Origin of the sequence: Streptomyces sp. NPDC006743 (assembly GCF_040703815.1) — a bacterium.
In the GTDB taxonomy this organism is placed as follows: Bacteria; Actinomycetota; Actinomycetes; order Streptomycetales; family Streptomycetaceae; genus Streptomyces.
This window is the reverse complement of sequence record NZ_JBEYJA010000001.1, coordinates 1-56,863: the sequence shown is the minus strand read 5'-3', so window position 1 is coordinate 56,863 and position 56,863 is coordinate 1. Positions and strand designations below refer to the sequence as shown.

Here is a 56,863-nt window from a genome sequence, read left to right as displayed (position 1 = left end):
GGTCACCGGGGACGCGCCCGAGGAGCTGCGCCGGCACCTGATGCGGGGCGAGAAGATCCACCCGATGCGCAGCACGGCCGAGCTGCGCCGTCGCCTGGAGCCGGACGACCGCGCCGTCTACGCGTTCTTCCATCCGGCCACCGGGGAAGTACCGCTGATCTTCGTGGAGGTCGCGCTGGTGCGCGGGGTGCCGGACCGCATCGCTCCGCTGCTGGAGCCCGGGCCGCCGCTCAGCCCCGCCGAGGCGGACACGGCAGCCCTCTACTCGATCAACAACGCCCTGGACGGTCTGGCCGGAGTCTCTTTCGGCAGCTTTCTCATCAAGCAGGTCATCGAGCAGGTGGGCGGGCGACTGCCTCATCTGCGGCAGTTCGTCACGCTCTCGCCGCTGCCCGGATTCCGGCGCTGGCTGGAGGAGCAGGCCGGACAGGACGCCGGGCTGGCACTGCTCGTCCGTGAGCTGGACGCGTGGGAGGGCCCGGCGGAACCCGGTGCGGCGGACGCCGGACGGATCCGCGCCCGGCTCTTTCCCGCCCTGGCCCGGTACGTCACGGTCGAGCGGCGCGAGGACGGGCGCCCCCTCGACCCGGTCGCCCGCTTCCACCTGCGCAACGGGGCCGCCGCCTGGCAGTTGAACTGGCCGGCGAACGACTCTGCCGAAGCCTGGCGGCAGTCGTACGGCGCGATGATCAACTACCGCTACGAGCCGGGGCGGCTGGAGCGCCGGCACGAGGAATTCGTCCGCCACGGCACCGTAGCCCTCGGCGGACCACTGCGCGACGCCTTCCCCGGGGCCGGGGGAGTGCCCCGCCCCGCAACGCTCCCCCCGCCGCCACCCCCTGGAACGATCGATGACAGAGAGGAACACCCCTGATGGCACCACCCTCGCCCACCATCTACCGGTCCTTCGCCGAGCAGGTGCGGCGGCAGCCGGACAGAGCGGCCTTCGAGCTGCCCGGCGGCCGGCGGATCACCTACCGCGAGACGGCGCGGACCGTGGAACGGATCGCCGCCCGGCTCGTCGCCGACGGCGTCACCCCCGGTGACCGGGTCGCCATGCAGGTGGACAAATCCCCGGAGGCCATCGCGCTGTATCTGGCGACGCTGCGGATCGGTGGCGTCTTCCTGCCGCTCAACACCGCGTACACCGACGCGGAGACGGAGTACTTCATCGGCGACGCCCGGCCGCGTGTGCTGGTCTGCTCCCCGCGGCGGCGGGCCGGCCACGCGCACCGCGAAGGGGACGGCCTCGTCGTCGAGACCCTCGGCGCCCAGGGCGACGGCACCCTGATGGAGGGCGACGGACACCACGACGAGGTCTTCGACGCATCGGCCGACGACCCGGCGGCGATCCTCTACACCTCCGGCACCACCGGACGCTCCAAGGGCGCGGTGCTGACCCACGGCAACCTCGCCTCCAACTGCCGGGCACTGCTGGAGGCATGGCGGTTCACCGACCAGGACCGGCTGATCCACGCCCTGCCGATCTTCCACGTCCACGGGCTCTTCGTCGCCGCGAACATGACCCTGACGGCCGGTGCCTGCATGTACTACCTGCCGAAGTTCGACGTGGACACGGTGGTGGACCTGCTGCCCCGGGCCACGGTGCTCATGGGCGTACCCACCTTCTACACCCGGTTGCTGAAGAGCGACCGGCTCACCCCGGAGGCCTGCGCGTCGATGCGGCTGTTCGTCTCCGGCTCGGCCCCCCTCCTCGCGAGCGACCACCAGGCCTTCGAGGCCCGCACGGGCCACGCCATCCTGGAGCGTTACGGGATGACCGAGACCGGTATGAACACCACCAACCCGTACGAGGGCGGCCCGCGCAAACCCGGCACCGTCGGCAAGCCGCTGCCCGGCACGGAGATCAGGGTGGTGGACGGCGAGACCGGACGGACGCTGCCCGACGGTGAGGTCGGCAGTGTCGAGGTGCGCGGACCCAACGTCTTCAGCGGGTACTGGCAGCTGCCCGAGAAGACGGCGGCCGAGTTCCGTGCGGACGGCTTCTTCATCACCGGTGACCTGGGCCGCATCGACGAGGACGGCTATCTGTGCATCGTCGGCCGGGGCAAGGACCTGGTGATCTCGGGCGGCTACAACATCTACCCCAAGGAGATCGAGGAACTGCTCGACGCCCACCCGGCGGTGCTGGAGTCCGCCGTGATCGGTGTACCGCACCCGGACTTCGGGGAGACGGTCGTGGCCGTCGTCGTCCCGGCGCCGGGGCAGGAGCCCCGGGAGAGCGAACTGCTGGAGTTCATCGCCGGCGACCTCGCCCGGTTCAAGCACCCGCGCGCCGTACGCGTCGAGGAGGCGCTGCCGCGCAACGTGATGGGGAAGGTGCAGAAGGCCGAGCTGCGCAAGCGCTACCGGGACCTGTTCGCGGGCTCGGACGCCTGATCCGTGGCGGGTCCGGCAGGAGCGGACCCGAAGTGAAGGGCCGTCGAGAGGCGGCCCTTCACTTCGTGCCCGTGGCCGGCCGGGAACGGAGCGGAGCCGCCACCCGGGACGTGACCCGGGAGCGGGGGAGCGCGGGAGGGCGCGCGGGGCCGCCGGGACGGCTCGCAGCGCGCGCCCCGCGCCGCGAGCCGTCCCGGCGGCCGGTCCATCAGCCACGGCGGGTCCGTCGCGGTCGGCCGGTCCATCGGCCACGGCGGGTCCGTCGCGGTCGGCGGGCCCGTCGGCCTCGGCGGGCCTGTCGGCAGACCCGTCGTCGGCAGTCTCGTCGGCCTCGGCCGGTCAGCCGGCCCCGGCGGGCCGGCCGGCCCAGGCCGGTCAGCCGGCCTCGGCCGGGACCGGGGTGAGGGAGCGGGACCGTACGACGAGCTGGGCGACGGCCGTGACCACCAGGTTCGGGGCGAGGGCGATGAGCCCGGTGTCGACCGTGCCGACGTCCACGCCGCCGAAGGTGAGCCAGACCAGGACGCCGACTCCGGTCAGGATGCCGAGCAGCGCGGGCACCGCGTCCAGACGGACCTTCTTCGCCAGGCCCATGACGATCGCGGGGGCGAGCTGGGTGAGGCCTCCGTAGGTGAGCAGCAGCAGGTCGGACAGGAGCCCGGGCCTGGTCAGGCCGAGGAGGAGGGCGAGGCCGGCGGCCGCGACGACGCACACGTGGTTGGTGCGCAACTGCGCGCGTTCGTTGCGGACGCTGAGCAGGTTGCGCGACAGCAGACTGGAGATCCCGACGACGATGGCCGCGGACGGCACCATCGCCGCCGAGGCCGCGGCGACGGCGACGATGCCGACGAGCCAGCCGGGCAGCGTCTGGCCCGCCAGGGTCAGGGCGACGGCGTTCGAGGGCGAGTCCGGCTTCACGAGCAGGATCCCGGCGAACCCGACGATCACGGGGATGCCGAGAGCGATCTGGTAGAGCGGCAGCCAGACCGCGTTCTTGCGCAGCGCGCGCCCGCTGCCGGCGGCGAGGACCGGCGGCCACAGATGCGCCATGGTGCCGAGCCCGCCGCCGATGCCGGAGACGATGACGGCGGTGACGAAGAACGTGGCGTCGTAACCCTCCTGATGCAGCGTCAGGAGATTGGGGTGACTGTCCCGCACGGTCTCGAACAGGCCGCCGATGCCGCCGTGCACCGACAGCGCCACGCCGGCGATCAGCACCACGAGCCCGACGATCATCAGAGCGTCCTTGAGGTAGGCGACGCGTGCGATGCCGCGGATGCCGGACCACAGGACGAAGGCGACGGTGAGGACGGTGGCGAGCACCATGCTCAGGTTTCCGCCCGTACGGCTGCCGGTGGCGAGCTGCACGATCAGCCCGAGCCCGGTGATCTGGAGCTGGAGGTACGGCAGCAGGAAGACGGCACCGACGACGGCGACGACCTTGCCGAGCAGCGGACTGCGGAAGCGGTCGGCGAAGAAGTCGGCCTGTGTCAAGTAGCCCCCTGCACTGCCCAGTTCACGCATGCGGGGCGCGGTGAAGTACTGCAGGACGAAATTGATCGCGAGGTAGCACAGGGCGAAGGCCGCGGCGACGCCGCCGCCGAAGGCGATGCCGGCGAGGCCGAGGAAGCTGAAGGTCGTGAAGGACTCGCCCGCCTGCAGGAACCAGGTGGTGAAGGTGGAGAACCTGCGTTTGCCGACGGTCCATTCGCCGAACTCCCCGCGGCCGGGGCGGCGCCCGCTCATGCCGACGACGGCGACGGTCACGATGCCGGCCAGGGTGATGGCCATGGTGGTGTTCACGCGGCGGCCTCCTCGTACGCGTCGTGCGTCACGTCGTCGTCCTCGTCGCCCTCGCCGGCGGGGTGGGCGAAGTGTTCGACGAGCGCGAGCGAGGCCGTCGTCCCCGCCGTCCACAGCAGGCACCAGACGAGGACGGAGGGGAGGCCGAACCAGAGGTGCGGGCCGTTGACGAAGGGCAGGAAGGGAGTGCTGAGGAAAGCCACTACGGGCACCACGGCCCACAGGGCGTGCGGTTTTCTCATCGGGGCTCCATACGGCTACGGGAGGCGGGGGCGACGGCGTCCGTGCCCGGTGGCGGCCTCGTAGGCGGCACCGGTCTCGAGCACGGTCCTCTCGGCGCGGGGCGGGCCCACGATCTGGAGGCCGACGGGAAGCCCGGCCGGAGTGAAGCCGGCGGGGACGGAGAGGGCGGGTGAGCCCAGAACGCTGACGAAGTACGCGGAGCGCATCCAGTCGAGGTAGGAGTGCTGCGGCTCCCCGTCGATCTCGGTGGGGTACTCCGACTCGACGGGGAACGGGGTGACCTGGCTGACCGGGGCGATCAGCACGTCGTACCGTTCGAAGAAGGCGGTGGCGGCGAGGTGGATGCGGGCGTGCCCGGTGGTGGCACGGACGAGGTCGGCGCCGGTCAGCCGCCGCCCCTCCTCGATGTTCCGGACGAGGCTGGGTTTCAGGGCCGCGCGGTCGCTGTCGAGCAGGGCGCCGAGGCCGAGACTGAACTCGTGGGCGCGCAGCGTACGGAACACGTCCTCGGCGCCGTCCAGGTCGGGGCAGTCCTCGGCGACGACGCAGCCGAGACCCTCGAAGACCTCGGCCTGGCGTGCGAAGACGTCGCGCACGTCGCGGTCGACGGTGACCCGGCCGCCGAGGTCGGGGGTGAACGCGACGCGCAGCCCGGCGGTGTCCCGCCCGAGCGGCGCGCGGAAGCCGGCGCCCGGCTCGCCGAGGGAGATCGGGACCCGCGGGTCGGGTCCGGCCATCACGGACAGCAGCAGCGCGGTGTCGGCGACGGTGCGGCCCATGGGCCCGGCGACGCCGAGGGTGTCCCAGAGGTTGCCGGCGGGGTGGGAGGGGACACGGCCGGGGGTGGGGCGCAGCCCGACGACGTTGCAGAAGGACGCCGGGTTGCGCAGCGAGCCGCCCATGTCGCTGCCGTCGGCGAGCGGCTGGAACCCGGCGGCGAGCGCGGCCGCGGCCCCGCCGCTGCTGCCGCCCGCGGAGCGCGTCAGGTCGTACGGGTTCCGGGTCGCGCCGAAGACGGGGTTGAAGGTGTGCGAGCCGGCCGCGAACTCGGGGACGTTGGTCTTGCCGATGCGGATGGCGCCGGCGTCCTGGATGCGCCGCACGAGGAGTTCGTCCTCGTCGGGGACGTGCTCGGCGAAGAGCGGCGAGCCGTGGGTGGTGCGCATGCCGCGGGTGAGGTGGGTGTCCTTGAAGGCGATGGGCAGGCCGTGCAGCGGACCGAGTTCCTCGCCGCGCGCCTGCCGCTCGTCGGCGGCGGCAGCGGCGGCCAGCGCGCCCTCCGGGTCGAGGGTGACGATCGCGTTGACGGCGGGGTTGTGCCGTTCGATGCGCTGGAGGTGGGCCTGGACGACCTCGCGGGCCGACAGTTCCCCGCGGCGGATGCGCGCCGCGAGGTCGACGGCGTCCAGCACGCAGATCTCGTCCCGGCCGGGGGCGGCGGGGCCGGACGCGGTGGATTCCGCGGGGGAGGGGGCGGGGCCGGGAGCAACGGGCATGGCAGTCCTAGGGCAGCGGGCACGGTGGGACGGCGTCGCGGTGATGCTGGTCCGGCGGGGGCCGAGGCACGACGCGTGTGAGGCACCACACTGGCGTCGCTGACCTTTTCAGTCAATGACTTGGCCCGTATGAAGTTTTAAGACGCGTAATCAGGTGTGGTGAGGATTTCAGTCATGCGCGGAAGGTCCGCGGCCGCTGCTGGGGAACTCGACGCCGCTGCGCTTGAAGGATGCGACGACCAGATGGGACTGCACGGCCTCCACGTGCCGCACCCACGGCGAAGCCGTGAGGAACGCGTGCAGCGCGGCCTTCGACGGCTGTGTCACGTCGACCAGGAGCTGATGCTCGCCCATCACGACGGCCGCGTACCGCACGAGCGGCGACTCGACGAGCAGCCGGCCCACCTTCTCGACCTCGTCGGGCCGGACCTTGATCCACAGCAGCGCCTCGACCGGCAGGCCGAGCAGCGCGGGCTCGACGGCGGCGCGGATGCTCACGAGGCCTTCGCGCGTCAGCGTCTCCACGCGGCGGCGCGCGGTCGCCACGGACACTCCGGCGACGGCCGCGAGGTCCTCGTGCGTGCGCCGCCCGTCCTCGGCGAGCGCCCCCAGGATCGCCAGTTCCTCCGGCCCGACCTCGATGTCGGGGACGGCGAGGCCGTCGGCGATCGCGGACCGTCCGCCGAGCGCTTCGACTTCCGCGGCGTCCAGGATCCCGGGCGACCATTCGTGCACCGTGCGGAAATACCGCAGGACCGGTGACACGCTCTGCGAGACCAGCCCCGGCAGCGCGGGCACCTCGTCGAGCATCAGCGGCGCCAACCGGCCCGGCGGGCACTGCAGTTCGGCCACGCAGTCCACCGGCCCGGCCAGCGCGTACGAGAAGATGCAGTCCGCACGCCGGGCCGCCGCCACGGCCGCGTCCCGCACGGCGCCCGGCCGGCACGTCATCCGCAGGATCACGGTCTCGCCCCGCACGACGAGCCCGCGCACGGCGACGTCCCCGCTCTCCAGCAACCGCAGCCCGCGCCGCGCCACCTTCCGCTCGGGCTCCCCGAGAGCCCCCGCGATCCGCCGCCACGAGGCCCGCCCGTCGATCTGCAGAGCGGCGACGATGCGCCGGTCGAGCCCGTCGAGAGGCGTACCGGACGGGCCGGCGTGCGGGCCTGCGGACGCGCCTCGGGTCGTGGCGGGGCGCGCGGGCGGCGCCGCGGGGACGGTCGGCTCGGCCGGCGTGGCCGGTGGTGGGTAGGTCACGGGGACGACCCTAACGACCGGGGCGTCCCCCGCACCCAGGGGCGTCGGACCGGCGCCCCGGCCCGCCCTCGGACCGCCGAGGAGGGGCATCGGCCTGGGAGTCCTCGGCACCGCATCGCCCTGAGAGCTGCGGACAGAAGTGGGCCCCGGCGGCCGGCGGCCGACGCCCGGCACGCGCCCTCGCCGCATTGCCGAAAGGCCCTGGCAGCTCCGCCACAAGGACCTTCCGGCGCCTTGCGATCGCACGCACCGGACACCGCCCGCTGATCGGAACCCACTTTTGTACCCGGCTCCAGAGCTGCTGCGATCACGGTCACCGGGAACCGGCCCATGAGCGCGCCGCCCGGGGAGCGAGGGGCGCGGCCCGCCCCGCCGCCGACCGGCGCACGCCCTCACGGGCTCCGCGGCTGTCGGCCTGCCGGACCTGGAGCCGCTGCTGCCCCCCGGTGCAGTTTTGTCCTGTCGAGCCTTGGTCGAGCCAGTCCGCCGGACCGTCATCCGCCGGACCGCCGGATGGCGGGGGAGGGGAGGCGGAGGCCGGGCGGCCCCGGTCAGGAGCCCTCCTTCGGGGAAGCGCAGGGCCCAGGCCCGGTGCCGCCGCCGGCGGCCGGCTCCCGGCCGGTGCCCGGGTGCGGGGCGCCCGGACCGGAGGAACGGCAGACGGGTCAGTCGCTGGAGAGCGCCTGCAGCAGATCACCGACCTGCGGGTCGGGCAGTGAACGGGCGACGTCGGCCTGGGCGACCATTGTCAGGACACCCTTCAGCTTGTTGTCGGTACCGCAGACAGGCAGCGCGCCGACCCCGAGGTCCTTCATCCTGCGGGTCGCGTCCAGCACCGTCTCCCCGGCACCGACGCACTCGGCGCCGCCGGTCATGATGTCTCGCGCCGTGGTCATGGAGTCCCTTCTTCCTCTGAACCGCATCCCCACCCGGCGCGCAGCGGAATGATCATCCGAACGCTTCCGTAGCAGGCCGGTCCGCGTTGGTCACCCAGGTCGCCGACCCGATGCGCTGGACCAACATCCTGATCAAGATCCTGGCCCCGCAGGTCCTGACGAGCGTGTGAGAGCAGGGCCGCCGAAGCACGAGGCGGCCAGCCCCCGACGCCGGCCGTCCGGCCGTGGGGCTGCCCGGGAGCGGCGTCACCGCATCGTGCCTGCTGCCTTCCGGCCCCCTGGGCAGCCCAGCCTTGTTCGAGCGGACAACGCGGCCATCGACGGGCGGACGGCGGCTCAGCCGTGGCGGAGAGCATCAACGGCGGACCGCCTGATGCCCTTTGTCCTCCCCCTGCGGGAGAGGACACCCAGGACGTCCCGGTCCCTGCTCACTTCGACCGCTCTCCGTTGCAGCCAGTCGGACCAGCCGTCGACCAGATCGTCGACGGCCTCCGCCGGCACGGTGCCCCGCTCGAGCGATTCCAGGACCCCGAGGTCCCGCGCCCGCTGCGCCGAGAAACCACGCACGGCGGGCGGCAGAAGCCGTACCCAGTCCTCACGCCGCTGCTCCGGCACGCGTTCCAGTTTGCCCAGAGCTGGGGAGAGCTGAGGAACCACGTGCCTTGAACCTTCCCCCGGCGACTCGGACGTCCTGGCCGATCGTACGGATTCCTCGCCGGCCGCGCTCCGTCGGTGCCTGGACGGGGGCGCGTGCCCTCGGGGGTGCCCTCCTGTACCTCGTCCGTTCGGTGTCGCGTCTCTAGGCTCGGTGGCACCGGCCGGGGGAAGGGGGAGGAAAGCGTGCGTGAGCGACTCAGGGACACTCGGGCGCGGACGTCGCCGCGGGCCGCCGCCGGACGGGAGGCGCCCCTCACCGGTATGGCCGCGCTTCAGCAGCGCGCGGGGAACGCGGCGGTGACCCGCTGGGTGCAGCGCAAGGCGGGCGGCCTGAACGAGCACTACGCCACGCGGCCCACGGAGCACCCCGAGTGGGGGCCGTACCAGGAACTGACGAAGGCCGCTGGCATTCCCCGGGCCGAAGCCGACGACGCCTGGCAACTCCTGCTCGGCGGGGTCGACTCGCAGGGCGCGCTGAACAGTGAGGCCGCGGCGAGGACGAGTGACCGCCAGGAGCAGCGCGAGATCCGCGCCACGAACACGTGGTACCACGAGTTCGTCAAGCTCATGACCAAGCACCTGGAGATCGGGACGCCCACCATGGCCCTGTGGGCCGGCGGCATCGAGGTCAACGACTACGCGTACGAGAAGGGCCACACACCCCTGGCGCGAACCCGGATCGGCAGCGTGCTCAACGTCCTGGAGCTGCACCCGGACTGGAAACTGACAGGGCCGATGTGGAGCATCCTGTCCAAGGCCTTCGTCTCCCTCGCCACCGGCCCGGTGCACATCTTCGTGCGGGCCTACGATCCCGACAGCTCATCAGACTGGAGGTCCCGGAACTCCGGCTGGTCCAGCGGCTGAACCCGGACGTCGAGATGATCTGGCACCCCCTGTACACCGGCCCGGACGGGCGGACGAGGGAGATCTCCCGAGACTGCCGGCTCGTCGACAACGCGGAGTACGACGGACGCGACGCGTGCGTGAGCGCCCTCATCCAGTACCTCCGGCTCTTCCACGACGAGAGCAACACCGAAGCCGCCCCCGCCCACAAGAGCATGGAGCGGCTGCTCGCCGCGAACGGCCACATGGACGGCGTCTGAGAGCTGCGAACAAAAGGGGCGCCCGGCTCGCGACGCCCGGCACGCACGCTCGCGGCGTTGCCGGAAGGCCCTGGCAGCTCCGCCACAAGGACCTTCCGGCGCCTTGCGATCGCACGCACCGGACGCCGCGAGCTGATCGGACTCCCCTTCTGTTCGCAGCTCTGAAGCGGCAGCCGGTCGTCGGCGCGGCGGCGGTGGCCCGCGCCGCCGCCCGCCCCTCGCACAGTGGTGGCTTCCGCTGCTTCAGGTCTTCGGCTCCAGGGTGCGCGGGGCGGTGGAGGCCGTCGTCGCGGTGGTGCCGCGGGCGGCGGCGCGGGCGGGGCCGTCGGGGAGGGTGAAGGCGAAGACCGCCGTCGCCGCCGCGACGGCCGCCAGAGCGAGGTAGGCGTGCTGGTAGGCGGGCAGCGGCGGTACGGCGGAGGCGCCCGGCGGTGTGCCGAGCACGAGGGCCGTGGTCACCGCTGCCGGGGCGAGCGCGCCGCCGGTCTGGCGCACGACGGTGTTCAGCATCGTGGCCTGGGGCAGGTCCGCCCGCTCGACGGTGGCCAGCGAGGCGATCGTGGTGGGGATGAAGAAGCACCCGATCGCGGCACCGAACAGGAACATCAGGCCGCGGAAGGTCCACAGCCCGGTGTCCGCTCCGCAGGCGGCGAAGAGCAGCAGCACCGCGGTGACACCGCTCAGGCCGCAGCCGACGATGACACGCGGACCCACCCTGGCGTACAGGACACCGGCGAGCTGGACGGTCAGCAGCACTCCGAACGCCTCGGTGAAGGTGGTCAGGCCCGACTCCAGCGCCGTACGGCCCTGGGCCTGCTGGAGGAAGAGCGGACCCAGGTACAGTGCGCCCATGATGGGGATCAGGCCGGTCAGGTTGATCAGGTTGGTGTCCCGGAACAGCCGGTCGGTGAACAGGCGCAGCCGCAACAGGGGCCGGGCCGTGCGCAGTTCCACGGCGACGGCGGCCGCCAGCAGGGCCGCGCCGGAGGCGAGGGAGGCGAGGACGGCGGGGGAGGCCCAGCCGCGGTCGGGTCCTTCGCACACACCGAACATCACGGTCCCCAGGCCCCCTGCGCTCAGCAGCAGCCCGGGCAGGTCGAAGCGGCCCGGCCGGCCGCCGCGGCCGCCGGCCAGGAACAGTGCGCCGAACAGCAGGGCGGGCAGGCCCACCGGCAGGTTGACGTAGAAGACCCACCGCCAGGACAGGTGGTCCACGAGCAGCCCGCCCAGCACGGGGGCGGCGGCCGGGGCGATCTGCTGGGGGACGATCATGTAACGGGAGACGCGTAGCTGTTCGGCCGAGGTGAAGGTGCTGAACAGCAGTGCGGTGGAGGCGGGGAAGAGGACACCGGCCGAGAGTCCCTGCACCGCTCGGCAGATGACGAGCCGGCCGATCCCGAGCGCCGCCCCGCACAGCAGCGACGAGCCGAGGAAACCGGCCAGGGCGGCCAGCAGGACGCGTTTGCCGCCGAACCGCTCGACCAGCCACGCCGAGGCCGGGATGGCCATGGCCAGGCAGACCGGGTAGACCACCACCACGCCGTCCAGGGCGGCGGTGGTCAGCCGGAACTGACCGGCGATCGAGGGCAGGGCCACGGTGGTGATCGCTCCGTCGACGATCGCGACGAACGTCACGCTGACGCACACGAGGGGGACGACCAGCCGCTGGCTGAGGCGGAACGGCCGGGCGGCGCGGGGCACGGGGAGACGACGTGGCATATGCTGAGCATACTCACTATGTGCTAGCTCAGGACACGGCTTTTCTCACGGTGCGGCAGCGGCCCCGCCCGGGCCACGTGCGAGGGCGGCGCGGGACACGGGAGACTGGGCAGCATGGCACTGCAAGGCAGCAGCGACGTCCTGGTCGACGAGCTGTACGAGACGACGCACCGGCTACGGCAGTTCGTGGAAGCCCGGCTGCGGGAGAAGGGCGCCTCGGTGGCCCGGTTGCGCGCGCTGCGCATGCTGGCCCGGGCCCGGCAGCCGCTGCGCATGGGGGAACTGGGCGAGATGGCGGGCATCGCGGCCCGCACCGCCACCACGATCGTGGACAGCCTCGAACGCGACGGCCTGGTGCAGCGCATCCCCCACCCGCAGGACCGGCGGGCGCTGCTGGTCCGGCTCACCGACGAAGGGCTGCGCCGCCATCGCGAGGCGGAGGAGATCGACCGCCTCGCCCTCGCCGAGGCGACCGCGGCCCTGGACGAGGGCGACCGCGAGCACCTGCGGACCCTGCTTGCGCGGATCCGCGCCCACACCTCCTAGGCGTATTGACCCGCGGGGTCGCAAGGCGAAGGGCCCTCCTCGTACCGGGCGTACGGGGATGATCCCGGCAAAGCGGCGAGCGTGCGTGCCGGACGCCGCGGGGCAGACTTCCGAAACCCTCCCTGGCGGCCGGCCGCTCGGCGGCGGAGGACCGGGAGGGGCACGCGACTTCTCGGCGACGCCGGGCACGCGGGAGGTCCCGGGTGCCGCGCCGTGTCGTGGCCAAGTCGCCGACGGGGGAGGGCCGGTCGACCTCCCCAGGTGGCGGCCCTCCCCCGTCCGGCCCCGCGGGTCTACCCGCGGGCGTCGTTCCCATGCCTGGCCGGCGGCAGGGTTTCGACGGCGGTGCGGGCGGGTGCGGTCCCCGTCACTCCCCCCGGTCCCGCGGGAGGTGCTGGCACAGTGGCCCTCCGGCCCGGGATACTGCTCCCTGCGGCACTCCGTGATGCTCCTGTGCACCGAAGGCCGCGGAGGGACAGCGGAGCAGCAGGTGTCAACCTGATCGGCGTGGGTATGCGCGCGAGGGTGAACGTGGCAATGAAGGCGACGGCGATGGATGCAGGGCCCATGGGCGAGGACGGCGCCATGCCGGACGACTATGTGATACAGACCAGTGTGGCTCTGGAGGGTGACGGTACCGACATCGCGCAGGCCCGCCATCTGGCCGCCGGTTTCCTCGGCCGGGTGCAGGCCGAGCACGGACTGCCCGTCTCCCGGCGTGCCCTGGACCTCACGCAGCTGGTGGTCAGCGAGCTGGTCACCAACGCCCGCAAGTACGCGCCCGGCCCGGCCCTGCTGGACCTGCGGATCACCGGGGGCATGGTCGAGATCTCGGTGTGGGACTCCGATCCGGTGCTGCCCGTCGCCCGGGCAGCGGACGCCGGCCGGGTGGGACAGCACGGCCTGGAGATCGTCATGGCCGTCGCCCAGGGCTTCGCGGTACAGCGCGAACCGGTCGGCAAGCGCATCACCGCCCGCCTCGCCCTGGCCGACGACCCCGACGGCGCGATCACCGGCCGCCCGCCCCTGTAGGGCGGCGCGGCCGGGGGACCCGTCCGGCCGCACGGAGGACCGACACGGGCCGATGAGGACCCACGGACGGGCAGATACCCCTCGTGTCTGACGGAAGCAGCCCTGACTCCCCGTCATCCGGCGGGGCCGCGACCGGGCGGATCACGACCTGTCCGGCACGCCGGGCAGGGGGCAGCCTCCCCTACACGACCCGGGTGCCGACGACGCAGGTGTCGTCGTCCGTGTCCGACTTGCTGTAGGTCAGCAGGCGGTCCAGCTGCTGGTCCAGCGTCCTGGGCGCCGTACGGGCCGTGGCCAGCAGGTGGGCCAGGGATTCCTCCACGGTCCGGTCCCGGCGTTCGATCAGTCCGTCGGTGTACATCAGCATGGTGTCCCCCGGCGCCAGCTGCAGCTCCGCCTCCTCGTACACGGCATCGGGTACCGCGCCCAGCAGCAGGCCCTTGATGAGGGGCAGCGGCGCGGCCTCCGCCCCGCGGACCAGGACGGGCGGGAGGTGGCCCGCCCGCGCCCACCGCAGGGTGCGGCGGTCCCGGTCGTACAGCGCGCAGACCGCGGTGGCGGTGACCGCACCGGTGAGGTGGTGCGCCACGATGTTCAGCCACGACAGCAGCTGGCCCGGTCCCGCCCCGGTCACGGCGAGCCCGCGCAGGGCGTTGCGCAGCACCACCATGCTGGTGGCGGCCTCGATGCCGTGCCCGGCGACGTCGCCCACGCAGAGCAGCACCAGCCCGGACGGCAGCACCACGGTGTCGTACCAGTCGCCGCCCACCAGGTGCTCGGTCTCCGCCGGCCGGTAGCGCACCGCGATCTCCAGACCGGACACCCGCAGCGGTGCCTGCGTCGGCGGCATGATGGCGTGCTGCAGTTGCAGGGTCAGCCGGTTGCGCTCCGTCGCCTGCTGCTCGGTGTGGGCGAGTTGGTCACGGGTGGCGGCGAGTGCGACCTCCGTCCAGTGCTGGGCGGAGATGTCCTGGTAGGCGCCCCGGACCGCGAACAGCCGGCCGTCGGTGTCCAGCACCGGTTCGGCGACCACCCGGATGTGCCGGGTCACGCCGTCGGGCCGCTGCAGACGGAACGCCGCGGAGGCGGGCCTGCGCTGGTGCAGCACCGTGCGCAGGAAACGGCCGAGGGGCACCGCGTCGTCGAAGTGCGCGTGCTCAGGGAGTTCCTCCAGGGGCACCGGCGTGCTGGACGGCGGCCGCCCGTACAGCTGGAACAGCTGGTCGTTCCAGGTGATCTCACCCGTGAGCAGGTTCTCCTCGAAGCCGCCGATGCGGCCCAGCCGCTGGGCGTGCTGGAGGAGACTGGCCAGCCGGGCCGTCTCGTCCTCGATGCGCCAGAGCAGCAGCACGCTGCTGCCGTGCCGGCTGATGCTGATGTCCGCGACCGTCGACAGCGGCACCTGGTCGACGAGCGAGGTCAGTTGCATGCGGCGTGCCCGGAACGGCTCGCCCGTGGCCCACACCCGCTCCACCCGCTGGAACAGCTCGCTCTTGCCCGCGGCCATGGGGTACGCCTCCAGCAGCAGCGCACCGTTGACCACCGCGCGGGGGCGGCCCGCCGGGTCCAGGAAGCGGCTGTTGACGTGCTGGATGCGGAAGTCGACCAGCTGTCCGGAGCCGTCGATGTGCGGGACCAGGACCAGGGCGGGGTCGTGCAGCCCGTCCGCCAGGTCCATCAGCTCGGCGGTGGGCGGCAGGATCCCCGGCTCGTGCCCCGGGTCCCGGCGCAGCGTGTACGTCTCCAGGGTGTGCGCGCACAGTTCGGCCAGGGCATCCACCTGCCGGACGATCTGCGGCGGCTGGGGCGGGAGCGGTTCCGGCCAGGCGATCTCCAGCACGCCGTGGATGCGGCCGCCGGTGCCCGCCGGGACCGCGACCCGGCCGCCGTCCGGGTGCGCGTGCCGGCCGATGGTCGGCAGCCCGGTCGCGGAGAGCGAGGACAGCCACTGCCCGTCGCGCTCCGTCAGACCGCGGCGTGCCACCGTCGCCACCTCCGGCGGGACGTACCGCCACCGGGTGGCCTCCGCCGGGGAGAACCCGGCGCTGCCGACGAGGGTCAGCGAGCCGTCGGCCCCCGCGGCCCACACGGCCACGGCCACCGCGCCCAGCGGACGCAGCGCGTGTTCCAGCAGGGAGTCGGCGACGGCCTGGGTGTCGTCGGCCGCCAGTGCCCCGCTCTCGGCCGCCCTGAGCCGTACGGCGGCGGTGTCGCGCTCGACCGCGCCGCCGGCGGCGGCCAGGAAGGCGTCCGTGACCTCCGTCACGCGGTCGCGGGCGGCCTGGTTGATGACCTCGACCGCGAACTCCAGCGTCGTCATCTTGGCCTGTTCGGTCAGCTCGGCGAGTTGCCGGGCCGCCTGTGCCGGACCGCATCCCAGCCGCTCGACCAGGATGCCCTTGGCCATCTCGACCAGTGCCCGGCCCTCCGCCTCCGCCTGCGCGCTGAGGACTTCGCGGCGCAGCCGCTCGACCGTGGCGGCCAGCCTGCCGACGGGTGAGGCGGGGGAGGCGCCGGCCAGGTCCGGCGCGACCGCGGCGCCGCCGGGCGCCGGCACGGTGGGCGCGGCCGGCTCCGGGCGGGGCCCGGCGGTGCCCGGCCCGTGCGGCTTGTCGGTGGTGCTCACGATGCGGATGCTCCTCGGCCGAAGGGTGCTCGCTCGCTCACGCGGACAGCCAGCGTCGGACACAGGCGATCAGGTCGTGGGCGTCCACGGGCTTGGTGACGTAGTCGCTCGCACCCGACGCCAGGGACTTCTCCCGGTCACCCGGCATCGCCTTCGCGGTGACGGCGATGATCGGCAGATCGGCGTACTGGGGCAGCTTGCGGATCTCCGCGGTGGCCGTGTAGCCGTCCATCTCCGGCATCATGACGTCCATCAGGACCAGCGCGATGCCGGGGTTGCCGAGCAGCGTGTCGATGCCCTTGCGTCCGTTCTCCGCGTGCAGCACCCGGAAGCCGTACATCTCCAGGATCCCGCTGAGCGCGAACAGGTTGCGCGCGTCGTCGTCGACGACCAGGACGGTACGGCCCCGGAAGCGGTCGTCGACGGGCGGCGTGAGGTCCTGCGGTTCCTCGGGCCGCACCAGGGACAGCACATCGCCGGGCTCCTCGGCCGACAGGTGCAGGGCGATGCGTTCGCGCAGCTCGTCCAGGCCGGAGAGGAACTCCACGGATCCGTCGTCCCGGTGCCGGCGCAGCACCTCGTCCGAGGCCGCGTCAGGACGGTGACCACCATGGACGAGGACCGGCACGCCCGTCAGCCCCGAGTCGCTGTGCAGCGCCATGAGGAACCGGTCCGCCTCGCCCTCGGGCATGTCGAGGTCCAGGACGACGCAGTGGCAGGGCCTGGCGGCCAGCGCGCCCGCCGCCTCCTGCGCCCCCACCGCGGTGATGACCTCGACCGCGGACCCGGCGGTGCCGTCGTCCGGGCTGTGCCGGGACAGGTCCGCGACCACACTCTCGGCGACCAGGGTCAGCAGACCGCGGGAGCGCTCCTCGACGACGAGCAGCCGGCGCGGATGCGGCCGGCCCGGGCCCGCCGGCTGCCCGGTCGCGGCCACCGGACCGGTGAGGGCGGCCGGTTCGTCCGGCGCCCGCTCGGCCGGGCGGCCGCTGCCGAGCAGCCGCTCGAAGTCGGGCCGGGCCACCGGCAGGAAGAGCGTGAAGGTGCTGCCCCGGCCCGGGACGCTGTCCACCACCACGGCGCCGCCCAGCAGATGGGCGATCTCGCGCGTGATGGACAGGCCCAGACCGGTGCCGCCGTACTTGCGGCTCGTGGTGCCGTCCGCCTGCTGGAAGGCGCCGAAGATCGTCTCCAGGTGCTGCTCCGGAATGCCGATGCCGGTGTCCTTGACCCGGAAGGCGACGACGGCGCCGCCCCGCACGACCCCCGCGGGCACCTCGCCGTCCGCCGCGGACTCGATGGACAGCTCCACGCCGCCCTGCTCGGTGAACTTCACCGCGTTGGACAGCAGGTTGCGCAGGATCTGCCGCAGGCGGGAATCGTCGGTGAGCAGGTCGGCGGGCGCGCCGGCCGCGGTGCTGACGGCGAACTCCAGGCCCTTCTGGGTGGTCATCGGCCGGAACGTGGCCTCCACGTACTCGATGAGCCGGTCCAGCGGCACCCGCTCCGGAGTGACGTCCATCTTGCCGGCCTCGACCTTGGACAGGTCGAGGATGTCGTTGATCAGCTGGAGCAGGTCGCTGCCGGCCGAGTGGATGATCCCCGCGTACTCGACCTGTTTCGGCGTGAGGTTGCGCGAGGGGTTCTGCGCCAGCAACTGGGCGAGGATGAGCAGACTGTTGAGCGGGGTGCGCAGCTCGTGGCTCATGTTCGCCAGGAACTCCGATTTGTACTTCGAGGCCAGCGACAACTGCTGGGCGCGGGCCTCCAGTTCCCGGCGTGCCTGCTCGATCTGCAGGTTCTTCGCCTCGATGTCACGGTTCTGGTCCGCGAGCAGCGACGCCTTCTCCTCCAGCTCGGCGTTGGAGCGCTGCAACTCGTCCTGCTGGGACTGCAACTCGGCCGAACGGGCCTGGAGTTCGGCGGTCAGCCGCTGGGACTCCTCCAGCAGCTCGTCGGTGCGGGCGTTCGCCACGATCGTGTTGACGTTCACGCCGAGCGCTTCGCGCAGCTGTTCCAGGAAGTCCCGGTGGGTCGGTGTGAACGCGGTGACCGATGCCAGCTCGATGACGCCGAGGACCTGGTCCTCGAACAGGATCGGCAGCAGGACCAGCGCCCGGGGGACGGCCTGGCCCAGCCCGGAGGAGATGGTGACGTACCCGGGGGGCAGGTCCTCGACCGCGATCGTACGGCGACTGTGGGCGGCCTGACCGACCAGCGAGCGGCCGAAGGAGAAGCGGGTGGGCCGGACGTCGTCCTCGGCCCTGCCGTAGGAGCCGACGAGCCGCAGCTCCGGACCGCGCTCCCCGTCCTCGGCGAGGTAGAAGGCACCGTACTGGGCCGACACCAGCGGTGTCAGCTCCTCCATGATCAACTCGGCCACCACCGGCAGGTCCCGGTGGCCCTGGAGCAGCGAGGAGATCCGCGCCACATTGGTCTTCAGCCAGTCCTGCTCCTGGTTGGCCCGGGTGGTCTCGCGCAACGACTCCACCATGGAGTTGATGTTGTCCTTGAGTTCGGCGACCTCGCCGGACGCCTCCACGGTGATCGACCGGGTCAGGTCGCCCTCGGCGACGGCGCTGGCCACCGCGCCGATCGCCCGCACCTGGCGGGTCAGGTTGCCGGCCAGCTCGTTGACGTTCTCCGTCAGCCGCTTCCAGGTGCCGGAGACGCCCTCCACCTCGGCCTGGCCGCCGAGGCGGCCCTCGGTGCCGACCTCGCGGGCGACGCGGGTGACCTCGTCGGCGAACGCGGACAGCTGGTCGACCATCGTGTTGATGGTGGTCTTCAGCTCCAGGATCTCGCCGCGCGCGTCGACGTCGATCTTCTTCGACAGGTCGCCCCGGGCCACCGCGGTCGTCACCAGCGCGATGTTGCGCACCTGACCGGTGAGGTTGTCGGCCATGGAGTTGACGTTGTCGGTGAGGTCCTTCCACGTGCCCGCCACGTTCGGCACATGGGCCTGGCCGCCCAGGCGGCCCTCGGTGCCGACCTCGCGGGCGACGCGGGTGACCTGTTCGGCGAACGCGGAGAGCGTGTCGACCATGGTGTTGATCACGTCGGCCAGGGCCGCGATCTCCCCCTCCGCCTCCACCGTGATCTTGCGGGACAGGTCGCCGCGGGCCACGGCGGTGGCGACCTGGGCGATGGAGCGGACCTGGCCGGTCAGGTTCGACGCCATCACGTTGACGTTGTCGGTGAGGTCCTTCCAGGTGCCGGAGACGCCCTTGACGTCGGCCTGGCCGCCGAGGCGGCCTTCGGTGCCGACCTCGCGGGCGACGCGGGTGACCTCGTCGGCGAACGCGGAGAGCTGGTCGACCATCGTGTTCATGGTGGTCTTCAGTTCCAGGATCTCACCCCGGGCATCGACCGTGATCTTCTGCGAGAGGTCGCCCTTGGCGACGGCGGTCGCCACATGGGCGACGTTGCGGACCTGGTTGGTGAGATTGCCCGCCATCGAGTTCACCGAGTCGGTCAGGTCCCGCCAGGTGCCCTTGACGCCCTTGACGTCGGCCTGGCCGCCGAGGCGGCCTTCGGTGCCGACCTCGCGGGCGACGCGGGTGACCTCGTCGGCGAACGCGGAGAGCTGGTCGACCATCGTGTTGATGGTGCTCTTCAGTTCCAGGATCTCGCCGCGGGCGTCCACGGTGATCTTCTGCGAGAGGTCGCCCTTGGCCACCGCCGTGGTCACCTGGGCGACGTTGCGGACCTGACTGGTCAGGTTGCCCGCCATGAAGTTCACGGAGTCGGTCAGGTCCCGCCACACGCCGGCGACACCGGGCACCTTGGCCTGGCCGCCGAGGCGGCCCTCGGTGCCGACCTCGCGGGCGACGCGGGTGACCTCGTCGGCGAACGCGGACAGCTGGTCGACCATCGTGTTGACGGTGTTCTTCAGCTGGAGGATCTCGCCACGCGCCGCAACGTCGATCTTCTGCGACAGATCGCCCTTGGCGACCGCGGTCGCCACCTGGGCGATGTCACGGACCTGCGTGGTCAGGTTGCCCGCCATGGCGTTGACGGAATCCGTGAGCACGGCCCAGGTCCCGGACACCCCGGGCACCTCCGCCTGCCCGCCCAGCGTCCCCTCGGTACCCACCTCCCGGGCCACGCGGGTGACCTCGGAGGTGAACACGGAGAGCTGGTCGACCATGCCGTTGAACACGGTCGCGATGTCACCCATGAGACCGGCGGCGTCCTCGGGCAGCCGCGTGCCGAAGTCACCGTCCCGTACGGCCGTCAGACCGGCCAGCAGCTGCCGCAGCTCCCGTGCGTCCGGCACGGCCTCGACGGCCCTGGTCCCCTCGCTGGTCATGCGTAACCTCGTCCCGCTCGTCCCTGCCCGAACTCCCCCTGACCACGCATGCAGGGACCACCCACGTGAAGCCCCCCGAAGGGCGTGCAGCCACGCGATGCCCGTTCAGCGGAAGGGCCGCCCCCGGGTCGCGGACACTCCGCATGACGTGACGGCTCCACGGCCGGCACGAGGTGCCGCCGCGAAGCCCGGACTTCCGCTGCCTGAAAGTCCCGGCGCTGCTCTGTGAGAGCAACGCGACTCCGTAGCTTAGTCCAGAGCCCGGGGCGCTCGACCGGCCCAACGCCCCGCGTCACTCTCCGGCCCTGCGCGGAACCGGCGGGGAGGAGCTGGGGACTTGGAAGGCCGGCAGCCGGCCGACGAATGCGTGACATTCGCGCCTTTTCCGCCGCCGGAGCTGACCAGCAGCGCCGTTTCGCCCTCTTCCCGGGTGACCGAACTACTGGAGGCACGATGAACTGGTCCAGGGCCCTGGCCGTCACGGCGGGGTGGCTCGTGCTGTGCGGGTGCGCCACCGCGGGGAGCGCGGCCGGAGCGGCGCACACCACGGCCGCCTCCGCGCCCGCCGTGCACAAGAGCGCGTCCGCTACCCCCGGCGGTCCCCGGAGCACGAGCGGCAAGCCCAGCCTGATCCTCAACGGCCACACCGATGCCCGCCCCGGGCAACTGGTCCACATGATGCTCTACGGCGTCAGCCGCGCCCAGGGCGGCGACGCGGTGACCGCCCGGTCGCCCGCGCTGGGCGGGACGGCACGGCTGGCGTGGGAGGGCGACCACTACTGGGCCCTGGCGGCCCTCAAGATGACGGACGGGCCCGGCTGGTATCCGCTGACGGTGACGGTCCACGGCCGTACCGTGGCCCACGACAGGATCCAGGTCGTACGCTCCCGGCGCCCCTCCTTCAGCCTGCCGGCGTCGCGCGACGTGAGCCGCCCCGGGGAGACGGTGTGGGCCGGTTTCGACGACCTGTACCCCGGTGAGCGGGGCACCGGCTTCACCGTGCGGTCGGCGGCTCTGCCCGGACCCGTGCGACTCGTCCACGACGAGACCATGGACTTCTACAACCCGCGGGCCTTCTCCGCGCAGTTGCCGCTCGAACCCCGCCTGGCGGACGGCACGTACGCCTTCGGACTGTACGGCCCGCACGGCCGCCGCATCGCCGAGAAGCGCCTGAAGGTCCGCGCGTCCCGGCCCGGCGACCGCGACTACCGGGGCAAGGCGTCCGGGCCCGAGTTCTACGACCCGGGCCAGGGCTACTCGGGCGGCACCCACCGGTTCCGGGTCCGCGCCGGGCATCAGGTCGCGGTCATGTGGCACGACGAGTACCCGGACCCGGGCGAGCAGACGCGGCTGACCGCCACCTCCCCGGCGTTCACCGGGGTGGTCCGCCTCCGCTACGACGACAGCAAGGCCGCCGACGGCGACGACCCGCGCTTCTTCGGCACGGCCGCCGTCCGCTCCCACCTCAAGCCCGGCCGCTACCCCGTGACGGTCGTCGCCCACCACGGCCGGGTGAAGAGGACGCAGTACGTGACGGTGACGGCGCCGTAGGCCCGCCTCGACCGGGTGCCTTTGCTCCGGGCGGCGGCCGGGAGCCCGGGGGCGCTTGGGAAGGCGCCCGGACATCGGCCCGCCCCCGCCGTGGCGGGGCCGGGGGTGCGGGCCGGCCGTCAGACGGTCATCGACTCCTGGAGCCGGCGGCCGGCCCGGTCCGGCAGCCCCCCGGGCGAGCGGCCCGACGTCCGGGACGAGCCTCGTCCGCTGCCGCCCGCCGCGATCCCGCCGCCGACGAGGCGTGGCCATCGGCCGGCGAACGAGGCCGTCCGTCACAACGCCTCGGGCCACTCCACGCGGCCGCTGCCGCTCGGTCTTCGCTGACGAGCCGGCCGCCGTCCTCGCGGGCGCACGCACACCGATGCGGGGAACCGGTCGGCCGCGTGCCTCGGCGACCGCGGAGTTCCCGTACGCCGCTTCAGCGACGCGGTGAAAGCCGGCGGCGGTCCGTGCCTTCGGCCGCCGCGATGACGCGGTCGGTCAGGTTCGCCCAGGGGAGCGGAGCGATGACCGGCACGCGGGCGGTCCGTGCCTGCGCGGCGAGCCATCGGCCGTACAGCACGCTGACGCGTGCGCGATGGCGCTGCGGCCCGGTCTCCGGTTCCCGGCAGAGGTAGTTGGCCGCCACCTGTGCCTCGTCGTCCTCGTGGAGGAGGACGGTACGGACGGGGCCGCCGGGGGAGGCCGGAACGGGCAGGACGTAGTCGCCCTCCAGGATCACCGGCGTGCCGGTGTCCACATGGTTGGCCGTCACGGCCGCGACCGCCGGGGCCAGCGTCCGGGCGATCGCGATCTGCCGTTCGACCACCGACTCGGGCGCCTGGTGGGCGGCGTCCGGGTGCGTGCGCCAGAAGTGGACCTCCGGCAGGTGCCTGGGCAGGGTCACCGCGAGGAGGGCCTCCACGATGTCGTCGACCTCCACGAGGGGGATGCCGTATCGCCGCGCCAAGGCCCTGCCCACACCGGTCTTCCCCATCCCCGACGCGCCCCCGACGACGAGCACGCGCCACCCGGGAAGACCTCCCGCCCCCTCAGTACCGTTCATGCGGGCAGAGTAATCGCCGGTCGGCGGCCCGACGACGGTGCGGGGCCCGGAGCGGGCTCACGCGGGGGAAGCACCGTTCGGTGCCCGCTCCGCGCCTCGGCCGGGCGGTGCCGGCGGACCGTGCGGACGCCCGGGACGTTCCACCTTCGCGCCGCGACGGGACCCGCGGACTTCCCGCACCGACGCTGGGGACTCCCGCGAGTAGGTCCTCAGCGCCGGCCGCCGCCGAGGCCGACCTCCCGGACGGCCTCCGCGACGGCACGGAAGTCCTTCTTGAGGATCGCGCCGTGGTTGCTGGGGACCTTGGTGCTGTGGATGTGGGCATTGCGGGAGGTCACCGCCGCGAGGCTGGTGCGGATCCGTTCCTGCTCGTCGCCCCGGCTGCCGAAGGACGTCCCCGACGCGACGACGTAGCGCACCGGGACGGTGATGCCGTCCAGCACGGGACCGAGTTCGCGCTCGCGGGAGAGTCTGCCGAGTTCGATGTTGCTGTCGGCCTGCTCGGCGGGCGTCATCCGCGGCGTGAGCCCCGTCGGGCGCAGCAGCGGGGTGAACCAGCCCATCCGCTTGAACAGTTTGCGGATGCGCTGCTCCATCGCGTCGTCGAGCCAGTCGTAGGGGTAGGCGCCGTCGACCAGGACCGCGCCCAGGGCGCGGTCGGGGTTGCGGTGGGCCCAGTGCGCGGCGACCAGGGCTCCGTAGGACCAGCCCACCACCACGGCCCGGTCCACGTCGCGGGCCAGGAGGACGGCGTCGACGTCGCGGACGGCGGCCTCGAAGGAGTAGTCCGCGGAGCGGCCCGACTTCCTGCCGCGGGCCCGCTCGTCGAAGGTGATGTGGCGCCACTCGCCGCCCAGTTCGGCGAGGACCCGCCGCCAGTACCCCTGGGTGGCGAACTGGCCGTTGAGGTAGATGACCGGGACGCCGTGGCCGCCGGTGTCGGTGACGGCCAGGGCCGTGTCGTCGACCTGCACCATCCCGGTCCACTGCGAGACGGACGAGGGCGCGTTGCTGTTCGTCATCGGGATTCCCCCTGGTTGGGTGAGACGTTGCACGACGGGCTCGGGACGGCCGGTCGAAGTGGCAGGCGACGAGCCCGGGAACCGGCCGGACGTCCCGTGCCGCCGCTGTTCCAGAGCTGCGGACGAAAGGGGAGTGCGATCGGCTCGCGGCGTCGGGCGTGTGCGATCACAAGGCGCCGGAGGGTCCTTGTGTCGGAGCTGTCAGGGCCTTCCGGCTACGCCGCGAGCGTGCGCGCCGGGCGTCGTGAGCCGCTGCGTCCTTTGTGTTCGCAGCGCTCACAGGCTGCGGGCGGTGATGTCGCCGCGGGAGGTGGTGGCGCGGATGTCGAGCGTGGTGGTGCCGTCGTTCTTGAGGGCATTGCTGACGCGACCGTAGGAGGTGCCGGCGTCCAGGGCGGACGAGACGCCGGCGGCGGCGGCGACCGAGATGCTTCCGTCCTGGGTGCTCAGCTCGACCTTGCCGCCCAGGGCCTCGGCGATCCGGATGTCCCCCCGCGCGGTGCTGATCCGCGCGGGACCGCCCAGCCGTCCGATCTCGACGTCGCCGTCGACCGCGGTGAGGCGCACGCTCGCGGCCTCGTCGATCTTGGCCTGCCGGTACGCCCCCTCGAAGACGACGTCGCCCAGCCGGCCGACACCGCGCAGCTCGCAGGAGGCGGTCCTGGCCTCGACGGCCGATCCGGCGGGCAGTCGGACGGTGACCTCGACGGCTCCGGAGGGGCCGAAGTACTGGTTCCTGGGCTCGGGAACGCGGATCCGCAGGACGCCGTCGGCGCATTCGACGGTGGTCTGCTCGGCGGTCTTCACGTCACGGTCCTTGGCGGGGTCGGCCGGGCGGACCTCGACGGTGGTGTCGGCGCGGTCGGCGGCGATGACCTGGATCCGTCCGGCGGGGACGTCCAGGACGGCGGCGACCGGGGCGGGAGTGGCGAACTTCTGCATCGTTCTTTCCTTCGGCTCGATGTTTCTCATGCGAGAAACACTACGTTGCGTTCGCGGAAGCGGCAATGAGTATGTTGCGAGGAAGATATATAAGTGCAGCTCACCTGCCCCACATCGTTGCGATGACCTTCGCGATTAACGCAACGCTGGCTCGCCAATCGTTGCAATGAACTGGTGGTGAACGCTAAGCTGAGCACCCCACGAGCCATCAGGAAGCAAGCAGGAGGCCGCGATGCCGGGAGGCAGGCTCACCCAGTCCGAACGTCAGCGGATCGCGCTGGGCCTGGCCGACGGCCTCGCCTACGCGGAAATCGCCAGGCGCCTGGAACGGCCCACCTCGACGATCACGCGCGAGGTGATGCGCAACGGCGGCCCCCTCGCCTACCGCGCCGACCTGGCCCACCGCGCCACCGAACGCCGCGCCCACCGCCGCAGGCAGGCCGCACCCCGCGACGCGTCGACGCCCCCGCAGCCCCACGGGCGCGACCCCGAGGCGGTGCGTGAGTACGAGGAGACGCTCACCACCGTCTTCATCGCCTCGGGCACGCCCAGGATGATGGCGCGGGTCATGGCCTGTCTGTGCGTCAGCGACACCGGCAGCCTCACCGCCGCCGAACTGGTCCAGCGCCTCCAGGTGAGCCCGGCATCCGTCTCCAAGGCGATCGCGTTCCTGGAGAGCCAGGACCTCGTCCGCCGTGAACGCGACGAGCGCCGTCGCGAGCGGTACACCATCGACGACGACGTCTGGTACCAGTCGATGATGGCCAGCGTCCGCTCCACCGCCCGCGTCGCCGAGACCGCACGCCAGGGCGTCGCCGTCCTCGTGCCCGGCACCCCGTCCGCCGTCCGCATGGAGAACATCGCCCGCTTCCTCGACTACGTCTCCGAAAGCCTCGCCCGCGCCGCGGACCAGGCCCGCGACATCCTCCACACCAAACCCGCCACGACGTCGAACGCCGACCGGCCATGAGCCGAAGACCGCCGTGAACCGGTGGCTGGCACCTCGGCCGGGAGGGCGGTGGGGCCGTGAGGTCCCCCGGGCCCCCGCGCACAGGGGGCAGGACCGCGGGGGCTCGACGGCTGGCCGAAGCGGGTGTCACCGTGCCGCGGACCAGGGACGAACGAGCCGGACATGGGGTCCGAGGCCGCCGCCTCGCAGCTCTAAGGCGGGCGGCCCGCGGGCGACCGTACCGGTCATCCCGTGAACGCCCGCGCGAACGCGCCCTGTTCCTGCGTCACCCCGCTGCAGTCGGTCGCGGCGTCGTCCCCGTCCGGGTCCCCCTTAGCGCACTGCCGGTCCCGGAACGCGGACCACATCGACACCCAGGCGATCTCCCTCTCCTCGGCGAAGGACCGCACCCGTGCCGCGTCGGCCAGGGTGAAGGTCTCACCGGCGATGTCGTTGACGCCGATCATGGAGGTGAGCGCCATGCCCCGCCAGGCCGCCGCGTCCGAGAGCCCGAAGACCTTCTTCAGCTGGGCGTGCGCGGACTTCGCCGCGGTGACGGCGTAGTCGCCCATGTCGCCGGTGTACGACTCGCCGTAGTTCATGGTCATCAGATTGACGGCGGAGACCTGGACGTCGTAGGTGTTCGCGGACGCCAGCAGCGCCAGGCCGTCGGAGTCCAGGCCGTCGGGCATGACGGGCAGCGTGTAGGTGACCTTCAGGTCCGGGCGTTGCTTCTGCAGCCGTTCGATCGCCTGCGAACGCCGCGCGACGGAGGCGGAGTCGCCCAGTTCGTCGCCCTCGATGTCGAAGTCGGCCTGGGCGGAGCCGGCCGCGTCCAGTGCCCGGCCGTACGCATCGGCCAGCGTGGAGGCGCTGTCGCAGACCGCCGCCAGCTCCTTGCCCGAAGCCCCGCCGAAGGAGACCCGCACGGTGGAGCCGGACTTCTTCAGCGCCTCGATCCGGGACTTCACCGCCTTCTCGCCGACGGCCTCGTCGCCGTTCCACTTCGGCGTGCAGCGGCTGCCGTCGGAGATGACGAAAGCGAGGTTGTACGTCGCCGGCGAGCCCGCGGAGTCGGTGCCGGACGCCGTCGTCGCGCTGACGTAGGGGGCGTACGACGTGCTCGCCCCGGCCGTCGGGGCGGTGGGCGCGGCGGCGCCGGCCGCGGAGGCCGAGGGAGCGGCGGACGCCGTGTCCGCGGCCGGGCCGGAGCCCGGGGAGCAGCCGGTGACGGCCAGGGCGAGCAGGCCGGTGAACCCGGTCGCCGACTTCAGGAAACTCCTCATTGCGCATGCACCAGCTCTCGTGATCTCCGTCTCGGAATCGGAGCGGAACGGTATTCCGGACTGGAAACCTCTCACACCCGGCCGGGGGTGCGGGAAAGGTGAACGGCATGGAGCACACCTGGTCGAAAATGTTCCCGTCGGGCCAACTACCTGACCGAACAGCGGATTCACGTGATATTCGGTGGCGGCCGGGAGAAGGAAACCGGACCGGTTCTCTTGGTGAAAAGACAGGCTTCGCACTTTTTCATGGGCTGCTCACAAGAAACCCATCGGTGGCCATAAAAACCCTTCCTAATATCCGGGGAATGCATTCCGAGCCTGCCGAGCCCGTCATCGAGAGCCGCCCCGCCGACGGACGTGGGAGCCGCCCCGCCGACGGACGTGGGAGCCGCCCCGCCGACGGACGTGGGAGCCGCACCTTCGACGGACGCGGGAGCCGTCGGCGCAGACGCGCCTCGGACGACCACGGCCCCGTCTTCGTCGACACCTCCGGCCGCCGCTCGAAAGCGCTGCGCCGGCTCGGCCTCCTCGTCGGCTTCGCGTGCCTGGCCTACACCGTCGTGCTCGGCGCGGCCTTCATGGGCTGGGGAACCTCGCTCAACCCGTCCTCACTGCTGCCCTTCGGCGGCGACCGCGGCGGCACGAGCCTTCCCGGCGGCCACCGGCCGCAGGACGGGCCCGGCCACCCGACGGTGCCCCCCGGCGGCGCCCCGGCCTCGCGGCCCGGCGGCGCGCCCACCGCACCGCCCACCGCACCGCCCGGCGGCACATCCGCCTCGCCGTCCGCGGCCTCGCCCGCCTCCCCCTCGTCCGCCCCCGTCCCCTCGTCCACCGCCCCCTCGACCGCCGCTGCGGTCGCCGACTGACCGGAAAACAGCCCTGCCCATGACCACGACGACATCCTCCCGAGGACGCCGGCGCGCCCCCACCCGCATCGAACGCGCGGCGGGCCGGGCCGCCGCGCTGCAACGCCCCCGGGTCATCCTCGCCCTCCTGCTCCTGCTCGCCCTGACCTGTGTGATGCTGCTCGACGGCTATCTGCGCGCCGAGGTCGGCGGCGACGAACGGGTGCGCACCGGCGCGGCCTCCGACCAGGTGCCCCAGCGCGTCCTGGACGGCGGGCCGATCCTCACCTTCCAGGGCGGCACGGCCACCACCGTCTCCGTGCCGGACAAGACGATCGCGCTCACCTTCGACGACGGCCCGAACCCCACCTGGACGCCCCAGGTGCTGAAGATCCTCCGCGAGTACGACGTGCCGGGCACGTTCTTCCTGGTCGGCTCCATGGTCGCGCGCTACCCGGACATCGTGAGGACGATGGTCCGGCAGGGCGACGAGGTCGGCGTCCACACCTTCACGCACGTCGACCTGTCGTACCAGAGCGAGTTCCGGATCCGACGCGAGATGGAGCAGACGCAGCTCGCGCTCGCGGGTGCGGCCGGCATCACCACCACGCTCTTCCGGGCGCCGTACTCCTCGGAGACGGACGCCATCGACAACTACAGCTGGCCCGTCTACCAGAAGCTCGGCAAGGAGGGTTACACCAGCGTCTTCGTCGACACCGACAGCGACGACTGGAAACGGCCGGGGGTGTCGAAGATCGTCCGGTGGGCGACGCCGAAGGGGACGAAGGGCGCCGCGGTCCTCTTCCACGACGCGGGCGGCGAGCGCTCGCAGACCCTCGCGGCGCTGCCGCGGTACATCAAGGAGATGCGGGCGAAGGGCTACACCTTCACCACCGTCAGCGGCGTCCTGGCGAAGCAGAACGCCCGATCCGGTACGGCGGGCGGGCAGTCCGGCCCGGCCGAGGTGCGGGCGAGCACGGACGGCGGCCGGGCTCCGGCCGCACCGGGCGGCCGGGACGCCACCGCCGCGAGCGCCGCCACGAGCCTGCAGGCCGCCCATCACAAGGCCACCGGAACCACCCTGTACGAAGGCAGGGCGCTCGTCCTGGCCGTCGCCGTCGCCGAGTGGACGGTGCCCGCGCTCTCGGTGGGCCTGGCCGTCGTGGGGGTGGCGGTCATGGGCCGCTTCGGCCTGATGCTGCTCCTGGCCCGCCGCCACCACCGGCGGCGCAACAGACGCCGTTTCAGCTGGGGGCCGCCCGTCACCCGCCCGGTGAGCGTGATCGTCCCGGCGTACAACGAGAAGGAGTGCATCGCGAGCACCCTGCGGTCGCTGGCGGCGAGCACCCACCCGATCGAGATCGTCGTCGTCGACGACGGCTCGACCGACGGCACCGCCGAGATCGCCGGATCCCTCGGCCTGCCGAACGTCCGGGTCCTCCGCCAGGAGAACGCGGGCAAACCGGCCGCCCTCAACCACGGGGTGCGCAGCGCACGTCACGACATCGTCGTGATGATGGACGGCGACACCGTCTTCGAGCCCGGCACCGTACGGCAGCTCGTGCAGCCCTTCGCCGACCCGGGCGTCGGCGCGGTCGCGGGCAACGCCAAGGTAGGCAACCGGAACACGCTCATCGGCGCCTGGCAGCACATCGAGTACGTGATGGGCTTCAACCTGGACCGCCGCATGTACGACCTGCTGGGCTGCATGCCGACGATCCCCGGCGCCATCGGCGCGTTCCGCCGGGAGGCGGTGCTCCAGGTGGGCGGGATGAGCGAGGACACCCTCGCCGAGGACACCGACATCACCATCGCCCTGCACCGGGCGGGCCGGCGCGTCGTGTACCAGGAGCACGCACGCGCGTGGACGGAGGCGCCGAGTTCCTTCGGCCAGCTGTGGTCGCAGCGCTACCGCTGGTCCTACGGGACCATGCAGGCGCTGTGGAAGCACCGCGGGTCCCTGACGGACAGGGGCCCCTCGGGCCGCTTCGGGCGGATCGGCATGCCGCTGGTGGTGGTCTTCCAGATCCTCACCCCGGTCTTCGCCCCGCTCATCGACGTCTTCACCGCCTACTCGATGGTCTTCGTCGACTTCCGCGCCGCGCTGCTGGCCTGGCTGGCGGTGCTGGGCGTCCAGCTCACCTGCGCGGCGTACGCCTTCCGGCTGGACCGGGAGAAGTACCGGTACCTGCTGATGCTGCCGCTCCAGCAACTGGCGTACCGGCAGATGATGTACCTCGTCCTCATCCACTCCTGCGTCACCGCCCTGACCGGCGGCCGGCTGCGCTGGCAGAAGCTGAAACGCACCGGCGAGGTCGGCACTGCGGCGGGGGCGAACTGATGGGCACGCACCGCAAGGGCGGCGGCCGGGCGGTCACCGGGCGGCCGGCGCCGGCCGCGGACCCGGCCCGGCCGCCCGGGCCGCCGGCCACCGGCCGGGACCGCTACTTCGACACGCTGCGCGCGCTCGCCCTCGTCCGCGTCGTCGCCTACCACACCTTCGGCTGGGCCTGGGCCGGGCTGGTCTTCCCCGCCATGGGCATCATGTTCGGCCTGGCCGGCACGCTGATGGCCAAGTCACTGGAGCGCCCGGCTCCGGAAGTGCTGCGCGGCCGGCTGCGCCGGCTGCTGCCGCCGTTCTGGTTCTGGGGCCTCTTCGTGGTCGCGGCGATGCTCGTGCACGGCTGGATGCCGGGATGGCGGATCGTCTACTGGGTGGTGCCGCTCGGCGACCCGCCCGGCGACGCGTGGGGCCGGCAGGCCTGGGAGATCGTCTGGTACCTGCGCACCTACCTGTGGTTCGTCCTGCTCTCCCCGCCGCTGCTGCGCGTCTTCCGGCTCGCCCCCGTGCCCGTGCTGCTGCTGTCCCTCACGCCCGCCCTGGTGCTGAACCTCCTGTGGACGGCCCCGGACGACCGCTTCGGCGGCGCGCTGTCGGACCTGTCGACGTACCTCTTCTGCTGGCTGGCCGGCTTCGCGCACCGCGACGGCGTGCTGGAGCGGCTGCGGCCGACGGCGGTGATCACGCTGTCCCTGGCCGCGCTCGGCTACGGCGGCTGGTACGCGTTCGCTCGCCAGGCCGCCGCCGGGACGTACGACCTCGACGAGATCCCGCTCGCGCAGGCGTTCTGGTCGGCGGGTGCCGTCCTGCTGCTGATGTGGGCGAAGGCGCGCTTCCGGATCGGCTTCGCCGGGCTGAGACGGTTCCGGCGGCTGGACCGGATCGTCACCGTCTTCAACGCGCGCGCCGTGACGGTCTACCTCTGGCACGAGATCGCGCTGGTCCTGGCGGTGCCGCTGATCGACCGGCTGTGGGACGTGCCCGCCTTCGAGAGGTATCTCCCGCTGGACAGCCAGTGGTTCCTGTTCGGCGTCGGCTGGGTGCTGATCTGCGTGTTCGTCCTGTTGTGCGGGTGGGTGGAGGACGTGGCGGCGCGGCGCAGGCCGAGAGCGCTTCCGTGACGCGGTCCGGCGGCGTGCCGCGGACGCGGGCCGGAGAGTCCGCCGGAGCCGGCCGCCCGCCTCGCTCGGCCGCCCGGCGGCCCGGACCGGGACCCCGCAAGGACCGGCCGCTGAAAACATGTCAACTGACCCTGGAATGGGCATGATTGCTCCTGTCGGCAGTTCCGCGCGCAGAGGGGGAGTCAGCGGTGACACGTGTGGTGGGCATAGACCTCGGGACGACGTACTGCGCCATGGCGGTCGCCGACCGGGCGGGAAGCCCGTCCATCGTCCGCAACCGGGAGGGCGAGAACATCACACCGTCCGTGGTGATGTTCCAGGGCGACACCGTGGTCGTCGGCTCCCAGGCGAAGCGCTCCGCGGCCACCGCTCCCGACCACGTGGTGCAGTTCGTCAAGCGCTACATGGGGGAGACCAACCCCGTCTACCACTCGGAGTCGGGCACGCCCTACCGCCCCGAGGAGATCTCCGCTCTGCTGCTCAAACGCCTCAAGGAAGACGCCGAGATCATGCTGGGCGAGCCCGTCGAGCGGGCGGTGATCACCGTACCCGCGTACTTCGACGACGTCCGGCGCAAGGCGACACAGGACGCCGGACGGCTCGCCGGGCTGGAGGTGCTGCGTATCGTCAACGAGCCCACGGCCGCCGCGCTCGCCTACGGCCTCGACCGGTCCTTCGCCGCCGGGGAGGAGGACGGTGAGGACGGAGAGGGCGGCGCGAGCATCGGCACCGTACTCGTCTACGACCTGGGCGGCGGCACCTTCGACGTCACCGTCATGCGGGTCGAGGACGGCGATTACACGGTGATCGCCACCGACGGGGACCGCAACCTCGGCGGCTTCGACTGGGACGGCGCGCTGATGAACCACCTCAACGGCGCGTTCATGGCCTCGGGCGGCCCCGACCTCACCGAGGACAGCGGTCTGCAGGCCGAACTGCGGGACAAGGCGGAGATCGCCAAACGGACCCTCTCCAACGCCCCGCAGGCCGTCGTGATGCTCTCCGCCGGCGGCCGCCACGAGCAGATACGGGTGACCCGCGAGAAGTTCGAGGAGATCACCGCCGAACTGCTCGACCGCACCCGCATCATCACCGAGGGCGTCCTGGCACAGGCGGGACTCGGCTGGGAGGGCATCGACCGGCTCCTGCTGGTCGGCGGCTCCACCCGGATGCCCATGGTGCAGGAACTGGTCCGGCACCTCTCCGGCAGGGAACCGGAGCGCGGCATCTCGCAGGACGAGGTGGTCGCGCTCGGCGCCGCGCTGGTCGGCCTGGACGCCGCGGTGCGCGCCGAGGAGGCGGCGGAGAAACGGAAGTACGTCGGAAGCGGGGCGAGCGTCGAGTCCTCGCCCGGTGACGGCCTGGCCCGCCTCACCCAGGGGAAGGTGAGGTCCATCAAGGACGTCACCTCCCAGTCCCTCGGCATGGTCGCGACCGACCTGGACGACCACGACCGCCAGTACAACGCGGTGATCATCCCGCACAACACATCGGTGCCCACGAGGAAGAGCGACACCTTCTACACCCTCGTCGACCGGCAGCGGCGGCTGCGGGTACAGGTGACGGAGGGGGACGACGAAGACCTGGCCTACGTGAAGAAGGTCGGGGAGGGCGACATCGAGATCCCGCGATACCCGAAGGGGGCGCCTTTCGAGGTGTTCTACTCCTACGACGTCGACGGCATCATCCACGTCGAGGTGAAGGACGGGACCACGGGCAAGTGGCTCGGCGAGTTCGAGCTCGACCGCCCCGACAACCTGAGCCAGGACGAACTGACCGAGCTGGGTGACCGCGTCGCCCGCGTCCCGACCCTCTAGGGTCGTCCGTCCGGATCATGGCGGGTCGGTGACACCGCGAGCCAGGGACCTTCCGGCGCCCTGCGATCGCACGCACCGGACACCGCCCGCCGACCGGACACCGCTTCCCTTCGCAGCTCTGAGTCAGATCCGCCCCTCCAGCCGGAGCCGACAGCGATGACGACAGACGACATACCCGACTACTACGCCGAGTTCGGCATCGATCCCTCCGCGACCGCCGACCAGGTCTCCGGACAGCTCGACCGGGCCTTCCGCACCTGGTCGAGCCGGGCCAGCCGGGCCCCCGACGCCAAGAAGCGGCGGCAGGCCGAGGACAAGGTCGAGCTGATCTCCGAGGCACGCAAGGAACTGCTCGACCGCGCCCGGCGCCAGGTGTACGACCGCCGGCTGAACCAGGCGCGGCGCCCGGACGATTCCGGCCCAGGACCGCGGCCTCACTCCCCGCCGCAGCCGGGCCGGTCCGGCCGGGACTGGGTGGGCCACGCTCGCAGACTGATGAGCGAGGGCGACCACGAGGGCGCCCTGTACGAGCTGCGGCAGGCCGTGCACCATGACGAGCGCAACGGGGAAGCCTGGCGGCTGCTCGGTTCCCTGCACGCCGGCCAAGGACAGCTCACCGACGCGGTGCAGGAGTTCCGGCGGGCCCTCGCGCTGTCCCCCGGCGACGCGCTCATCCACGTCCTGATCGCCCGGGTCTACGAGCGGACCGGTGACCCGGTGACCGCCGCCGGCTGGTATCTGGCGGCGGTCAGGCTCGCACCCCACCAGATCGACCACCGGATCGCCGCCGCCAGGAACCTCCAGGAGGCCGGACGCCACGACGAGGCCCTCAGCCACTACGAGCGGGTCCTCGTGGAACGGCCCGGCAACGCGGTCGTCCGCAACGAGATCGGCAGGATCTGGACGCTGCGCGCCGAGGAATCGATGTCCTGGCACCCGGAAAGGCAGCGGTACGTCGTCGCCTCGGAGACCGGCGCCTCCACGGTCACGCACTGTGTGGAGCAGGCACTGGCCGTCGGAATCTCGGACGATGAACTGCGCGACGTCCTGAACAGCTACCGGGAGGACGCGAGCAGGGCACGCACCAGGACCTGGCGCTGGTACAAGAGCATGGCCTGGGCCATGGCTGCCTGCTGCGCGCTCATCTTCGTGCTGCCGCAGGAGTTCAGCCTGCCGGCCCTCGCCGGGCTCCTCGGGCTGCCGATCGCGATGGGCGTCAAACCGCGTTGGCGGCACAACTACAACGACCTGCCCCCCGACCAGAAGCCGCAGACCGGGAGAGCTTCATGACCACTCCGCCCCCTGTGCCGCAACCGGAAGAGCCACCGGGCCCCCGGCCCGCGGAACCGCCCTGGCCGCCGCAGAGCCCACTGCCCGCGCCGGCGGCGGACCCGTTCGCCGTGGTGGCCGACGCGGTCGACGGCATGCGCGAGGAACTCGCCGCACTCGGTGACCAGTTCCGCCGGCGGCTGCTCAACGACCGGGAGACCCGTCGCAGCATCGACGCTCTGCTCGCCGACCTCGACCACACGCGCAGGGCCGCCGAGGGACGCCTCCTGCAGCCGCTGCTCTACGACCTCGTCCTCCTCGTCGACCGGGTCGAGCGGCAGGACGACGCCTTCGCCGGCTCCGTCGCCGCCGAACTGCTGGCCGTCCTGGAGAAGTACGGCATGACCCGGGTCCCCGTCACCCCGGGACCGTTCGACCCCGGCACGCAGGAGGCCGTCGGAACGATCGCCGCGCTCTCCCCGGAACAGAGCGGTGATGTGGCCGAAGTGGTGCGGCACGGCTACCGCCTGGAGGAGCGCATCGTGCGGCCGCAGCAGGTCCGTGTCTACACCGACCGGTGAGCGGCAGCCGAACCCGGGCAGGAGGGATCTGACGCCTGTCTCCCCGGCGTTCGCTGTCCGGCGGGACGATCCTGCCGTCTGTTTCCCCGGCTTTCCCGGACTTTCCCCGACGCGAGGGCCGGCGTCAGGCTGACCCTCGTGGCCGTGGACGGGCAGGACCGGACGACAGGTCACCGCACCGGGCGGGATCCGTGCCGGCGCCGCTCGGACGGGAGCCGGTCCGCTCCCGTCCAGCGTGGATGGCTGGACGGAAGCGGGGCGGGCCCCTTCGGGGGTTCTTCAGCACAAGGGGCCCGCGCGGCCTCCCAGACCGGAAGGTGCGACGCCGGGGCGTCACTCCCATGGTGCGCCCTTCGGCTCGTCCCGTACCGCGAAGGACGAGTTCGCCCCCAAAAGTGTTCATTCAGGGGTCATCTGATGTCGGTGTGGGCCGGTATTGACGGGCTGCGGCGCCCGCCTGCGCCGGGTTGAGGGCATGGGGCCATTGTTCCGCAACTCCATGATCACGTTGAGTGATGCGAGGGGGAGCACCATGCTGTGGTCCAGCTTCCCCGGCGGCGCTTCAGCACCGCCGCCAGGAGAGCACCCCCAGACCCCTCTTTCTGCCTGCGCACGGAAGGTGCCATGAACAGTAAGCAGGTGATGACCGTGGCCGTACTGGTGACGGTCCTCGCGTGGAGCACGGTGATGACCGTGCTCGGCCATCTCGCGGCAGTGGCCGCGTTGCTGCCCTCCCTCGGACTCCTCATCCGGCAGATCGCCGCCGCGTTCGACGGCGGCGGCACGCGGCGCGCTCCGGCGGCCGGGAACGAGGAGCTGTCGCGGTGAACACGCCCCAGATATCCGACCAGTCCGACGGTGAGCCTCCCAGCCGCAGAGGACGCCCGCCCGGGCCCATCTGCGACACCGTCGGCGTGACCCACCGGACCTGGCTGGAGCAGGTCCGCCGGCGGCTCGCCGCCAGCGGGCTGACCCTGGACGACCTCGTCAGCCGCTCCGGCTACTCCAAGACCCGGCTGTCCGAACTGCTGCGGGGCAAGGGCTACTACCCGGGCTGGGCGATGACCTACAGCGTGGTCAAGGTCCTGGACATCCCTCCCTGGCCGTTACGGCGCCTGTGGACGGCAGCCGCCCGGGAAGCGGACAAGAAGGATATCTGGATAAAAAACGGTATCCGCGCCGTGCAGCCTCTGGGGCCGGAGGACCCGCCCATCCCCCACCTCGCCTTCAAACAGGCCATGGACCGCCCCTACACCGCCTACGCCCAGGCGTTCCTGCAGACCGAGGCCCGCGCCCGCCGGGTCGTCGCGGAGACCTTCGACATCCTGTGGCTGAACTGGAAGGAGGCGACCAGCAGCAGCAACACCCCCCGTCACGCGTGGAACCTGCTGAGGGCCAAGGTCATGGCGCGGGCCGACACCCACGCGGGGCACCCCGACCTCCGGGCCGCGGCCCTGCGGACCGTGGCCGTGGCCGGGAGCGACGACCTCGACGACTGCCTGGCCCGCGCCGCCCGGATGGTGGCCTTCTTCGACGCCGTCGCCCGCCTTGCCGAGGACCAGATGGATGTCACCGTCCTGCGCTTCCTGTGCGGCGTCGACGAGGACGCCGTGCCCGGCATCATCGGCCTGCCCCCGGCCATCGCCCACAGCCTCGCGCGCCACGCCAGGGGCGCCCTGCACGGCCTCCACCCCGGCACCCACCCCGACACCCTGGAGTGATCAGCCCCCATGAGCGCCATCGACGATCTCCTCGCCCAGTCCCGCCTGCTGGACGCCTCCGTGCCTGCCGACGTCGTGCCCCATGACGACTCGGCCTACTACGCCTTCGACGACTTCGGCCGGACCGCGGAGAACCCCGGTCCCGGCTCGGCCGACGAAGATGCGGCGGGAGAGCTCGCCGCCCTCTGCGAGACGGCCGTCGCCCACTGCAGCGCCGCACAGATCGTCGACTTCCTCACCGACCAGGTCCCCCAGCCGCGCGCCGCGTGGATCCTCGGCTGCGTGCTGCGCATCGCCGGCGACGACGACGGCGCCCGGTTCTGGTGGCAGTACGCCGCCGGCGCGGATGACGCGCCCGCCTCCTACTGTCTCTACCTGCACCACCTCGCCCGCGGCGACGCCCACGCCGCCGCTCTGTGGCAGACCCAGATCAGCGCCTACGCGGGAGAGGCAGACAGCGCCTCCTTCTACGACCGGGGCTCGCCCGCCTCCGACGTGGTCAACGCCGACACCAGTCTGCCCACCCTGCTGCGGATCCTCAGCCGCCTCACCCCGGCCGGCCCCCGCCGGCACACCCAGACGGCCACCGCGGTCATCCAGTTCGTCTCCCGCGCCGTCACCATCGGCTACGACCGCCACCCCGACCTCGAAATCCCCGCTCCCGGAACGAACTTCGCCGAACTCCTCCAGGTCATCCTTGCCGCGGTCCCCTCCGATCCTGCCGTCCCCGCATCCCCCGTACCGGGGTCTCCTGTCGCGGCGACGGGACGGTCCGAGGAACTGCCCAACAGGACGGCGCCGGAGGCCGTTGACGAACGGGTGCCCGGCGAACAGCAGACCCCCGGCCCGCGGCGCCTCCTGGTGGAAGTCACCGCCGACGACCACGAGTCCGCCCCCCAGTTCTTCAAGGAAGCGAGTGCCGTGTGCTGGAAAGAGGCCACCGACGCCCAGCCCGCCCGCCGCGGCAACGCCCTCGCCTACTACCTGCACCGGTTCCTGGGCACGCGCGTACGTCCCGCGCCGGCGCACTGAAGGCGAAAGGCCGCACCACAGCGGCCAGTCCGGCCCGGTGCGTGCCGAGGACGCGCCCCACGGACCCTGACCGTCGAAGAGCGCGGCCTCTTCCAGCGCACCCCGCTCGGTCACGACGTGGTGCAGGGCTCGGCGTCATCAGCGCGGTCGGCACGACGGGCACTGCGGGATGGCTGACCACGATGGGAAGAGAGGGTGCCAGCTGGTATTAGTGGTGTATGCAGGAAGAAACCGCGCGGTCCGCCATCGACATGTTCCTCTCCTCGTTCAACGCCTCGCACGACCGCTACGTGCCGGCCCTGCTCTCCCAGGCCCTGACCTCCGACGTGGTCTTCTGGGGGCCGTTGGGCCGCAGCGAGGGGATCGAGGCGGTCGAGCGGTTCGTGCTCGACATCCGTCGCCACCCGGCGGGGACCGGCACCATGGTGCGCTGTTCGGCGGTGGACATGCCTGGCGAGTGGGCCCGGTACCGGTGGGCCTTCACCACGCCGGACGGAGGCCCCCGCCTGGCGGGAACGGATGTCGTCCATCTACGGCGGAACCTCCTCGACCAGGTGATCGTCTTCGCGGGGGAGATCAAGCCGTCCGCCTCCTGAGCGGTCCTCCTGGGCCCCGCCCTTCCCCCTGGGACGCCGCCCTTCCCCTTGAACCGGCCGGTTCGGCGCCCCGGGTCATGGGGCGCGGCTCGGGCGAGGACGACGCGACGACGTCCGCGCCACGAGCCCGTTCTTCGGGGTCCTCGATGACCACTGCTGGTGGTGCCGGCCGCGGCCGTGGTGGGGGTCGGCGCGGGGTACCTGGTTCGCCGCTCCGGTGGGTCGTATCCCGCAGCGGCGCTGCGGGCCGGAGCGGCATTCGGAGCCACGCTGGTCGTGGTGGTGACGGTGACCGGGACCCTGGCCGCCGTGGCCGCCCTGCTGCGGTGATCGCGCCGGCTGCTCTCGGCGCTCATGGCGAGGCAGGGACCTTGCCGGACAGATACCGCTGGACCGCCGCGAGTTCACGGTCACGGTCGCGTGCGACACGGGCGAGATCGTCGCCGTCACGGGCGATGGCCGCCTCCTGGTAGGCGGATTCGACCGCGAACCAGACGCCGGCCAGATTCGTCCGCTGCTTGCAGGCGACGTCTGTCCGGGCCTGCGCGAGTTCCGTCTGATCGGGCTCGGGGAGGTCCAACGCGGACAACCGGGCCGAGGCGCTCAGCGGGTCGGCGGCCACGCGGTAACCGTTCCGCTCCATGCACCGCTGCCAGCGGCGGAAGACGTCCGTGACGCGCGGGTCCCGGGACGAAGCGACGAAACTCTCGGCTTTGATGCGGGAGACGATGCCGTCCGCTCCGGTGCCGGGCCCCTGGAGGCCGTCCGACGCCGAGGACCGCGCTCCCAGCGCGCGGTCGGGAGCGCCGTAACACCCGTTCACCGCAACGCGCCGGCCCAGATACTCGGTGATCCGTTCGCCGGTGGTCACGTCGACACCGCTGAGGACGGTCCGCGCCCCGGCGGACAGGGCCGGTGGCTTGGCCTGTGCCCGACCGGCGGTGGCGGCGGACGCAGGTGCGTCGCGAGGCACGTGATAGCCCCAAGTCCGCGCCGTTTCGGGGTCGGTGACACCGTAGCGCCGGAACATCACCGAGTACTGGAGGACTTGTTCGCCCGTGGCGGGGGCGTGACTGACGGGATAGGTGAAGCCGAACCCGCGCATGCAGTCGCGCACCAGCGAGGCCGCCGCCCAGTCGTACCGCGCGGTCTGCGCCGGAGTCAGCATGTACCGCTCGATGGGCAGGTGCAGGGACTGAACGTCCGCGCCGGCGGTGGGCGTGGCCGCGGGCGGGACCTCCTGACCGGGCTGGGCGCGGCCGGAGGTGCATGCCGTCGTGAGGGCCAGCAGGAGCGCGCACGGAGCGACAGGCCGGCAGGCGGAGCGGAAGAACCCCATGGTGTTGTCTCCTTGCCAGGCGGGGCCGCCGGTGGAGCGCGGCCCCGCACCGGATCACATCGGCCGGACGGACCGGGTCAGTGGCCCACGCCCGGGCAACGGGTGTGGTCCGAAATGGCTATGGACGCCTCGTCGTTGCGCAGGTAGTCCTTGAGGTTGCCGCCCTTGCCGGGACTGAGCCAGTTCGAGTTCCCCTGGAAGTCCTGCGAGTACCAGATGCCGACGTTGCAGGCGGAGGAGGCGTTCTCCGCGGAGGCCGCGTTGTTGCGCACGGCCTGACCGGCGCCCGCCGAGCCGTGGCCGTCGGAGGAGAACGTGGCGCCGCTGAGGTTGCGCACGGCGGTGGACTTGGACTTCCAGGCCGCGCCCTCGGCCCCCGGCGAGTAGTAGAGGCAGAAGAAGTACGGGCTGGTCGTCCCGCACCGCACCGGCGAGCTGTTGGTGTTCCAGCCGTCGATCGTGTCGCTGGTGGCGCTGGACTGCCCGGCCAGGACACCGACCAGGGCGAGTGAGGCGGCGGCCGCTGTCCCGAGCCGCGCGACCATGCGCTGTGCATACATGTGGGTTCCTCGTTTCTCCTCGCACCCCGATGAGGCGCGAGAGGGATCAAAGACGGTTCCTGAAGGGGGGAGCGCTTCATGGCGTGCCCGGGTGGCAGCCGTCGGCGCCCGCACGGGCAGGCGAGGCCCCCGCCGGCCGGTGCCGTTCCTCCGGCCGGGAGGGGGCACCTGCCGGGCCCGCTCCATCAGGATTCCTTCGTCGTCCGTGGCCGATCGAGCAGATTCGGGCTGCGCCGAATGGCGGACAAACGGCTTGCCCAGCCCGCTCGTTGGGGCGCGGGCGGCGATCCGGCGGTGTGCCGTCCTGATTCGGTCTGGACCGGACTTGGAGATTCACGAAGGATCACCCTCGGCTCTTAGAGCTGCGAACAAAAGGGGCGCCCGGCTCGCGACGCCCGGCACGCACGCTCGCGGCGTTGCCGAAAGGTCCTGGTAGCTCCGCTACCAGGACCTTCCGGCGCCTTGCGATCGCACGCACCGGACGCCGCGAGCTGACCGGACTCCCCTTCTGTTCGCAGCTCTTACGCACCGGGCACGGGGGGAAGCATGGTCTACCGCATTCACTTCACGGTCGAGGACCTGATGAGGACCCGGGTGGCGCAGCCCTCGCCACTGATGGAACTGGCCGCCGCGGTACGCATCCTGCAGAGCCGCAGCCACCCGGTGCGGTTCGGGGCGTGGAGACACGCCGCCTTCGCCGGCTTGGAGCCCATGGCCCGGATGGTCCTCGACCTGATCCCGCCAGGGGGCTGGGCGCCCACGTTCCTGAGTTCCGCCGGCACGGGCGAGCCGCACGAGCTGCTGGACCGGGCGCGCGCCGCACCCCGTTCCCGGGTCCGCGAGGACCTGGCCCACATAGCGGAACGGCAGCCGCTCCCGCCGTGGGCCCGCCACCTGGCCGACGACCGCGACCTGCGGCGGCGGCTCCACGAGAGCCTGGATCACGTCCACGACGTGCTGCTGTCCCCCCACTGGGCCCGTGTCGTCGGCGAAGCAACGGCCGACCAGGGGATACGGATGCGGCATCTGCTCACCGGGGGAGTGGAAGCCCTGTTCGCCTCGCTCGACCCGCGGCGGATCCGCTGGACGGCACCCGTCCTGGAAGTCGCCATGGTCTCCGGTTTCGATGGCGACCTGTACCTCGAAGGCCGAGGGCTGCTCCTCGTCCCTTCGGTCTTCGGAGCGGACTCGCCCGCCATCGACATCGACGCCGAACCACAGCCCGTGGTGAGGTACCCCGTCGGCCACGGCTCCGCGCCACCCCTCACGACGCCGGTCCGCCCGGCCCCGACCGCAGCACACACTTCACTGAGTTCTCTGATGGGCCGGACCCGCGCCTCCGTGCTGTACGCCATCGCCCAGCACCCCAGCTGCTCGACCAAGGAACTCGCCGCTCTCACGGGCATGACGCCCCCCAGCGCCAGCGAACACGCGACCACCCTGCGCGCGGCCGGACTGATCCACACGGTCCGGCACCGCAACACGGCACTCCACAGCCCCACCCCCATGGGGATCGCCCTGCTCAACTCCGCGCCACGCGCGGGAGTGTGACGGTGCGTCAGAGGAACCGGAACGGCTGAGTCTCCAGTGCCCCGGGTCCGGGCCCGCAGGCCGGACCCGTTCCACCTGGTGGACGAGCATTGACATCCGTTCGGGTCATTGTCTTAACTACGTGCCCAGAACGGTCATGAGTGTCAGCGACAAGCCCTGGCTGGCTGACCGGCAACCCTCGCACCGCGGTGGGGTGCCCCAGGCGACGACCGGACCGATGAGACTTCGGTAAGCGCGAGGCCCACAGGGCCGGAACAGTGACGGTGACGCCATGTACGCAGCTCCCAGGACGGCGACACGCCGCCCGCAGAGCCGCGTGTCGCCGTACCCGACCCCCCTCGTCGTCGATCGCGCCATCGATCTGCTCCGCGTGAACAGCGCACTGTGTACCGCACCGGGCAGCGCCCGCTGCCGGGGCTGACACCTCTCCGCAGCCCCCGCCTCCCCTGACCGGCACCGCCCGAGCGGTGTGCCGTCGTCCTCCACGCCCCCGGTGCCTCGCCGTCGTCCGCGCCTTCGCGCGCCGCCGCGCTTCCGGGGTGTCCCCACCCAGCCGGAGCCCACCATGAGTGAACCCCCTGGCGCCACCGTCACCCTCGCCGAAGCGCCGACCACCGAGGGACGTCAGCAGACCCTCACCGCCCAGCGAGTCCTGCCGCTACGGCGGCCGGGACGCTGGATCGCCACCGCGGCAGTCCTGGTCCTGGTCGCCCAGTTCGTCCACGGACTGGTCTCCAACCCCTTCTACCAGTGGGACCGCTTCGGCTACTGGTTCCTGCGGCCGAACATCCTCGACGGACTCCTCATCACCTGCGAAGTAACCGCCTACAGCGCGGTGCTGGGCCTCCTCGGCGGCATCCTGCTGGCCCTGGCCCGGCTGTCGAGGAGCCCGGTGCTGCGCGCGGTCAGCTGGACCTACGTCTGGGCGCTGCGCTCCATCCCGCTCATCGTGGTGCTGATCTTCCTCTACAACTTCAGCGCCCTCTACAAGACGCTGAGTGTCGGTGTCCCCTTCGGGCCGGCCTTCTTCTCCTTCGACGAGTCCCGGCTCGCCACCGACATGGCCGTCGCCGTCGTCGGCCTCAGCCTCAACGAGGCCGCCTACGCCGCCGAGGTGGTCCGCGGCGGCATCCTCTCCGTCGACCAGGGCCAGCACGAGGCGGCCACCGCGCTCGGTCTGCCGAAGAGCTACCAGTTCCGGAGGATCGTCTTCCCGCAGGCGCTGCGTTCGATCGTCCCGAACTACGTCAACCAGCTCATCGGTCTCGTCAAGGGCACCTCGCTGGTCTTCTACGTCTCCCTGCTGGACCTGTTCGGCACCGCCCAGTCCATGGGCTCCACCTACCCCGGCGACATCGTGCCGCTGCTGCTGGTCGTCACCGTCTGGTACCTGGTCCTGACCAGCGTCGTCTCCGTTCTCCAGTTCTACGTCGAGCGGTACTACGCCCGCGGTGCCACCCGCAGCCTGCCGCCGACGCCGCTGCAGAGGCTCCGCACCGGTCTCGGCGACCTGCGGACCCGCATCCGCCGGGAGGCCGCCGTATGACCGCCAAGACCCTGCAAGCCCTGGCCGCCGTCGAGCCCGCCACCGTGGAAGTGCACGACGTGCACAAGTGGTACGGCTCCCACCGGGTGCTGAACGGCATCGACCTGACCGTCCGCCCCGGCGAGGTCACCGTCATCCTCGGTCCGTCCGGCTCCGGGAAGTCCACCCTGCTGCGGGTCATCAACCACCTGGAGCAGCCCGACATCGGCCACGTCAGCATCAACGGCGAGCTGATCGGCGTGAAGCGGCAGGGCGAGCGGCTGAGGGAGCTGAGCGAGCGGGCCATCCTCACCCAGCGCGCCCGGATCGGCTTCGTCTTCCAGAACTTCCACCTCTTCCCGCACCTGACCGTCCTCGACAACGTGGCCGCCGCGCCGGTCGCCACCGGGAGGCTCGGCAAGCCCGAGGCGCTGGAACTCGCGCGCGAACTCCTCGGCCGGGTCGGCCTCGCCGACAGGACCGGCGCCTATCCACGCCGGCTCTCCGGTGGCCAGCAGCAGCGTGTCGCCATCGCCCGCGCCCTCGCGCTGCGTCCCGGCGTCATCCTCTTCGACGAACCGACCTCCGCCCTGGACCCCGAACTCGTCGGCGAGGTCCTCGCCGTCATCAAGGACCTGGCGACCAGCGGCACCACCCTCGTCATCGTCACCCACGAGATCGGCTTCGCCCGCGAGATCGCCGACCGGGTCGTCTTCATCGACGGCGGAAAGATCGTCGAACAGGGGCCGCCCACCGAGGTCCTCGACAGCCCCCGGCACGAGCGGACCCGCGACTTCCTCGGCAAGGTCCTCTGACACACCGCACCCCGCGACCACCCCACCCCGCTCCCTCACCTGAAGCGACAAGGAACAGCCATGTCTGCCCACGTCACCCGACGCAGCCTGACACGCGGCATCACCGCGGCGACCGCCGTCGCCACCCTCGCCACCGGGCTCGCCGCCTGCGGCGGCGACAGCGAAGCCGCCACGGCGGTGAGCGACACCGCCGGCACGGTCACCGTCGGCCGGCTGTCCAACGGTGCCGCCAAGGAGACCACCTTGAAGGTCCCGGAGGTCAAGTCCATCAGCGCCGAGCTGCCCGCCGCCGTCAGGAAGAGCGGCAAACTGGTGATCGGCTCCGGCACCCTGCCGTCAGGCTCCCCGCCGCTGGGCTTCGTGGGCAGCGACCAGAAGACCCTCACCGGTTCCGAGGCCGACCTGGGCAGACTGGTCGCGGCCGTCCTCGGCCTCGAACCGGAGGTCAAGCGGTTCACCTGGGAGAACCTCTTCGTCGGCATCGACAGCGGCAAGGTGAACGTCGGCTTCTCGAACATCACCGACACCGAGGAGCGCAAGCGCACGTACGAGTTCGCCTCCTACCGCAAGGACGACCTCGCCTTCGAGACGCCCAAGTCCTCGAAGTGGACCTTCGACGGCGACTACCAGGCTCTCGCGGGCAAGACCGTCTCGGTCGGCGCGGGCACCAACCAGGAGCGGATCCTGCTGGAGTGGCAGAAGAAGCTCCGGAGCGAGGGCAAGAAGCTCACCGTCAAGTACTTCCAGGACAACAACAGCCTCTACCTGGCCCTGAACAGCGGCAAGATCGACGCCTTCCTGGGCCCCAGCCCCAACCTCTCCTACCACGTCACCCAGACCGCGAGCACCCCCGACGCGACCAGGATCGCCGGCCGGTACTCCGGCGCCGGCGAGGCCCTCCAAGGGCTGATCGCGGCGACCGCGAAGAAGGGCAGCGGCCTGGCCAAGCCTCTCACCGACGCGATCAACCACCTGATCCAGAACGGCCAGTACGCCCAGTGGCTCGCCGCCTGGAACCTCTCCGGCGACGCCGTCACCAAGTCCGAGGTCAACCCGCCCGGACTGCCGCTCGACAACTCCTGACCACCGCGTGCCCCGGACTCCACCGCCGCCCGCGGCGGAGTGCCCGCGCGCCGCACACCCGAGCCGCCCACGGAGAACGCCACGCCATGTCCGTCACCACCCTCGACGCCGGCCCCTCGCACATCCTGGACAACCCCGCCTGGGCCGCGCTGACCGGACCCCACGCCCACCTCGCCCGACGCGTCGGCCGTGCCGCCCGCTACCACGAGGAGGTGGCCCCCTTCCACGCCGTCTCCGACGAGACCGACCCGCGCGCCTGGGCCGACCTCGCCACGCTCGTCGGCCCCGGCGGCACCGCCTCGGTGCGCGGCGTCACCGAGACACCGCAGGGCTGGGAGATCCTGCGCACCGGACACGGCGTCCAGCTCGTGGACACCGGTGTGCGCGCGGAGCCCGACCGCGAGGCCGTCCGGCTCGGCCCCGACGACGTACCCGAGATCCTCGGCCTGGTCGCCCGCACCCGGCCGGGGCCCTATCTGCCCCGCACCGTCGAGATGGGCACCTACCTCGGCATCCGCCACCACGGCCGGCTGATCGCCCTGGCCGGCGAGCGGCTGCACCCGCCCGGCTGGAGGGAGATCAGCGCCGTGTGCACCGACCCGGACCACCGCGGCCGGGGGCTGGCCACCCGCCTCGTCCGCGCGGTCGCCGCCGGCATCAGGGAGCGCGGTGAACGCCCCTTCCTGCACGCCGTGGCCACCAACGCGAACGCGATCCGGCTGTACGAGTCGATCGGCTTCACCCTGCGCCGCCGTACGGTCTTCTCGCTGGTGCGGCACACCGGCGCCGCCGCTTCGCAGGAAACGGCATAGCCATGACCTCGCGCTCGTCGCGGGCGGCCGCCCCAACCGTCGGGGCGCAGGTGCCACAAGTGACACCTGCGCGCCGCGTCGTCCGCCTCCCCTCCCCGCCCCGCGTCGGCCCGCAGCGCGTGCCCGGCTTCCTCTGTTGCTCCTGACCCGGATTCCCCAGCGCCGCGCGCCCCGGTTCCCGCGGGCCGGCGATCTCGTACGGACCTCCAGGAAGGCATCCACCCGTGTCCCCTTCTCCTTCGCTGCACCTCGCCGTGGCCCTCGACGGCACCGGCTGGCACCCCGCCTCCTGGCGCGAGCAGGCCGCCCGCCCCAGGGACCTGTTCACCGCCGGATACTGGGCCGACCTGGTCGCCGAGGCCGAGCGCGGCCTGCTCGACTTCGTCACCTTCGAGGACGGACTCGGCCTGCAGTCCTCGCACTACGGCGAACCGGACGGCCGCACCGACCAGGTCCGCGGCCGCCTGGACGCCGTACTGATCGCGTCCCGCATCGCACCCCTCACCCGGCACATCGGACTGGTGCCGACCGTGATCGCCACCCACACGGAGCCGTTCCACATCTCCAAGGCGATCGCCACCCTCGACCACGTCAGCGCCGGCCGGGCCGGCCTGCGGATGCAGATCAGCGCCCGCCCGCACGAGGCCGCCCACTTCGGCCGCCGCACCTTCCCGCCGCTGAGCCTGGAGGAGTTGCGGACCCCGGCCGGACAGGAGCGGCTGGCCGGCCTGTTCGACGAGGCCGCCGACCACGTCGAGGTCGTGCGCCGGCTCTGGGACAGCTGGGAGGACGACGCCGAGATCCGGGACGTGGCCACCGGCCGCTTCATCGACCGGGACAAACTCCACTACATCGACTTCGAGGGAAAGTACTTCAGCGTCAAGGGACCCTCCATCACTCCACGCCCGCCCCAGGGCCAGCCGCTGGTCACCGCCCTGGCCCACCAGACCGTCCCGTACCGGCTGGTGGCCCGTCAGGCCGATGTCGGCTACGTCACCCCGCACGACGCCGGGCAGGCCCGCGCGATCGTCGCCGAGATCCGGGCCGAGCAGGAGGCGGCCGGGCGGGCCGGTGAACTCCTGCACGTCTTCGGTGACCTGGTGGTCTTCCTGGACGCCGAGCAGGCCGCCGCGGAGGACCGGCGCGCACGCCTCGACGCCCTGGCGGGGGAGCCGTACACCAGCGACGCCCGCGTCTTCGCCGGTACGCCCGCCCAGCTCGCCGATCTGCTCCAGGAACTCCACAGCGCCGGGCTGACCGGTTTCCGCCTGCGGCCCGCCGTCGCCGGACACGACCTGCCGGCCATCACCCGCGGGCTGGTCCCCGAGCTCCAGCGCCGCGGCGTCTTCCGCACCGCCTACGAGGCCGGCACCGTCCGCGGCCTGCTGGGCCTGCCCCGCCCCGTCAACCGCTACGCCGCCTGAGCCGGAGGGACCGTACCCACCATGAGCAAGCCGCTGAAGCAGATCCACCTGGCCGCGCACTTCCCGGGCGTCAACAACACCACCGTGTGGAGCGACCCGCGCGCCGGCAGCCACATCGAGTTCAGCTCCTTCGTCCACTTCGCGCGGACCGCCGAACGGGCCAAGTTCGACTTCCTGTTCCTCGCCGAGGGCCTGCGCCTGCGCGAACAGGGCGGGCAGATCTACGACCTGGACGTCGTCGGCCGCCCCGACACCTTCACCGTCCTGGCCGCGCTCGCCGCCGTCACCGACCGTCTCGGCCTGACCGGCACCATCAACTCCACGTTCAACGAGCCCTACGAGGTGGCCCGCCAGTTCGCCAGCCTCGACCACCTCTCCGGCGGCCGCTCCGCCTGGAACGTGGTCACCTCCTGGGACGCGTTCACCGGCGAGAACTTCCGCCGCGGCGGCTTCCTGCCGCAGGAGGAGCGCTACTCCCGCGCCGAGGAGTTCCTGGCCACGGCGAACGAACTCTTCGACTCCTGGCACGGCGACGAGATCGTCGCCGACCAGGAGACCGGGGTCTTCCTGCGCGATGCCGAGCCGGGCTCGTTCACCCACACGGGGAAACACTTCGACATCCGGGGGCAGTTCGACGTGCCGCGCTCCCCGCAGGGCCGTCCGGTGATCTTCCAGGCCGGCGACTCCGAGGAGGGCCGTGAGTTCGCCGCGTCGAGCGCCGACGCCATCTTCAGCCGGTACGCCACCTTGAAGGAGGGCCAGGCGTTCTACACGGACGTCAAGAACCGCCTCGCCAAGTACGGCCGCCGCCCCGAGCAGCTGCTCATCCTGCCCGCCGCGACCTTCGTGCTCGGCGACACCGACCAGGAGGCCGCCGAACTCGCTCGCGAGGTGCGCCGGCAGCAGGTCAGCGGCGCCACTGCCCTCAAGCACCTGGAGTTCGTCTGGAACCGCGACCTGTCGGCGTACGACCCCGAGGGGCCGCTGCCCGACGTCGACCCCGTGGTCAGCGAGGAGCACATAGCGCGGGGCCGCGCCCAGGTGCGGATGTACCGGGACCCGATCGCCGTCGCCCGGCAGTGGCGGCAGCTCGCCGAGGCCAACAAGTGGTCCATCCGCGACCTGGTCGTCAACACCGGCAACCGGCAGACCTTCGTCGGCTCCCCGGCCACCGTCGCGCAGACCATCGACGACTTCGTGCAGGCCGACGTCTCCGACGGCTTCATCCTCGTCCCGCACCTCACCCCCGGCGGCCTCGACCCCTTCGCCGACAAGGTCGTCCCGCTCCTGCAGGAGCGGGGCGTCTTCCGCACCGACTACGAGGGCACGACCCTGCGCGACCACCTCGGCCTCGCCCATCCCGGCTCCCTGCCGGGCGAGCAGCGGGTGGCGTCGTGAAATTCCTGGCCGTCACCCTCATCGTGCACCGCCCGGACCCCGTCACCGGGATACAGAAGCCGACCCACGACCGCTTCCGCGAGGTTCTTGACAACGCCCTGCTGGCCGAGGAGCTGGGCTTCGACGGCTTCGGCGTGGGGGAGCGGCACGAGCGGCCGTTCATCTCCTCGTCCCCGACCGTCGTCCTCAGCCACGTGGCCGCCCTGACGAAGCGGATCCGCCTGTTCACGGCCGTCACGACGCTGAGCCTGCTGGACCCGGTCCGGGCATACGAGGACTACGCCACGCTCGATCACCTGTCCGACGGGCGCCTCGACCTGATCATCGGCAAGGGCAACGGCGCCGCCCAGCGCGACCTGTTCCACGTCACGCCCGAGGACCAGTGGAGCCGCAACGCCGAGAGCTACGAGGTCTTTCACAAGCTGTGGCGGCAGGACAAGGTCACCGCCGCGACCCGCTTCCGTCCTCCGCTGACCGACGCCGAGGTGTGGCCACGGCCCTACCAGCGGCCGATCCGGGTCTGGCACGGCAGCGCCACCAGCAAGAAGTCCGTCGACCTGGCCGCCCGTTACGGCGACCCGCTGTTCTCGGCGAACGTCACCCACCCCATCGAGCCGTACGCCGAGCTGGTCCGCCACTACCGGCAGCGGTGGGACCACTACGGTCACGACCCGGCACGGATCGCCGTCGGCGCCGGCACCGCGGGCATCTGCGTCGCCCCCACCTCGCAGGAGGCGCTGGCCGCGTACCGGCCGGTCTTCGAGGCCAACCGGGCGCTCGCCGAGAAGAGCGGCCTGCCGGTCGTCTTCGAGACCCTGGAGGACTTCGCCGAACGCAGCTCCGCCCTGATCGGCAGCCCGCAGCAGGTCATCGACAAGGTGCACCGCTACCACGAACAGCTCGGGCACACCGTGCTGCACCTGCACGCCGACGCGAGCGGGCTGACGGAATCCCGGCACCGCGCCTCACTGGAGCTGTTCCAGACCGAAGCCGCCCCCGTCCTGCGCCGCGAGATCCCGGACCCGCCGTTCGCATGGGGACCCGTGCTTCCTGCACCACCGCTTTCCCAGGAGTCCGCCCATGTCTGACATCCCCCTCGGCATCCTCGACCTGGTCCCGATCCCGTCGGGATCGACGGCAGCCGACGCCCTGCGCAACTCGATCGACCTCGCACAGCGGGCCGAGCGCCTCGGTTACGCCCGCTACTGGTTCGCCGAACACCACCTCAACCCGGGCGTGGCCGGCACGTCACCCGCCGTCGTCCTGGCGCTGACCGCATCCGCCACCTCCACCATCCGGCTCGGCTCCGGGGCCGTACAGCTCGGACACCGCACCGCGCTGTCCACCGTGGAGGAGTTCGGACTGCTCGACGCACTGCACCCGGGCCGGTTCGATCTGGGACTGGGCCGCTCGGGCGGCCGCCCGCCGGGACAGCCGGCCGCACCGTCGCCGACGGCGACCCCGGTCGTCGACGGCCGCGCCCCGAACGGCCTGTTGATCCCGCCTCGCTTCTCCTTCGAGCGTCTGCTCGGGTCACCGCGCACAGCGCTGCAGCGCAGACTGCTCCTGCTGCCGGGCGCCGAGTCACAGGACTACACCGAGCAGATCGACGACCTCCTCGCCCTGCTGGCCGGCACCTACCGCTCACCGGAGGGCGTCGAGGCGCACGTCGTGCCGGGGGAGGGCGCCGAGGTGGACGTGTGGATCCTCGGCAGCAGCGGTGGTCAGAGCGCCGAGACGGCGGGCGCCAGGGGGCTGCGGTTCGCGGCGAACTACCACGTCAGCCCGGCGACGGTGCTGGAGGCGGTGGAGGGCTACCGGTCCCGTTTCCAGCCCTCCGAGTTCCTCGACGAGCCGTACGTCAGCGTCTCGGCGGACGTCGTCGTCGCCGAGGACGACGACGCCGCCCGTGAACTCGCCACCGGATACGGCCCGTGGGTGCGCAGCATCCGCACCGCCGAGGGCGCCATCGAGTTCCCGACGCCGCAGGAAGCGCGCGCCCGTACGTGGACCGACGAGGACCGGGCCCTCGTCCAGGACCGCCTCGACACCCAGTTCACGGGATCGCCGGCCCGGGTGGCCGACCGGCTGGAACAGCTCCAGGAGGCGACGGGCGCGGACGAATTGCTCATCACGACGATCACCCACGACCACACGGACCGGGTCCGTTCGTACGAACTGCTCGCGCAGGAATGGCGCCGCCGGGGGCACTCCTTCCGTTCGAGCTGATGCCCGCGGGCACTCCACCGACCGGAAGCAGCGCTTCGGCGTGGCTCGCCTCGTCGCCGCGCCGAAGCCGTGGGCGGCGACGTGGCGCAGCCGCGCCCCGGACGGCGGCCGGTGCAGGCCGGTCCGGTGCCGGGCCACGGGGGAGCGGAGCCGGTGACCGCGACGGGCCGTGCCCCGCGGTGTCGACGACGACATGGACCGGCCGGAGGGACGATCCCTGTCATTCGGTGAGCGCGGCGGTGATGAGGGCCTTGATGTACGGCAGGTCGTCGCCGGCCCCGGTCGGGTTCAGGGAGTACACCAGGCGGTGCCGGAGGTCGCGGGTGGCGAAGAAGCCGTTGTCCCAGCCGGGACGGGAACCGGTCTTGCCCCACACCTCCTCGCCGTCCGGAAGCTGGTAGCGCATGAGCCCGCCGATGCTGTAACAGGCGTCCGGGCCGGAGCAGTTCTTGTTGTCGCGGCCGTTCGTCGCGGCCGGCACCTCGAAGACCAGTTTCTGCTCGGCGGGCGGGAGCAGGCGGCCCCGGAACAGCGCGGTCGTGAACCGGTCCAGGTCTGCGGCGGTGGAGATCAGGCCTCCCTCGGCCCACGGGTACGGGCTCTGCTCGGTCACGTCCTGCCCCTCGACGTACACCTCCGCGTGCGGCGAGGGGATCGTGGGATCGTCGGCGGCGGGCAGGCTGGTGTGGCGCAGACGCAGCGGGCGGATGATCTTGCGCTCCAGCTCGGTGCTGAAGGAGTGGCCGGTGACCTTCTCCACGATCAGACCGAGGACGAAGGAGTTGAGCCCGTTGTACTGCTGCTCGCGACCGGGTTCGGGCGGCGTGCCGGTGGCCGCGGCGAACGATGCGCGCAGGAGGCCTTCGGGCGTCACGGATCTCAACTGCCATCCGGGTCCGTCGGCCGGTCCGGGCGTCGGGGCGGGCTTGGGCAGGCCGCTGGTGTGGTCGAGGAGGTGGTGCACGGTGACGCCGTCGTACGCCTTTGGCAGCACCTCGGGGACGTACCGCCGTGCCGGTGCGTCCAGGTCGATCCGGTGCTCGGCGACGAGCTGGAGCACCACCGTGTTGGTGAAGGCTTTCGTGACGCTGCCGGCCCGGAGGTACGCGTCGGCGGTGACCGGGCCGGCAGCGGCACCCACGCCGTCCTGCCTGACCACTGCGCCTGCGACGATGTCGTCGGGCAAGTGACCGAGGATGTCCTGGACGGTGGGCCGCGCGGACGCCGGGGCACCGGAGGCGGCAGGTGCGGCGGACGCGGGCAGAACCGCACCGGCCGTGAGAGCAGAGGCCAGGAGAAGGGTGGTGACGGCAAGGCGCAGGTGCATCGAGGTACCTCCGGCGGGGCTCACGTGATTAGGCTGACCACGTCAACTCTGCTGCTTGGCAGCGGCGTTGCCCATCAGTGATCACCCTGACGGCGACCCTGAACCGCCCCTGACCCACCACCCCCCCGCCGTCAGGGCCCGGATCCGCCGTCGTCGACCGCGACCACGACGTCAGGAGCACACCCGTGACAGCCGCGATGTCCTTCCTGCTCGAACGCCTGCACACGGCCGGCCTGACCGATGTCGTCGCGGCCGAGCCGGCCACCGGCGGCCTCGCCGCGACCGCGGGGATCGCGCGCCGCGGGGACGGCACGCCGGTGTTCGTCAAGGCGTTCGAGGAGCCGCCGTCGGACGACGCGTTCGCCGCGGAAGCCGAAGGACTCACCGTGCTGCGTGAGGCGGGCGGCATCGTCACGCCCGAGATCGTCCGCGCCGACCGCGACCTGCTCGTCCTGTCCGTGCTGGAGACCCGGCCGGACACCGAGGCCTTCTGGGAGCGGTTCGCGCATGCGCTCGCCCGCCTGCACACCACCACGCGGCACCCCCGGTTCGGGTGGCACCGGGACAACTGGCTGGGCCGTCGCCGGCAGGTCAACGCCTGGGACGACGACGGGTTCGAGTTCTTCGCCCAGCACCGCCTGCTGCGCTGGCTCGGCGAACATCGCGTCCGGGAGGCGCTCGACGCCGCGGACCGGGCGGCGCTGGAGCGGCTGTGCGACCGGCTGCCCGAGCTGCTGCCGGTCAGGCCCGCGTGCCTGACGCACGGCGACCTGTGGGCCCAGAACGTCATGGCCACCCCTGACGGACGGCCCGCGCTGATCGATCCGGCCGTGTCGTACATGTGGGCCGAGGTCGACCTGGCCCACCTGTGGACGACGGCGCCGCCGCCCGAGGCACACGTGTTCTTCGGGCTGTACGCCGAGCTGACCGGACTCGACCGCGACTGGCGCGCACGCATGCCGATCCTCCAGCTGCGCCAGCACCTGGCCGTCATCGCCCAGTTCGAACCCGACTGGGGCGCCGCCGATCTCGTGCGCGCCACCCTCGCCCCGTTCCGGCGGCGTCCCTGAGCCCGGCCGAGCAGACGCCGGACACGGCGCCGGCGCCGGGAGTCAGCCCCCGAGGGACTTCCCGAGCCGGTCATCGGGCGCCAGGGTGCGCAGGACGTCGAACTCGTTTCCCTCCGGGTCGGCCATGACCACCCAGCTCCGGCCGGGGCCCTGGCCCACGTCCGTCCTGGTGGCGCCGAGGCCGAGCAGCCTGGTCACCTCGTCCTCGGTGCTGCCGTCGATCGGGCTGACGTCGAGATGGAGCCGGTTCTTGGCGGTCTTGCCCTCGGGCACACGGATGAACACCAGGGTGGGCGGCATCTGGCGGGCCCGCACCTCCTCGACGGTCGGCACCCAGGAGCCGATCTCGACCTTGCCCTCCGCCCGGTCGATCACCTTGAAGTCCAGCACCTCGCACCAGAAGGCCGCGAGCCTCTCCGGATCGTCGCAGTCAACGGTCAGTTCGGTGAACCTGCTTGTCATGCTTCTCCCAGACAGTAGGAACGAGGTCGCGGGCGGGTCGTGGCCCGCCTGGCGGATCCGAGATGGTTTCGGCCGGGGAACCGCCCGCGGCCCCTGGCCCGGCACCGGCACCGGCGCCCGCTCACCGTGCCCGCTGAGCGTTCACCGGGGGATGCGCGTCACCGCTGTCCGCGCCGAGGCCCGCGAGCAGGCGCAGCCCGTTCTCGTCGGGGCTGCCGGGGGCCGCGGACAGCACCAGCAGTTCCATGCCTGACTTGTCCGGCAGCGGGAAGTTCTCCTGGTGCAGCTCCAGGCGGCCGACCAGCGGGTGCCGGTAGGCCTTGCGGCCATGTGTGCGGGCACGCACGTCCGCGCGGGCCCAGAGGCGGCGGAAGCGCTCGCTGCCCATCGCCAGCTCTCCGATGAGCGAGGCCAGGCGGGGGTCCTCGGGGAACTTCCCGGCGGCCAGACGCAGGTGCCCGACCGCGTCGAGGGTGCAGTTCTCCCAGTCCGCGTAGAGGCCGTCCTCGGCCTCCTCCAGAAAGATGTGACGGGCCGTGTTCAGGCCCGGGATCGGCCGGCCGTAGAGGAGTTTGGCGAGACGGTTCCCGGCGAGCACGTCCAAGCGGTGGTCCATGATCAGCGCGGGGGCGTCGGCGACCAGGTCGAGGAGGCGCAGCAGCTCCGGCCGGACCCGCCCGCTCGGCGCCTTCGCGCGGCGGCGGCGCTGCCGGGCGAGCCGGTAGAGGTGCTCGTGCTCGGTCTCGTCCAGGCGCAGGACGCGGGCCAGCGCGTCGAGGACCTGCTCGGAGGGCTGGGTCGCACGGCCCTGCTCCAGACGTACGTAGTAATCGACGCTGACTCCGGACAGATGCGCCACCTCTTCCCGGCGCAGCCCTTCGACCCGGCGGCGACTGTCGGCGGGGATGCCGACGGCCGCCGGGGCGACCCGGGAACGCCGGGTCCGCAGGAAGCCCGCGAGATCGTCCATGTCCCCAGTATGGCCTCGCCGGTGTCCGTGAAGGTGGCCCTGCCGTTACCAGGAAGTCCCGTCCGACGGAGAAGGAGCCCCTGAACGCCGGGCGCCGGGACGTCCAGGATCTGATGCACCCGATCCGAAGGAGTCCCCATGAAGACGCTGATCGTCTACGCCCACCCGGAGCCCGAGTCGCTCAACGGCTCGCTCAAGGACCTCGCGGTGTCCACCCTGCGGGCCGCCGGGCACGAGGTACGGGTGAGCGATCTGTACGCGATGAACTGGAAGGCGGTCGTGGACGCCGCGGACTACGGGCCCCACGCCTCGAGTCCGCTGAAGGTCGTCCGGGACTCGGGCCGGGCCTTCGAGGCGGGGACGCTCACCCCGGACGTCCTCGCCGAGCAGGAGAAGCTGCTGTGGGCCGACACGATCGTCTTCCAGTTCCCGCTGTGGTGGTACACCATGCCCGCGATCCTCAAAGGCTGGGTGGACCGGGTGTTCACCTACCGTTTCGCGTACGGCGTCGGCGAGCACAGCGACACCAAGTACGGTGAGCGCTTCGGCGAAGGCACCCTCGCGGGCAGGAGGGCTCTGCTGTCGGTGACCGTCGGCGGCCCGGAGCCGCATTACGCCGCTCGCGGGATCAACGGCCCCATCGACGATCTGCTGTTCCCGATCCAGCACGGCATCCTCTACTACCCGGGCATCGAGGTACTGCCGCCTTTCGTGGTGTACGGCGCCGATCGGATGACCAGCGAGGACTACCAGGAGGTCGCCAAGACCTGGGAGCAACGCCTGCTCACCCTGGAGTCGACCGAGCCGATCGCGTTCCGGCGGCAGAACTTCGGGGACTACGAGATCCCCTCGCTGCACCTGAAGGAGGGACTGGAGCCGGCCGGCCGCACGGGTTTCGGGCTGCACGTCCGCGGCTGACCGCCCGCGAGGGACGGAGCGAACGGGGCGCGGACACCCGGGGGCGGAGCCAGGGCGTGACGGCGTTCACCGGTGGGTGAGCGATGAGGGCCTGCTGCGGTCGGGTGTGAAGGTCGCGATCCACACCGAACCCAGAAGGCCCTCACCAGTTCAGGCACCCGGCACGCGTGTCACCGACGTCCCGGGACGGGACACTTAGAGGTCCTAACAGAAGTTATTGATCAAGTAACCATCGGCTTGTCTGCTCGTTGGTCGGGTCGTGGGGAAGCGTGAGTCGCGGCCGTGGATCGTGTCGGACGAACTGTGGTCGCTCATCGAGCCGTTGCTGCCGGAGCCGGGCCCCAAGCTGGTGGCAGGCCGGCCGCGGGTGCCGGACCGGCAGGCCCTGTGCGGGATCCTGTTCGTGCTGCATACCGGGATTCAGTGGGAGTACCTGCCGCAGGAGTTGGGCTTCGGCTCCGGCATGACCTGCTGGCGGCGTCTGGCCGCCTGGAATGAGGCCGGCGTGTGGGAGAAGCTGCACCTGGTGCTGCTGAAGAAGCTGCGGTCGGCGAAGCAGCTGGACTGGTCGCGGGCGGTGATCGACTCCTCCCACGTGCGGGCGGCCCGGCGGGGCCCAAAAGCGGTCCCAGCCCGGTCGACCGTGCACGGCCGGGCAGCAAGCACCACGTCCTTGTCGACGGTCAGGGCGTCCCGCTCGCGGTGTCGCTGACCGGCGGAAACCGCAACGACGTCACCCAGCTCGTGCCCTTGCTGGACAAGGTTCCCGCGGTGGCCGGCGTCGTCGGCCGGCCGCGCAGACGGCCGGACATGCTCTTCGCGGACCGCGGCTACGACCACGACAAGTACCGACGCCTGCTGTGGAAGCGCGGCATCCGACCCGTGATCGCGGAACGCGGACAGCCACACGGCTCCGGTCTGGGCATCTTCCGCTGGGTCGTCGAGCGGACGATCTCCTGGCTGCACGGCTTTCGCCGCCTGCGAACCCGCTGGGAGAGACGCGACGACATTCATGAAGCCTTCCTCGGCCTCGCCACCTGCCTCATCACCCACCGCCACGTTCAACGCCTTTGTTACTGAGGTTGAACTCGTGATGTCGTGGAGTTGCTCAGGCGGGCCTGATGGTCAGGCCGGTCTCGGTGAGGCAGCCGTCTATGAGGTGACTGCGG

At 72.0% G+C, this 56,863-nt stretch carries 49 protein-coding genes and 1 riboswitch (1 of these 50 cut by a window edge); of the genes, 31 read left to right on the top strand and 18 right to left on the bottom strand.

Annotated elements, in window-relative coordinates; genetic code table 11:
* On the top strand, positions 1-874 hold the 3' portion of the coding sequence (locus ABZ719_RS00245; RefSeq protein ID WP_366722991.1) for a malonyl-CoA decarboxylase family protein. It extends 539 nt beyond the left edge of the window; only the last 874 of its 1,413 coding nucleotides appear in the window; its start codon lies beyond the left edge, outside the window; it ends in the stop codon at positions 872-874.
* Positions 874-2,400 (top strand): malonyl-CoA synthase, encoded by a 1,527-nt coding sequence (locus tag ABZ719_RS00240; protein ID WP_366722990.1) that lies wholly within the window; start codon positions 874-876, stop codon positions 2,398-2,400. The genes ABZ719_RS00245 and ABZ719_RS00240 overlap by 1 nt, the downstream gene beginning before the upstream one ends.
* A gap of 375 nt (positions 2,401-2,775) precedes the next feature.
* On the opposite strand, the gene ABZ719_RS00235 is transcribed toward ABZ719_RS00240, so the two are convergent.
* From ABZ719_RS00235 to ABZ719_RS00210, 6 genes are all read right to left on the bottom strand, one after another.
* On the bottom strand, positions 2,776-4,203 hold the full coding sequence (locus ABZ719_RS00235; protein ID WP_366722989.1) for a sodium:solute symporter family protein: 1,428 nt from the start codon (positions 4,201-4,203) through the stop codon (positions 2,776-2,778).
* Positions 4,200-4,445 (bottom strand): hypothetical protein, encoded by a 246-nt coding sequence (locus tag ABZ719_RS00230; protein ID WP_366722988.1) that lies wholly within the window; start codon positions 4,443-4,445, stop codon positions 4,200-4,202. Before ABZ719_RS00230 ends, ABZ719_RS00235 begins: the two co-directional genes overlap by 4 nt.
* Before the next feature lie 15 nt (positions 4,446-4,460).
* Positions 4,461-5,942 (bottom strand): amidase, encoded by a 1,482-nt coding sequence (locus tag ABZ719_RS00225; RefSeq protein ID WP_366722987.1) that lies wholly within the window; start codon positions 5,940-5,942, stop codon positions 4,461-4,463.
* Between the two features lie 168 nt (positions 5,943-6,110).
* A complete protein-coding gene (locus ABZ719_RS00220; protein WP_366722986.1) occupies positions 6,111-7,199 on the bottom strand; it encodes an Lrp/AsnC family transcriptional regulator in 1,089 nt (362 codons plus the stop codon).
* A gap of 665 nt (positions 7,200-7,864) precedes the next feature.
* Positions 7,865-8,095, bottom strand: a complete 231-nt coding sequence (locus tag ABZ719_RS00215) for a CBS domain-containing protein (protein ID WP_366722985.1) — start codon at positions 8,093-8,095, stop codon at positions 7,865-7,867.
* A gap of 336 nt (positions 8,096-8,431) precedes the next feature.
* Positions 8,432-8,752 (bottom strand): hypothetical protein, encoded by a 321-nt coding sequence (locus tag ABZ719_RS00210; protein WP_366722984.1) that lies wholly within the window; start codon positions 8,750-8,752, stop codon positions 8,432-8,434.
* Between the two features lie 261 nt (positions 8,753-9,013).
* Here ABZ719_RS00210 and ABZ719_RS00205 point away from each other — a divergent pair, with 261 nt between their 5' ends.
* Together ABZ719_RS00205 and ABZ719_RS00200 are read left to right on the top strand one after the other, a co-directional pair.
* Positions 9,014-9,616: a hypothetical protein gene (locus ABZ719_RS00205; RefSeq protein WP_366722983.1), complete on the top strand. Its 603-nt coding sequence runs from the start codon at positions 9,014-9,016 to the stop codon at positions 9,614-9,616.
* A 14-nt stretch (positions 9,617-9,630) separates the two neighbouring features.
* Positions 9,631-9,855 (top strand): hypothetical protein, encoded by a 225-nt coding sequence (locus ABZ719_RS00200; protein WP_366722982.1) that lies wholly within the window; start codon positions 9,631-9,633, stop codon positions 9,853-9,855.
* 243 nt (positions 9,856-10,098) lie between these two features.
* Here the strand turns inward: ABZ719_RS00200 and ABZ719_RS00195 are convergent, their stop codons facing one another.
* Positions 10,099-11,574, bottom strand: coding sequence for a DHA2 family efflux MFS transporter permease subunit (locus ABZ719_RS00195; RefSeq protein ID WP_366722981.1), 1,476 nt, complete (start codon positions 11,572-11,574; stop codon positions 10,099-10,101).
* A gap of 114 nt (positions 11,575-11,688) precedes the next feature.
* Here ABZ719_RS00195 and ABZ719_RS00190 point away from each other — a divergent pair, with 114 nt between their 5' ends.
* Positions 11,689-12,120: a MarR family transcriptional regulator gene (locus ABZ719_RS00190; RefSeq protein ID WP_366722980.1), complete on the top strand. Its 432-nt coding sequence runs from the start codon at positions 11,689-11,691 to the stop codon at positions 12,118-12,120.
* A gap of 552 nt (positions 12,121-12,672) precedes the next feature.
* Positions 12,673-13,152 carry an ATP-binding protein gene (locus ABZ719_RS00185; RefSeq protein WP_366722979.1) on the top strand — a complete coding sequence of 160 codons (480 nt, stop codon included), beginning with the start codon at positions 12,673-12,675 and terminating at the stop codon, positions 13,150-13,152.
* A 181-nt stretch (positions 13,153-13,333) separates the two neighbouring features.
* Here the strand turns inward: ABZ719_RS00185 and ABZ719_RS00180 are convergent, their stop codons facing one another.
* Together ABZ719_RS00180 and ABZ719_RS00175 are read right to left on the bottom strand one after the other, a co-directional pair.
* Positions 13,334-15,778: a SpoIIE family protein phosphatase gene (locus tag ABZ719_RS00180; protein ID WP_366722978.1), complete on the bottom strand. Its 2,445-nt coding sequence runs from the start codon at positions 15,776-15,778 to the stop codon at positions 13,334-13,336.
* Between the two features lie 37 nt (positions 15,779-15,815).
* Positions 15,816-20,090: a HAMP domain-containing protein gene (locus tag ABZ719_RS00175; protein WP_366722977.1), complete on the bottom strand. Its 4,275-nt coding sequence runs from the start codon at positions 20,088-20,090 to the stop codon at positions 15,816-15,818.
* Positions 20,091-20,543: 453 nt separating this feature from the next.
* Here ABZ719_RS00175 and ABZ719_RS00170 point away from each other — a divergent pair, with 453 nt between their 5' ends.
* On the top strand, positions 20,544-21,641 hold the full coding sequence (locus tag ABZ719_RS00170) for a hypothetical protein (protein ID WP_366722976.1): 1,098 nt from the start codon (positions 20,544-20,546) through the stop codon (positions 21,639-21,641).
* A gap of 421 nt (positions 21,642-22,062) precedes the next feature.
* On the opposite strand, the gene ABZ719_RS00165 is transcribed toward ABZ719_RS00170, so the two are convergent.
* From ABZ719_RS00165 to ABZ719_RS00155, 3 genes are all read right to left on the bottom strand, one after another.
* Positions 22,063-22,689 (bottom strand): hypothetical protein, encoded by a 627-nt coding sequence (locus tag ABZ719_RS00165; RefSeq protein ID WP_366722975.1) that lies wholly within the window; start codon positions 22,687-22,689, stop codon positions 22,063-22,065.
* A 209-nt stretch (positions 22,690-22,898) separates the two neighbouring features.
* Positions 22,899-23,711 carry an alpha/beta hydrolase gene (locus ABZ719_RS00160; RefSeq protein WP_366722974.1) on the bottom strand — a complete coding sequence of 271 codons (813 nt, stop codon included), beginning with the start codon at positions 23,709-23,711 and terminating at the stop codon, positions 22,899-22,901.
* A gap of 276 nt (positions 23,712-23,987) precedes the next feature.
* Positions 23,988-24,653 carry a DUF4097 family beta strand repeat-containing protein gene (locus ABZ719_RS00155; RefSeq protein WP_366723230.1) on the bottom strand — a complete coding sequence of 222 codons (666 nt, stop codon included), beginning with the start codon at positions 24,651-24,653 and terminating at the stop codon, positions 23,988-23,990.
* A 232-nt stretch (positions 24,654-24,885) separates the two neighbouring features.
* Here ABZ719_RS00155 and ABZ719_RS00150 point away from each other — a divergent pair, with 232 nt between their 5' ends.
* On the top strand, positions 24,886-25,623 hold the full coding sequence (locus ABZ719_RS00150) for a helix-turn-helix domain-containing protein (protein WP_366722973.1): 738 nt from the start codon (positions 24,886-24,888) through the stop codon (positions 25,621-25,623).
* 224 nt (positions 25,624-25,847) lie between these two features.
* On the opposite strand, the gene ABZ719_RS00145 is transcribed toward ABZ719_RS00150, so the two are convergent.
* Positions 25,848-26,888, bottom strand: coding sequence for a chitinase (locus ABZ719_RS00145; RefSeq protein WP_366722972.1), 1,041 nt, complete (start codon positions 26,886-26,888; stop codon positions 25,848-25,850).
* A gap of 305 nt (positions 26,889-27,193) precedes the next feature.
* Between ABZ719_RS00145 and ABZ719_RS00140 the strand changes: the two genes are divergently transcribed.
* The 11 genes from ABZ719_RS00140 (at position 27,194) to ABZ719_RS00090 (ending at position 38,541) form a co-directional block, all read left to right on the top strand.
* Positions 27,194-27,754 (top strand): hypothetical protein, encoded by a 561-nt coding sequence (locus tag ABZ719_RS00140; RefSeq protein ID WP_366722971.1) that lies wholly within the window; start codon positions 27,194-27,196, stop codon positions 27,752-27,754.
* Positions 27,755-27,773: 19 nt separating this feature from the next.
* Positions 27,774-30,074: a glycosyltransferase gene (locus tag ABZ719_RS00135; RefSeq protein ID WP_366722970.1), complete on the top strand. Its 2,301-nt coding sequence runs from the start codon at positions 27,774-27,776 to the stop codon at positions 30,072-30,074.
* Positions 30,074-31,195 carry an acyltransferase gene (locus ABZ719_RS00130; protein ID WP_366722969.1) on the top strand — a complete coding sequence of 374 codons (1,122 nt, stop codon included), beginning with the start codon at positions 30,074-30,076 and terminating at the stop codon, positions 31,193-31,195. The genes ABZ719_RS00135 and ABZ719_RS00130 overlap by 1 nt, the downstream gene beginning before the upstream one ends.
* A 188-nt stretch (positions 31,196-31,383) precedes the next feature.
* Positions 31,384-33,012, top strand: coding sequence for an Hsp70 family protein (locus ABZ719_RS00125; protein ID WP_366722968.1), 1,629 nt, complete (start codon positions 31,384-31,386; stop codon positions 33,010-33,012).
* 156 nt (positions 33,013-33,168) lie between these two features.
* Positions 33,169-34,302, top strand: a complete 1,134-nt coding sequence (locus ABZ719_RS00120; protein ID WP_366722967.1) for a tetratricopeptide repeat protein — start codon at positions 33,169-33,171, stop codon at positions 34,300-34,302.
* Positions 34,299-34,862 carry a nucleotide exchange factor GrpE gene (gene grpE, locus ABZ719_RS00115; protein WP_366722966.1) on the top strand — a complete coding sequence of 188 codons (564 nt, stop codon included), beginning with the start codon at positions 34,299-34,301 and terminating at the stop codon, positions 34,860-34,862. Before ABZ719_RS00120 ends, grpE begins: the two co-directional genes overlap by 4 nt.
* Positions 34,863-35,486: 624 nt before the next feature.
* Entirely contained in the window at positions 35,487-35,690 is a 204-nt protein-coding gene (locus tag ABZ719_RS00110) for a hypothetical protein (RefSeq protein WP_366722965.1), read from the top strand.
* Positions 35,687-36,583: a helix-turn-helix domain-containing protein gene (locus ABZ719_RS00105; RefSeq protein ID WP_366722964.1), complete on the top strand. Its 897-nt coding sequence runs from the start codon at positions 35,687-35,689 to the stop codon at positions 36,581-36,583. The genes ABZ719_RS00110 and ABZ719_RS00105 overlap by 4 nt, the downstream gene beginning before the upstream one ends.
* Before the next feature lie 9 nt (positions 36,584-36,592).
* Positions 36,593-37,615 (top strand): hypothetical protein, encoded by a 1,023-nt coding sequence (locus ABZ719_RS00100; RefSeq protein ID WP_366722963.1) that lies wholly within the window; start codon positions 36,593-36,595, stop codon positions 37,613-37,615.
* A gap of 218 nt (positions 37,616-37,833) precedes the next feature.
* Positions 37,834-38,211, top strand: coding sequence for a nuclear transport factor 2 family protein (locus tag ABZ719_RS00095; RefSeq protein WP_366722962.1), 378 nt, complete (start codon positions 37,834-37,836; stop codon positions 38,209-38,211).
* 159 nt (positions 38,212-38,370) lie between these two features.
* Complete coding sequence (locus ABZ719_RS00090; protein ID WP_366722961.1) at positions 38,371-38,541, top strand: hypothetical protein; 171 nt, start codon at positions 38,371-38,373, stop codon at positions 38,539-38,541.
* A 22-nt stretch (positions 38,542-38,563) separates the two neighbouring features.
* Here the strand turns inward: ABZ719_RS00090 and ABZ719_RS00085 are convergent, their stop codons facing one another.
* The gene (locus tag ABZ719_RS00085; protein WP_366722960.1) at positions 38,564-39,550 is read right to left on the bottom strand and encodes a hypothetical protein; all 987 of its coding nucleotides are present in this window, start codon (positions 39,548-39,550) and stop codon (positions 38,564-38,566) included.
* Positions 39,551-39,627: 77 nt separating this feature from the next.
* Positions 39,628-40,110 (bottom strand): hypothetical protein, encoded by a 483-nt coding sequence (locus ABZ719_RS00080; protein WP_366722959.1) that lies wholly within the window; start codon positions 40,108-40,110, stop codon positions 39,628-39,630.
* A 546-nt stretch (positions 40,111-40,656) separates the two neighbouring features.
* On the opposite strand from ABZ719_RS00080, the gene ABZ719_RS00075 reads away from it, so the two are divergent.
* The 9 genes from ABZ719_RS00075 to ABZ719_RS00035 all read left to right on the top strand — a co-directional run bounded on the left by ABZ719_RS00075 (position 40,657) and on the right by ABZ719_RS00035 (position 50,947).
* Complete coding sequence (locus ABZ719_RS00075) at positions 40,657-41,661, top strand: MarR family transcriptional regulator (RefSeq protein WP_366722958.1); 1,005 nt, start codon at positions 40,657-40,659, stop codon at positions 41,659-41,661.
* 132 nt (positions 41,662-41,793) lie between these two features.
* Positions 41,794-41,902, top strand: a riboswitch (SAM riboswitch).
* A 324-nt stretch (positions 41,903-42,226) separates the two neighbouring features.
* Entirely contained in the window at positions 42,227-43,207 is a 981-nt protein-coding gene (locus tag ABZ719_RS00070) for an amino acid ABC transporter permease (RefSeq protein ID WP_366722957.1), read from the top strand.
* Positions 43,204-44,001 (top strand): amino acid ABC transporter ATP-binding protein, encoded by a 798-nt coding sequence (locus ABZ719_RS00065; protein ID WP_366722956.1) that lies wholly within the window; start codon positions 43,204-43,206, stop codon positions 43,999-44,001. Before ABZ719_RS00070 ends, ABZ719_RS00065 begins: the two co-directional genes overlap by 4 nt.
* Before the next feature lie 60 nt (positions 44,002-44,061).
* A complete protein-coding gene (locus tag ABZ719_RS00060; protein ID WP_366722955.1) occupies positions 44,062-45,084 on the top strand; it encodes a transporter substrate-binding domain-containing protein in 1,023 nt (340 codons plus the stop codon).
* 86 nt (positions 45,085-45,170) lie between these two features.
* Positions 45,171-45,896 (top strand): GNAT family N-acetyltransferase, encoded by a 726-nt coding sequence (locus tag ABZ719_RS00055; RefSeq protein ID WP_366722954.1) that lies wholly within the window; start codon positions 45,171-45,173, stop codon positions 45,894-45,896.
* A 224-nt stretch (positions 45,897-46,120) separates the two neighbouring features.
* Positions 46,121-47,320: an LLM class flavin-dependent oxidoreductase gene (locus tag ABZ719_RS00050; RefSeq protein ID WP_366722953.1), complete on the top strand. Its 1,200-nt coding sequence runs from the start codon at positions 46,121-46,123 to the stop codon at positions 47,318-47,320.
* Between the two features lie 21 nt (positions 47,321-47,341).
* Positions 47,342-48,718, top strand: coding sequence for an NtaA/DmoA family FMN-dependent monooxygenase (locus tag ABZ719_RS00045; protein ID WP_366722952.1), 1,377 nt, complete (start codon positions 47,342-47,344; stop codon positions 48,716-48,718).
* Complete coding sequence (locus ABZ719_RS00040; protein ID WP_366722951.1) at positions 48,715-49,806, top strand: LLM class flavin-dependent oxidoreductase; 1,092 nt, start codon at positions 48,715-48,717, stop codon at positions 49,804-49,806. Before ABZ719_RS00045 ends, ABZ719_RS00040 begins: the two co-directional genes overlap by 4 nt.
* Positions 49,799-50,947: an LLM class flavin-dependent oxidoreductase gene (locus tag ABZ719_RS00035; RefSeq protein WP_366722950.1), complete on the top strand. Its 1,149-nt coding sequence runs from the start codon at positions 49,799-49,801 to the stop codon at positions 50,945-50,947. Before ABZ719_RS00040 ends, ABZ719_RS00035 begins: the two co-directional genes overlap by 8 nt.
* A gap of 220 nt (positions 50,948-51,167) precedes the next feature.
* Here the strand turns inward: ABZ719_RS00035 and ABZ719_RS00030 are convergent, their stop codons facing one another.
* Positions 51,168-52,274: a serine hydrolase domain-containing protein gene (locus tag ABZ719_RS00030; RefSeq protein WP_366722949.1), complete on the bottom strand. Its 1,107-nt coding sequence runs from the start codon at positions 52,272-52,274 to the stop codon at positions 51,168-51,170.
* A 185-nt stretch (positions 52,275-52,459) separates the two neighbouring features.
* Between ABZ719_RS00030 and ABZ719_RS00025 the strand changes: the two genes are divergently transcribed.
* Entirely contained in the window at positions 52,460-53,344 is an 885-nt protein-coding gene (locus tag ABZ719_RS00025; protein WP_366722948.1) for a fructosamine kinase family protein, read from the top strand.
* 42 nt (positions 53,345-53,386) lie between these two features.
* Here the strand turns inward: ABZ719_RS00025 and ABZ719_RS00020 are convergent, their stop codons facing one another.
* The gene (locus ABZ719_RS00020) at positions 53,387-53,806 is read right to left on the bottom strand and encodes a VOC family protein (protein ID WP_366722947.1); all 420 of its coding nucleotides are present in this window, start codon (positions 53,804-53,806) and stop codon (positions 53,387-53,389) included.
* Positions 53,807-53,927: 121 nt separating this feature from the next.
* Positions 53,928-54,776 carry a helix-turn-helix transcriptional regulator gene (locus ABZ719_RS00015; protein ID WP_366722946.1) on the bottom strand — a complete coding sequence of 283 codons (849 nt, stop codon included), beginning with the start codon at positions 54,774-54,776 and terminating at the stop codon, positions 53,928-53,930.
* Between the two features lie 138 nt (positions 54,777-54,914).
* Between ABZ719_RS00015 and ABZ719_RS00010 the strand changes: the two genes are divergently transcribed.
* Positions 54,915-55,694, top strand: coding sequence for an NAD(P)H-dependent oxidoreductase (locus ABZ719_RS00010; RefSeq protein WP_366722945.1), 780 nt, complete (start codon positions 54,915-54,917; stop codon positions 55,692-55,694).
* A gap of 259 nt (positions 55,695-55,953) precedes the next feature.
* A protein-coding gene (locus ABZ719_RS00005; protein ID WP_366722944.1) for an IS5 family transposase occupies positions 55,954-56,774 on the top strand; the annotation gives its coding sequence in 2 pieces (ribosomal slippage) (positions 55,954-56,305 and positions 56,305-56,774; 822 coding nt in all).
* The last annotated feature ends 89 nt before the right edge of the window (positions 56,775-56,863 follow it).

What these genes read in the sequence shown, in the direction of transcription:
- ABZ719_RS00240 (WP_366722990.1), top strand. Translation starts at nt 874, where the DNA reads ATGGCACCACCCTCGCCCACCATCTACCGGTCCTTCGCCGAGCAGGTG.
- ABZ719_RS00230 (WP_366722988.1), bottom strand. Translation starts at nt 4,445, where the DNA reads ATGAGAAAACCGCACGCCCTGTGGGCCGTGGTGCCCGTAGTGGCTTTC.
- ABZ719_RS00225 (WP_366722987.1), bottom strand. Translation starts at nt 5,942, where the DNA reads ATGCCCGTTGCTCCCGGCCCCGCCCCCTCCCCCGCGGAATCCACCGCG.
- ABZ719_RS00215 (WP_366722985.1), bottom strand. Translation starts at nt 8,095, where the DNA reads ATGACCACGGCGCGAGACATCATGACCGGCGGCGCCGAGTGCGTCGGT.
- ABZ719_RS00205 (WP_366722983.1), top strand. Translation starts at nt 9,014, where the DNA reads ATGGCCGCGCTTCAGCAGCGCGCGGGGAACGCGGCGGTGACCCGCTGG.
- ABZ719_RS00200 (WP_366722982.1), top strand. Translation starts at nt 9,631, where the DNA reads ATGATCTGGCACCCCCTGTACACCGGCCCGGACGGGCGGACGAGGGAG.
- ABZ719_RS00195 (WP_366722981.1), bottom strand. Translation starts at nt 11,574, where the DNA reads ATGCCACGTCGTCTCCCCGTGCCCCGCGCCGCCCGGCCGTTCCGCCTC.
- ABZ719_RS00190 (WP_366722980.1), top strand. Translation starts at nt 11,689, where the DNA reads ATGGCACTGCAAGGCAGCAGCGACGTCCTGGTCGACGAGCTGTACGAG.
- ABZ719_RS00185 (WP_366722979.1), top strand. Translation starts at nt 12,673, where the DNA reads ATGGATGCAGGGCCCATGGGCGAGGACGGCGCCATGCCGGACGACTAT.
- ABZ719_RS00175 (WP_366722977.1), bottom strand. Translation starts at nt 20,090, where the DNA reads ATGACCAGCGAGGGGACCAGGGCCGTCGAGGCCGTGCCGGACGCACGG.
- ABZ719_RS00170 (WP_366722976.1), top strand. Translation starts at nt 20,544, where the DNA reads ATGAACTGGTCCAGGGCCCTGGCCGTCACGGCGGGGTGGCTCGTGCTG.
- ABZ719_RS00165 (WP_366722975.1), bottom strand. Translation starts at nt 22,689, where the DNA reads ATGAACGGTACTGAGGGGGCGGGAGGTCTTCCCGGGTGGCGCGTGCTC.
- ABZ719_RS00160 (WP_366722974.1), bottom strand. Translation starts at nt 23,711, where the DNA reads ATGACGAACAGCAACGCGCCCTCGTCCGTCTCGCAGTGGACCGGGATG.
- ABZ719_RS00155 (WP_366723230.1), bottom strand. Translation starts at nt 24,653, where the DNA reads ATGCAGAAGTTCGCCACTCCCGCCCCGGTCGCCGCCGTCCTGGACGTC.
- ABZ719_RS00150 (WP_366722973.1), top strand. Translation starts at nt 24,886, where the DNA reads ATGCCGGGAGGCAGGCTCACCCAGTCCGAACGTCAGCGGATCGCGCTG.
- ABZ719_RS00145 (WP_366722972.1), bottom strand. Translation starts at nt 26,888, where the DNA reads ATGAGGAGTTTCCTGAAGTCGGCGACCGGGTTCACCGGCCTGCTCGCC.
- ABZ719_RS00140 (WP_366722971.1), top strand. Translation starts at nt 27,194, where the DNA reads ATGCATTCCGAGCCTGCCGAGCCCGTCATCGAGAGCCGCCCCGCCGAC.
- ABZ719_RS00135 (WP_366722970.1), top strand. Translation starts at nt 27,774, where the DNA reads ATGACCACGACGACATCCTCCCGAGGACGCCGGCGCGCCCCCACCCGC.
- ABZ719_RS00130 (WP_366722969.1), top strand. Translation starts at nt 30,074, where the DNA reads ATGGGCACGCACCGCAAGGGCGGCGGCCGGGCGGTCACCGGGCGGCCG.
- ABZ719_RS00120 (WP_366722967.1), top strand. Translation starts at nt 33,169, where the DNA reads ATGACGACAGACGACATACCCGACTACTACGCCGAGTTCGGCATCGAT.
- grpE (WP_366722966.1), top strand. Translation starts at nt 34,299, where the DNA reads ATGACCACTCCGCCCCCTGTGCCGCAACCGGAAGAGCCACCGGGCCCC.
- ABZ719_RS00110 (WP_366722965.1), top strand. Translation starts at nt 35,487, where the DNA reads ATGAACAGTAAGCAGGTGATGACCGTGGCCGTACTGGTGACGGTCCTC.
- ABZ719_RS00100 (WP_366722963.1), top strand. Translation starts at nt 36,593, where the DNA reads ATGAGCGCCATCGACGATCTCCTCGCCCAGTCCCGCCTGCTGGACGCC.
- ABZ719_RS00095 (WP_366722962.1), top strand. Translation starts at nt 37,834, where the DNA reads ATGCAGGAAGAAACCGCGCGGTCCGCCATCGACATGTTCCTCTCCTCG.
- ABZ719_RS00085 (WP_366722960.1), bottom strand. Translation starts at nt 39,550, where the DNA reads ATGGGGTTCTTCCGCTCCGCCTGCCGGCCTGTCGCTCCGTGCGCGCTC.
- ABZ719_RS00080 (WP_366722959.1), bottom strand. Translation starts at nt 40,110, where the DNA reads ATGTATGCACAGCGCATGGTCGCGCGGCTCGGGACAGCGGCCGCCGCC.
- ABZ719_RS00075 (WP_366722958.1), top strand. Translation starts at nt 40,657, where the DNA reads ATGGTCTACCGCATTCACTTCACGGTCGAGGACCTGATGAGGACCCGG.
- ABZ719_RS00070 (WP_366722957.1), top strand. Translation starts at nt 42,227, where the DNA reads ATGAGTGAACCCCCTGGCGCCACCGTCACCCTCGCCGAAGCGCCGACC.
- ABZ719_RS00065 (WP_366722956.1), top strand. Translation starts at nt 43,204, where the DNA reads ATGACCGCCAAGACCCTGCAAGCCCTGGCCGCCGTCGAGCCCGCCACC.
- ABZ719_RS00060 (WP_366722955.1), top strand. Translation starts at nt 44,062, where the DNA reads ATGTCTGCCCACGTCACCCGACGCAGCCTGACACGCGGCATCACCGCG.
- ABZ719_RS00055 (WP_366722954.1), top strand. Translation starts at nt 45,171, where the DNA reads ATGTCCGTCACCACCCTCGACGCCGGCCCCTCGCACATCCTGGACAAC.
- ABZ719_RS00045 (WP_366722952.1), top strand. Translation starts at nt 47,342, where the DNA reads ATGAGCAAGCCGCTGAAGCAGATCCACCTGGCCGCGCACTTCCCGGGC.
- ABZ719_RS00035 (WP_366722950.1), top strand. Translation starts at nt 49,799, where the DNA reads ATGTCTGACATCCCCCTCGGCATCCTCGACCTGGTCCCGATCCCGTCG.
- ABZ719_RS00030 (WP_366722949.1), bottom strand. Translation starts at nt 52,274, where the DNA reads ATGCACCTGCGCCTTGCCGTCACCACCCTTCTCCTGGCCTCTGCTCTC.
- ABZ719_RS00020 (WP_366722947.1), bottom strand. Translation starts at nt 53,806, where the DNA reads ATGACAAGCAGGTTCACCGAACTGACCGTTGACTGCGACGATCCGGAG.
- ABZ719_RS00015 (WP_366722946.1), bottom strand. Translation starts at nt 54,776, where the DNA reads ATGGACGATCTCGCGGGCTTCCTGCGGACCCGGCGTTCCCGGGTCGCC.
- ABZ719_RS00010 (WP_366722945.1), top strand. Translation starts at nt 54,915, where the DNA reads ATGAAGACGCTGATCGTCTACGCCCACCCGGAGCCCGAGTCGCTCAAC.